The sequence below is a fragment of the Streptomyces tardus genome (assembly GCF_018101125.2).
Lineage (GTDB): Bacteria > Actinomycetota > Actinomycetes > Streptomycetales > Streptomycetaceae > Streptomyces > Streptomyces tardus.
The window spans coordinates 1,578,564-1,636,234 of the sequence record NZ_JAELVF020000001.1 but is presented as its reverse complement, the minus strand read 5'-3'; the positions used below and the strand labels follow the sequence as shown (position 1 = coordinate 1,636,234).

The 57,671-nt window shown below is 66.9% G+C and carries 44 protein-coding genes, 1 tRNA gene, 1 other RNA gene and 2 pseudogenes (1 of these 48 only partly in view); 21 read left to right on the top strand and 27 right to left on the bottom strand.

Annotated features, from left to right (window positions below):
- Window positions 1-970, bottom strand: the 5' portion of a protein-coding gene (locus JGS22_RS07040; protein WP_211041390.1) for a radical SAM protein. Its footprint begins 125 nt before the window's first position; 970 of the gene's 1,095 nt are visible here — the first part of the coding sequence; it begins with the start codon at window positions 968-970; its stop codon lies beyond the left edge, outside the window.
- Window positions 971-1,292: 322 nt separating this feature from the next.
- Complete coding sequence (locus tag JGS22_RS07035) at window positions 1,293-1,781, bottom strand: ATP-binding protein (protein WP_236073060.1); 489 nt, start codon at window positions 1,779-1,781, stop codon at window positions 1,293-1,295.
- 158 nt (window positions 1,782-1,939) lie between these two features.
- On the opposite strand from JGS22_RS07035, the gene JGS22_RS07030 reads away from it, so the two are divergent.
- Window positions 1,940-3,262 carry an NsdA family TPR-like regulatory protein gene (locus JGS22_RS07030; protein WP_211041391.1) on the top strand — a complete coding sequence of 441 codons (1,323 nt, stop codon included), beginning with the start codon at window positions 1,940-1,942 and terminating at the stop codon, window positions 3,260-3,262.
- A 62-nt stretch (window positions 3,263-3,324) separates the two neighbouring features.
- Here the strand turns inward: JGS22_RS07030 and JGS22_RS07025 are convergent, their stop codons facing one another.
- The 5 genes from JGS22_RS07025 to JGS22_RS07005 form a co-directional block, all read right to left on the bottom strand.
- A complete protein-coding gene (locus JGS22_RS07025) occupies window positions 3,325-3,867 on the bottom strand; it encodes an NUDIX hydrolase (RefSeq protein ID WP_211041392.1) in 543 nt (180 codons plus the stop codon).
- Window positions 3,868-3,992: 125 nt separating this feature from the next.
- Window positions 3,993-5,696, bottom strand: coding sequence for a relaxase/mobilization nuclease domain-containing protein (locus JGS22_RS07020; protein WP_216814871.1), 1,704 nt, complete (start codon window positions 5,694-5,696; stop codon window positions 3,993-3,995).
- On the bottom strand, window positions 5,693-6,061 hold the full coding sequence (gene mobC / locus JGS22_RS27040) for a plasmid mobilization relaxosome protein MobC (RefSeq protein WP_308405553.1): 369 nt from the start codon (window positions 6,059-6,061) through the stop codon (window positions 5,693-5,695). Before mobC ends, JGS22_RS07020 begins: the two co-directional genes overlap by 4 nt.
- A 370-nt stretch (window positions 6,062-6,431) precedes the next feature.
- Complete coding sequence (locus JGS22_RS07010; RefSeq protein ID WP_211043801.1) at window positions 6,432-7,409, bottom strand: DUF2637 domain-containing protein; 978 nt, start codon at window positions 7,407-7,409, stop codon at window positions 6,432-6,434.
- Window positions 7,410-7,773: 364 nt separating this feature from the next.
- On the bottom strand, window positions 7,774-9,309 hold the full coding sequence (locus JGS22_RS07005; protein WP_211040256.1) for a DnaB-like helicase N-terminal domain-containing protein: 1,536 nt from the start codon (window positions 9,307-9,309) through the stop codon (window positions 7,774-7,776).
- 286 nt (window positions 9,310-9,595) lie between these two features.
- On the opposite strand from JGS22_RS07005, the gene JGS22_RS07000 reads away from it, so the two are divergent.
- The 3 genes and pseudogenes from JGS22_RS07000 to JGS22_RS06990 form a co-directional block, all read left to right on the top strand.
- Window positions 9,596-10,102 (top strand): helix-turn-helix domain-containing protein, encoded by a 507-nt coding sequence (locus JGS22_RS07000; RefSeq protein ID WP_308405801.1) that lies wholly within the window; start codon window positions 9,596-9,598, stop codon window positions 10,100-10,102.
- 98 nt (window positions 10,103-10,200) lie between these two features.
- Window positions 10,201-10,500, top strand: coding sequence for an excisionase family DNA-binding protein (locus JGS22_RS06995; RefSeq protein WP_211040254.1), 300 nt, complete (start codon window positions 10,201-10,203; stop codon window positions 10,498-10,500).
- An 11-nt stretch (window positions 10,501-10,511) separates the two neighbouring features.
- Window positions 10,512-11,744 (top strand): annotated as a pseudogene (locus JGS22_RS06990) (tyrosine-type recombinase/integrase); the annotation flags it as partial.
- A gap of 642 nt (window positions 11,745-12,386) precedes the next feature.
- Here the strand turns inward: JGS22_RS06990 and JGS22_RS06985 are convergent.
- The 3 genes from JGS22_RS06985 to JGS22_RS06975 are packed head-to-tail and all read right to left on the bottom strand — an operon-like array spanning window position 12,387 to window position 18,239.
- Window positions 12,387-15,464 carry a type I restriction endonuclease subunit R gene (locus JGS22_RS06985; RefSeq protein ID WP_211040252.1) on the bottom strand — a complete coding sequence of 1,026 codons (3,078 nt, stop codon included), beginning with the start codon at window positions 15,462-15,464 and terminating at the stop codon, window positions 12,387-12,389.
- Complete coding sequence (locus tag JGS22_RS06980; protein WP_211040251.1) at window positions 15,464-16,675, bottom strand: restriction endonuclease subunit S; 1,212 nt, start codon at window positions 16,673-16,675, stop codon at window positions 15,464-15,466. The genes JGS22_RS06985 and JGS22_RS06980 overlap by 1 nt, the downstream gene beginning before the upstream one ends.
- The gene (locus JGS22_RS06975; protein WP_211040250.1) at window positions 16,668-18,239 is read right to left on the bottom strand and encodes a class I SAM-dependent DNA methyltransferase; all 1,572 of its coding nucleotides are present in this window, start codon (window positions 18,237-18,239) and stop codon (window positions 16,668-16,670) included. Before JGS22_RS06975 ends, JGS22_RS06980 begins: the two co-directional genes overlap by 8 nt.
- 672 nt (window positions 18,240-18,911) lie before the next feature.
- Between JGS22_RS06975 and JGS22_RS06970 the strand changes: the two genes are divergently transcribed.
- From JGS22_RS06970 to JGS22_RS06955, 4 genes are read left to right on the top strand one after another with little or no spacing between them, the layout of a single operon-like run.
- On the top strand, window positions 18,912-20,174 hold the full coding sequence (locus tag JGS22_RS06970) for a helix-turn-helix domain-containing protein (protein ID WP_216814870.1): 1,263 nt from the start codon (window positions 18,912-18,914) through the stop codon (window positions 20,172-20,174).
- A gap of 60 nt (window positions 20,175-20,234) precedes the next feature.
- The gene (locus tag JGS22_RS06965; RefSeq protein ID WP_211040248.1) at window positions 20,235-21,482 is read left to right on the top strand and encodes a restriction endonuclease-related protein; all 1,248 of its coding nucleotides are present in this window, start codon (window positions 20,235-20,237) and stop codon (window positions 21,480-21,482) included.
- Window positions 21,479-24,790, top strand: a complete 3,312-nt coding sequence (locus tag JGS22_RS06960; RefSeq protein ID WP_308405552.1) for a hypothetical protein — start codon at window positions 21,479-21,481, stop codon at window positions 24,788-24,790. Before JGS22_RS06965 ends, JGS22_RS06960 begins: the two co-directional genes overlap by 4 nt.
- Before the next feature lie 14 nt (window positions 24,791-24,804).
- Window positions 24,805-27,624, top strand: a complete 2,820-nt coding sequence (locus JGS22_RS06955; RefSeq protein ID WP_211040246.1) for an RNaseH domain-containing protein — start codon at window positions 24,805-24,807, stop codon at window positions 27,622-27,624.
- A gap of 354 nt (window positions 27,625-27,978) precedes the next feature.
- Here JGS22_RS06955 and JGS22_RS06950 read toward each other — a convergent pair whose 3' ends face one another.
- Genes JGS22_RS06950 through JGS22_RS06910 form a run of 9 tightly spaced genes read right to left on the bottom strand, consistent with a single transcriptional unit; the run spans window position 27,979 to window position 35,303 of the window.
- Window positions 27,979-28,161 (bottom strand): hypothetical protein, encoded by a 183-nt coding sequence (locus tag JGS22_RS06950; protein ID WP_211040245.1) that lies wholly within the window; start codon window positions 28,159-28,161, stop codon window positions 27,979-27,981.
- The gene (locus tag JGS22_RS06945; RefSeq protein WP_211040244.1) at window positions 28,158-28,739 is read right to left on the bottom strand and encodes a histidine phosphatase family protein; all 582 of its coding nucleotides are present in this window, start codon (window positions 28,737-28,739) and stop codon (window positions 28,158-28,160) included. The genes JGS22_RS06950 and JGS22_RS06945 overlap by 4 nt, the downstream gene beginning before the upstream one ends.
- Window positions 28,732-29,493, bottom strand: coding sequence for an SDR family NAD(P)-dependent oxidoreductase (locus JGS22_RS06940; RefSeq protein WP_211040243.1), 762 nt, complete (start codon window positions 29,491-29,493; stop codon window positions 28,732-28,734). Before JGS22_RS06940 ends, JGS22_RS06945 begins: the two co-directional genes overlap by 8 nt.
- Window positions 29,478-30,614 carry a hypothetical protein gene (locus JGS22_RS06935; RefSeq protein WP_211040242.1) on the bottom strand — a complete coding sequence of 379 codons (1,137 nt, stop codon included), beginning with the start codon at window positions 30,612-30,614 and terminating at the stop codon, window positions 29,478-29,480. The genes JGS22_RS06940 and JGS22_RS06935 overlap by 16 nt, the downstream gene beginning before the upstream one ends.
- Complete coding sequence (locus JGS22_RS06930) at window positions 30,611-31,750, bottom strand: glycosyltransferase family 9 protein (RefSeq protein WP_236073059.1); 1,140 nt, start codon at window positions 31,748-31,750, stop codon at window positions 30,611-30,613. The genes JGS22_RS06935 and JGS22_RS06930 overlap by 4 nt, the downstream gene beginning before the upstream one ends.
- A gap of 14 nt (window positions 31,751-31,764) precedes the next feature.
- Window positions 31,765-32,340: a phosphoribosyltransferase gene (locus JGS22_RS06925; RefSeq protein WP_211040240.1), complete on the bottom strand. Its 576-nt coding sequence runs from the start codon at window positions 32,338-32,340 to the stop codon at window positions 31,765-31,767.
- A 48-nt stretch (window positions 32,341-32,388) separates the two neighbouring features.
- Window positions 32,389-34,188 (bottom strand): DUF4254 domain-containing protein, encoded by a 1,800-nt coding sequence (locus JGS22_RS06920; protein WP_211040239.1) that lies wholly within the window; start codon window positions 34,186-34,188, stop codon window positions 32,389-32,391.
- On the bottom strand, window positions 34,185-34,832 hold the full coding sequence (locus JGS22_RS06915; RefSeq protein WP_211040238.1) for a hypothetical protein: 648 nt from the start codon (window positions 34,830-34,832) through the stop codon (window positions 34,185-34,187). The genes JGS22_RS06920 and JGS22_RS06915 overlap by 4 nt, the downstream gene beginning before the upstream one ends.
- Before the next feature lie 3 nt (window positions 34,833-34,835).
- Window positions 34,836-35,303, bottom strand: a complete 468-nt coding sequence (locus JGS22_RS06910) for an NUDIX hydrolase (RefSeq protein WP_211040237.1) — start codon at window positions 35,301-35,303, stop codon at window positions 34,836-34,838.
- A 265-nt stretch (window positions 35,304-35,568) separates the two neighbouring features.
- Here JGS22_RS06910 and JGS22_RS06905 point away from each other — a divergent pair, with 265 nt between their 5' ends.
- Genes JGS22_RS06905 through JGS22_RS06895 form a run of 3 tightly spaced genes read left to right on the top strand, consistent with a single transcriptional unit; the run spans window position 35,569 to window position 38,179 of the window.
- Complete coding sequence (locus tag JGS22_RS06905; RefSeq protein WP_211040236.1) at window positions 35,569-36,642, top strand: helix-turn-helix domain-containing protein; 1,074 nt, start codon at window positions 35,569-35,571, stop codon at window positions 36,640-36,642.
- A 24-nt stretch (window positions 36,643-36,666) separates the two neighbouring features.
- Window positions 36,667-37,236 carry a cysteine hydrolase family protein gene (locus JGS22_RS06900; RefSeq protein WP_211040235.1) on the top strand — a complete coding sequence of 190 codons (570 nt, stop codon included), beginning with the start codon at window positions 36,667-36,669 and terminating at the stop codon, window positions 37,234-37,236.
- A gap of 4 nt (window positions 37,237-37,240) precedes the next feature.
- Window positions 37,241-38,179, top strand: a complete 939-nt coding sequence (locus tag JGS22_RS06895) for an FAD-dependent oxidoreductase (RefSeq protein WP_211040234.1) — start codon at window positions 37,241-37,243, stop codon at window positions 38,177-38,179.
- Between the two features lie 150 nt (window positions 38,180-38,329).
- Here JGS22_RS06895 and JGS22_RS06890 read toward each other — a convergent pair whose 3' ends face one another.
- The 5 genes from JGS22_RS06890 to JGS22_RS06870 all read right to left on the bottom strand — a co-directional run bounded on the left by JGS22_RS06890 (window position 38,330) and on the right by JGS22_RS06870 (window position 44,970).
- Entirely contained in the window at window positions 38,330-39,631 is a 1,302-nt protein-coding gene (locus JGS22_RS06890) for a GNAT family N-acetyltransferase (RefSeq protein WP_211040233.1), read from the bottom strand.
- Window positions 39,632-39,867: 236 nt separating this feature from the next.
- Window positions 39,868-41,571, bottom strand: a complete 1,704-nt coding sequence (locus JGS22_RS06885; protein WP_211040232.1) for a mobilization protein — start codon at window positions 41,569-41,571, stop codon at window positions 39,868-39,870.
- Between the two features lie 4 nt (window positions 41,572-41,575).
- A complete protein-coding gene (locus tag JGS22_RS06880; protein ID WP_308405551.1) occupies window positions 41,576-41,977 on the bottom strand; it encodes a plasmid mobilization protein in 402 nt (133 codons plus the stop codon).
- Between the two features lie 319 nt (window positions 41,978-42,296).
- A complete protein-coding gene (locus JGS22_RS06875) occupies window positions 42,297-43,172 on the bottom strand; it encodes a DUF2637 domain-containing protein (protein ID WP_236073058.1) in 876 nt (291 codons plus the stop codon).
- A 256-nt stretch (window positions 43,173-43,428) separates the two neighbouring features.
- Window positions 43,429-44,970, bottom strand: a complete 1,542-nt coding sequence (locus JGS22_RS06870) for a DnaB-like helicase N-terminal domain-containing protein (RefSeq protein WP_211040231.1) — start codon at window positions 44,968-44,970, stop codon at window positions 43,429-43,431.
- A 281-nt stretch (window positions 44,971-45,251) separates the two neighbouring features.
- Between JGS22_RS06870 and JGS22_RS06865 the strand changes: the two genes are divergently transcribed.
- From JGS22_RS06865 to JGS22_RS06850, 5 genes and pseudogenes are all read left to right on the top strand, one after another.
- The gene (locus JGS22_RS06865) at window positions 45,252-45,785 is read left to right on the top strand and encodes a helix-turn-helix transcriptional regulator (RefSeq protein ID WP_211040230.1); all 534 of its coding nucleotides are present in this window, start codon (window positions 45,252-45,254) and stop codon (window positions 45,783-45,785) included.
- A gap of 149 nt (window positions 45,786-45,934) precedes the next feature.
- Window positions 45,935-46,234, top strand: a complete 300-nt coding sequence (locus tag JGS22_RS06860) for a helix-turn-helix domain-containing protein (protein ID WP_211040229.1) — start codon at window positions 45,935-45,937, stop codon at window positions 46,232-46,234.
- Between the two features lie 10 nt (window positions 46,235-46,244).
- Window positions 46,245-48,014 (top strand): tyrosine-type recombinase/integrase, encoded by a 1,770-nt coding sequence (locus tag JGS22_RS06855; protein ID WP_211040228.1) that lies wholly within the window; start codon window positions 46,245-46,247, stop codon window positions 48,012-48,014.
- A 23-nt stretch (window positions 48,015-48,037) separates the two neighbouring features.
- Window positions 48,038-48,405 (top strand): annotated as a pseudogene (locus JGS22_RS26110) (transposase); the annotation flags it as partial.
- 3 nt (window positions 48,406-48,408) lie between these two features.
- Window positions 48,409-48,966 (top strand): PaeR7I family type II restriction endonuclease, encoded by a 558-nt coding sequence (locus JGS22_RS06850; protein WP_372454300.1) that lies wholly within the window; start codon window positions 48,409-48,411, stop codon window positions 48,964-48,966.
- 79 nt (window positions 48,967-49,045) lie between these two features.
- Here the strand turns inward: JGS22_RS06850 and JGS22_RS06845 are convergent, their stop codons facing one another.
- The 3 genes from JGS22_RS06845 to JGS22_RS06835 form a co-directional block, all read right to left on the bottom strand.
- Window positions 49,046-49,771: a PaeR7I family type II restriction endonuclease gene (locus JGS22_RS06845; protein WP_211040226.1), complete on the bottom strand. Its 726-nt coding sequence runs from the start codon at window positions 49,769-49,771 to the stop codon at window positions 49,046-49,048.
- Window positions 49,772-49,783: 12 nt separating this feature from the next.
- On the bottom strand, window positions 49,784-51,364 hold the full coding sequence (locus JGS22_RS06840) for an Eco57I restriction-modification methylase domain-containing protein (protein ID WP_236073056.1): 1,581 nt from the start codon (window positions 51,362-51,364) through the stop codon (window positions 49,784-49,786).
- Window positions 51,365-52,688: 1,324 nt separating this feature from the next.
- A tRNA-Ser gene (locus JGS22_RS06835) sits at window positions 52,689-52,773 on the bottom strand.
- A 73-nt stretch (window positions 52,774-52,846) separates the two neighbouring features.
- On the opposite strand from JGS22_RS06835, the gene ffs reads away from it, so the two are divergent.
- The 5 genes from ffs (at window position 52,847) to JGS22_RS06810 (ending at window position 57,431) form a co-directional block, all read left to right on the top strand.
- Window positions 52,847-52,945, top strand: an RNA gene (gene ffs, locus JGS22_RS06830) — signal recognition particle sRNA small type.
- 70 nt (window positions 52,946-53,015) lie between these two features.
- The gene (locus JGS22_RS06825) at window positions 53,016-55,316 is read left to right on the top strand and encodes a DNA polymerase III subunit gamma and tau (RefSeq protein WP_211040224.1); all 2,301 of its coding nucleotides are present in this window, start codon (window positions 53,016-53,018) and stop codon (window positions 55,314-55,316) included.
- 196 nt (window positions 55,317-55,512) lie between these two features.
- A complete protein-coding gene (locus JGS22_RS06820; RefSeq protein WP_211040223.1) occupies window positions 55,513-55,851 on the top strand; it encodes a YbaB/EbfC family nucleoid-associated protein in 339 nt (112 codons plus the stop codon).
- A gap of 268 nt (window positions 55,852-56,119) precedes the next feature.
- Complete coding sequence (gene recR, locus JGS22_RS06815; protein ID WP_211040222.1) at window positions 56,120-56,719, top strand: recombination mediator RecR; 600 nt, start codon at window positions 56,120-56,122, stop codon at window positions 56,717-56,719.
- Window positions 56,712-57,431 (top strand): DUF5063 domain-containing protein, encoded by a 720-nt coding sequence (locus JGS22_RS06810; protein WP_211040221.1) that lies wholly within the window; start codon window positions 56,712-56,714, stop codon window positions 57,429-57,431. The genes recR and JGS22_RS06810 overlap by 8 nt, the downstream gene beginning before the upstream one ends.
- The last annotated feature ends 240 nt before the right edge of the window (window positions 57,432-57,671 follow it).

Genomic DNA, 57,671 nt, shown 5'->3' with positions numbered 1-57,671 from the left:
ATCTGCCTGCTGTGTCGCGGTAGAGGCGCACGCCGTAGTAGCCCTCTTCGCAGTCGGTGGGGTTGTTGAAGCGGCAGCTGGTGCAGGTTTCCGGCAACCGTAGTGGACGGATGTGCTTGACGATCAGCTCTCGGCCACTCGGTAGCTGGTAGGCCATGCGGAAGCCGGAGGTGCCGGCGATCAGCCGTACTTCTGTTAGCTCCGCCTTGAGCTCGCTCAGCAGGAGGTCGATCGCCTGGAGCGAGTCGTCTCCGTCTGCCAGAGAAGAGAGCACGCGTACGGAGAGCCTGTCGGAGTACTTGTGGAGCAGCCGGTGAATGCGTGGAACGTGTCCGCGGTTCGGTAGCACCACGTTGGCACGAGTCCCGATGCCGACGTCCATGGCGAGTTGGATCGACGCGTCGAGGGCGGCGATCTTGCGTTGCGCGAGGGCGGGTCTGCGGTAACGGGTGTTCTGGACCTGAGCGAGCTCTTCGGGTGTGGTGCCGAAGATGGAGAAGTTGACGTGGTCCAAGCCCGCGTCTGCGCAGGAGGCCAGGGTGCGTCCGCCGTTTTCCCCGTTGGAGGTGACGCTGACCTCGTAGCCGGCTTCCTTCGCCAAGGCGACGATCTGCGGCAGGCGTGGATGGAGGGTTGGTTCGCCCCCTGTCAGGTGCACTTCGTCGAAGTCGAGTGCTTGGCGTAACTGTGTCAGCGCCTGCCGAAAGGCTTCGTCGGGGAAGACCGGCGCGCTCAGGAAGCTGGAGCCGTTGGTTGCCGCGTAGATGGAGACGCGCCCTGACGGGCCTGTCGGTGCGAACGCTCCGATCTGGTGAGTGCGGTTGTCCGCGCTCACGGGGGTGCCCTCGTTGTGGCAGAAGGTGCAGGTCATGCCGCACGCGTCGATGACCTTGACGCGGAGTGTGCGGTCGGTGCTGATTGTGACGGGCACTGAGCTGTCTATCTCGGCCAGGGCAGGGTGCTGGATCATGAAATAGCCTCTCTTTCGTCGAGCGGCCCGGGCGTGGGGCACTTGGGTGCGCCCGCGCAGTCCGCAAGGAGTTGTGGCTGGTTGATGGCGAGTACTGCTGTGGGACCCGCCCGGCCGTCGAGCTCGGCTCGTAGACGGCCGGGCGGGTGAGGCCCGTCCCGGGTGGGCACGGGGGAGCCGACCCGCCGTACGCGGGTACACACTCGGGGCAGGCCGGTTCAGGGAGCGGACGTTGAGGCGAAAACCAGGCCGACGGCAAGGCCGCAGGAGGCGCTGATGCCGATGATGAAGAGAAGGCCGGCGTAGCGGCCGATAGCGCGCATCACCGCACGCGCCCGTCGGCAGTTGCGGTGCACGTGGCGGTGAACGGCCAATGCGGCGATTTGGTGGGCTCGCGTCCGTGAGTCATGCGCATCGTGGCCCACACTGTCTTGCCGACCGGTTTGCGAAGGCGTTGTCCGACGTGCAGAGCGAGTGTGCTCACGAGTTCGAGGCCACGGCCGCTTTCGTCGTCACTGCCGGCCGTGAGGACTCTGGGCGGTCGGGGGCTGCTGTCGGAGACCTCGACGAGGCAGGTGCCGTCGGATGGGACCAGTCCGACCTCGAAGAGGTGTCCGGGGAGGTGGCCGTGCATTACGGCGTTCGTCGCGAGTTCGCTCGCCACCAGGACGGCGTCGTCGATGTCGTTGCGGGCGTACCCCCGCTCGTGGAGGGCCTTGTTCACCTGGGTGCGGACAAGTGGGACGCAGCGGGCAGTCGAGGCGAACTGCATGCGCCATTGCTGGGTGGTTGCTGGGTTGTGCTTAGCCATCGCGTGCATCGCGTCCCCTCGTAGCGGGTAGTCGGGGGACTACTGCACCGCGTGAGGCCATCACGGGATCAGGTCACGGTGATTACCCAACGTGGGTAAGATCTGCTGCGGCTGACCACCCGCCCAGTACGCGCCGTCGAGACGGCCGAGGAGCGCACGTGCCCGGACCGCAGTCCTACACGGGACTCCCACCCGAGTTAGTCGCGAGCTCTGAGTTTCAACGCGTCTGCCGCGAACGCGACTTCGGGCAGGTTTTTCAGCTTGCGAAGAAGTGGGCGGGCGTTTATCCCTCGCGTATCGCGGCGTTATGCGGGATGACGCCCAGCAGGGTCGGGGAGATCATGTCCGGGCGCAGAAGCCTCGCCCATATCGACGTGATCGAACGCGTCGCGGATGGGCTGCGCATCCCAGGAGCCATGCTTGGGCTGGCACACCGACCGTGGGAGATCCCCGCCATCCCGAGGGAGTTCAAGCGCACACCCGGCCAGCCTTCAGCGTCCATAGACGAGGTGGCAGCGGTGGCAGAGGATGGCGGGGAGGCAAGCGGCATAGATGACCTGCTCACGCTTGCCGACGGGAAGGTGACTCGGTCCACGCTCGTGGCGTTGCGGTCCTCGGTGGAGGACTACTGGCGCAGAGACGACGAACACGGCGGCGCCTCACTGCGACCGGCAGTCGTCGGGCACCTGCGCTACGTATCGCAGCTAATGAACGGCGCCGACGAAGCGCTGCGTCGTGACCTGCAATCCTTGGCGGCCGAGCTCGCCCGGCTAGCTGGCTGGGCCTACTTCGACGCCCGCCAGTACAGCACCGCACGTACCCACTTCACACAGGCCCTGCGGCTCTCCCGCCTCCAGGACGACTACCTCTTCATGGCCAATGTGCTCTCCTGCATGAGCCTTCAGGCGACCTACGACGGCAACTCCACCGACGCCGTGGCGCTGGCCTGCAGGGCCCAGGACTCCGCCCGCGCAGTGGGTGATCAGCCTTTGGTCATGTCGATGCTCCACATGCGAGAGGCGTTCGCGCAGGCCACGCTTAGCGACTCGATGGCCTGCCACCAAGCCCTCGACCGCTCCCGCGACGCTTACGAACAGGCCAGAGGTCGGGAAGATGTAGCGCCCCCCTGGGTGCGCTACTTCGATGAGAGCAAGCTGATCGTGGACACCGGTATCGCCCTCGCCCGCCTCGGGGAGTCTGCACGAGCAGAGCCCCTCATCGCGGAGGGCCTGCGTCGGGAGTCGGCCGCTCAGCAGCGGGGCCGAGCCTTCCACGCCTTCTGGCTGGCTACTGCCCAGCTCCAGCAAGGCAGCCTGGATGCCGCCTGTCAGAGTGCCAGTCTGGCCCTCGACTTCACCGCATCCCTCGACTCACCACGGGTGGCAGGACATGTGCGGGAGTTTCACGGGCGTCTCGCTCCTTACGCCCGGGAAGCACCGGTGATCTCGTTCGAGCAGAAGATGCGCGAGGTTCTTGGCTAGGAACCGCCGTGCCTCTCACCTGGGCGTAAGGACGAGGCACGACAGCGACCCAGACTGCCAGTTCAGCCGATGACGCCGGTCGCCTCGTCCAGCAGTAGATAGAGCAGCCCGACCAGGCTGCCGCTGCTAACGATCTCGCGGCGGTCGATCATGCCGCGGATCTCCGAGATCGGCACCCACTCGATGCGGTCGGTCTCGTTCAGCTCGGTGGGCGGGCCGGCGTAGGCGGCCCCCTCTGCGCGGAAGACGTAGTGCTCGGAGTCCGTAATGCCGTTCGCGGGCTGCGCGTAGACCAACGGCTTCATGCCGTCCACCCGCCAGCCGGTCTCTTCCTCGACCTCGCGAGCCGCGGCCTGCTCCGGGGTTTCGTCCGCCTCGATCAGGCCCATGGGCAGTTCCCAGCCCCAGGTATCGGTGATGAAGCGGTGACGCCAGAGCATCAGCACGCGCTTCTGCTCGTCTACCACCGCCGCCACCGCCAGGTGGCGCATCTTGACGACATGGTGTTCCCAGCGTCGTCCGTCGGGCTGCTGGACGTCCGCGAGCCACAGGTTGACCCAGGGGTTGCTATAAATCTGACGCTCGCCATGAACTGTCCACCGCATGAGCCGACTTCCTTTCTCGCCCTGTGTCATCCCAGCATGTCACTCAGACGAGAACCCGTCTGCTCAGCTAGCGACTTCCCGGCAACGACCACAGATCTGGCCGGAACACAGCGCTCGCCAGCCTCCTACCGACGCCGCCGGCCGAGAGGCCGTTCCGCGGGGAGGGAGATAGGAGCGGCTGCCTGTGGGTGTGGGGCGAAGTGCGTGGCCGTCGAGCTGCGGGCCTGGGCAGCTCGCGTCCGTGCGCTGGATGCAGGGTGCTGGCGCAGGCGCTCGATGCGCCAGACCAGAACCCTTGCGGGCGAGCGTGTGTCGTCCAGCGCCCGCTGGTCGGCGGCGTGCTTCAGCAGCCGGGCGGGGTCGTGCCCTGCCACCTTGGCGTCACTCAGGACAGTTGCCAGGGCGCCCCAGTCGGAGCTTGTGAGGATGTCGTCGGCGTGTTCAGGCAGGGTCTCGCGAATGACCTCTGAGTGTCGCTCGGCCGCGCGTGGGGGCTTGCGGTTGGCGAGCGAGGTCAAGGGGGCCTTTGCGGCTTCGTTGTAGGCGGTCTGGAGAGGTGTCAGGGCCTGTTGTGCGGCGAGGGCCTGCTGCCGGTTGTGGTGCTTATCATGCCAGCGGACGGCGGCGATCACTGCGAGAACTATCGCGTCAAGGAACATCGCGAGCGCGGTCCCGTCCCTGGGCGTGGGCTCTCGCAATATGGCCCGGACGGCCGCGCGCAGTGCGCGGCTGCTCTGGTGGTCGGGGCGGATGTGGGAACGCGTAGCACGCTCGAACGTGGTCGCGGCCTGGTGGAGGTTCAAGCGAAGGCTGCTCGGTGCAATGAGTGGGAGGGCGTCGAGTGCTTCGCCGAGTGTGGCGAGATGGGCCTGAGAGGCGTTGTCATCGTTCTGTTCTAGGCTGCGGGGGATGCTCTCGGCGGCGGCCGTGGCTAGGTGCCAGGGGTGGGGCTTGCCGTTCAGCTCGGGAACTTCGGTGACGTTCAGGCGTTCGCGGATCTTGGGGAACGATAGGTCGGGGGCGAGTTTGCAACCGGAGAACCACACCGGTTCACCCGCCGCGTTGACGTCACCGGGGAGGGCGACCTTGTAGCCGCGGATATCGCCGGAGGGGAAATGCTGCACCTCCACGAGGACGCCGTCCGTGTCGTGGAGAAGCCGGACGAACTCTTCGGTGGTGGTGGCAGCGGCGACGGCGGTGCGGACGGTGGTGCGGAGGCGTTCGCGGGCGGTTCGGTCGCGGCCGGTGCGATGGGCTTTCTCGTGTTCGGCGCGGGTGGGGCGTTTGGCTGCGGTGCGGTCGCTGCGTGCGACCTGGTGGAGGCCGTACTCCTTCTCGATGGTGGCGAGTTCGCGGTCGGCGGTGAGGTAGTCGTTCCAGTGGCGTGCGGTGCGCAGGTCGGGGCGGACGGTGGTGGCGGCGATGTGGATGTGGTCGGGGGCGTGGCGTACGGCGATCCAGCGGCAGCCGTCGGGGTCGCCTTCGGGTGCGATGCCGGTGGCCGCGACGATGCGGTGGGCGATGTGGGACCACTCGTCGTCGGTGAGGGTGCGGTCGCCGGGGGCGGTGCGGAGGGAGCAGTGCCATACGTGTTGGGTGGGGGTGCGGTGGTGGCGCTTGGCTTGGTTGACGTGGAGGTCGAGGTCGGCGACGAGGAGTTTCCTGGTGGCGGCGGCTTCGGCTGGGGTCACGCTGTGGGCGGGGTCGGGGGCGTAGCCGTCCCAGGAGGCGACGAGGTGGGGGTTGGTGTGTTCGTTGGCGCGGCCGGGTCCGTAGAGGTAGCGGATGAGGCCGGCGGTGTTCTTGCCGCTGCTGATCTTGGCGATCATGAGGCGGACTCGTGGCGGACGGCCTGGTTCGCGGTGTGCGCGAGGTGGCGGATGGAGGCGGCGACGCTCTGCTGAATGCGCTCGGCGTGGGCGAGGGCCGCGAGGTCTCCTGCGTGCAGAGCGGCTCCGGCGTTGAGTTTCCGGGCGATCTGGTTGGCGTTGTTGCCGATGCCGGCGAGCTCGCGGCGCAGGGCGGCGAGTTCGTCGATCAGGTCGTCGATCGAGGTGCGTTGGCCAGGGAGGGCGACGTTGAGCTTGCCGTCGAGGTGCGTCATGACGACAGCGCCGACGTAGTGCGCTGCGGCGATGTTCAGGGAGCGGGCCTTGGCGAGGATCGCGGCCTTCTCACCGGCGCTGTAGCGCACGTCAACACGGTCTCGGCGCTGCACGGGCATACGCGCGCGACGGCGCGCGACACGGCGCAGTGCGGCTTCGTCGGCTGCGCGGGACAACGGCACGGGTACGGGCGGTGGGTGCTGTTCCTGCTCGGGTGCCCCCTGGCGCCCGAGTGCCTCCGCCACCTCCGGGGCGGAGGCTCCCCCGTTCGGCCGGCCCTTGGACGGTCCAACGGCATACCTTGCTGCGCGGGTGGAGTCGGCGGTCATCTTCCTCTGGCGGGTGGGGAGTTCGGGCTGAGGGTCGTGCATGCGGGTTTTCTCCAGGACGGGGGCGGTACGCGGGCGATCTGTCATCCCCGGGCGACACTTCAGGCAGGTGCTGGGCCAGCGGCCGGGTTCAGACGCCAGCTGCTGCTGAAGGCGCGGGTTGCGAGGCGGCTTCGTCGAAGCTGCCAGGCGACTCGATCTCGACATCGTCGTCGCAGAAGTGCTGGGCCTGGCTGGTGCGTTCGGCTCGTAGGTGGTCACGCAGGGCGCGGGCGCGTTTCTGGCCGATGCGCAGCTCCCTGCGTAGACGCTCGGCAGTGAGCTGGTCGTCGCTCCAGTCGGCTGTCAGGAGCCGGGCCTCGTCGAGGGCTTCGCCGTCGATTCGGGTAGGGGCGGCAGTCGACTTGGTGGGAACCCGACCGGTTGCGCGAGGCGGGCCACCTCCGGCCGACTCGGCTCGGTTCGCCGACTGGGGTGGTCGGGCAGCGGGGGCCGACGTGTCGGCCGCGGTCGGCCTCGTCGTGGGCGGCCCCGCGACCTTCACGGGGGTCGACTCGGTCAGCTGTCCTGGGGCTGGTTTGACCAGTTCAGACGCCGACTGCGTGGGCTCCGGGCCAGCAACTTCGGCCGCAGCCTGCCGAGTCGCCTGTGCCGAGGCCGCTTGGGCGTGGTCGGCCGACTCCGGGTCGTGGTGCAGCACCTTGGCCACGAGTTCCGACCCGAAGTAGATCGACCCGACCGGGAGCGAGGTCGCCAGGAGCACGAGTGCCCAGTTCACCGGGTCCTGGTCGGCCAGTCGGCCCCACTGGGCCGACGCGGTGTGCAGGGTCGGTATGAGGCCGTGCACGTAGTTCAGCAGGAGGCTGGTGATGGTGTAGGCCGCCAGGACTCGCAGCGCGAACTTCCTGTCGGGGCCGGTCAGTACGAGCGTGGCGACCAGCGCGAGGGCCATCAGTCCGTCCACCACGATCGGGTAGAGCAGGGCGGCGGTCGAGTCGGCGCCGATTGCGCGGGCCACGTCGGAGAGCGCGTTCCACGAAACGCGGAAGGCCATGAGGACGACGCCCACCAGGCCGATCACCAGGGTGATGCGACCGTTGCGGTGCATGCGGCGCCCCATCGTGTGTGCGGGCGGCCGGTGGGCATCGCCAGGATCGCCAGGCCGGCGACCGCTGCGTCCGCGAGGGCCAGGGTGAGTGGGAGCAGGGGAGTGCAAGGCGGAGGGCTCCAGGTTCGTGGGTTTTGTGGGGCGGGCGTGCGGGGCGTTCACGGTGGGGGCGTACACGCGAGCCCCCTTCTAGAGGGGGGCTCGCGCGTGATCGCTCTGCGTGTGTACGCCGTGAACGGTCGCGTGATCGTTTGACCTGCGGGTTTGGTGCGCGGCGTGAGCGATGTGAGCGGTTCTCGGGCGGCTGCCTCGTCGGGGGCGCGTGTACGGTCCCGTGATCGCTCGGCTGCTGTGGTCGAACCGCTCAGGAGACGGCGACGATGTGGCGAGCGGAGGCGTGATAGCGGGCTTGCTGGCCGCCTCCGTTGCCGCCTGCGATGCCGTCGGCCTTGTTGGCCAGTCCGGCTTTGACGAGGGCGTCCAGGGCTCGTCGTGCCTTCTCGATGGCGGCCCGGCCTGGTGTCCTCTCGCCGGTCTGGGCGATGGCGAGGTCGCGGACGCTCAAGCCCCCTGGGTGGGCGCGAAGGATGGTGATCGGGTCGAGAGTTGGATCGAGCGTTGTGGTGCCCCGCGCGTGGTCGTGGATGAGTTGCAGCGGGCCGACTTCCCCCGTGGGCGACTTGAGGTGGTGCAGGGTGACAGCGGGGTCTCCTGCCTCTCCGGTGATGAACAGGACGCTGCCTGCGCCGGAGGTGAGCCAGGTGGAGCCGTAGACGCGGTCGAGCGAGGGGCGCGTGTCTCGTGGTGTGCCGTCTTGGGACTTTCGCTGGTGGTGCAGTTCCATCACCTCCACACCGCTGCGGATCGCACGTTGGCGGGCGTTGTTGAAGGCGACGGCGAGGGCGTCGTCGACGAGGGTGCTGGCAGCGTCCTTCAGGCTGTCGATCACGATGGTGTCGGCCCGATGGGCGGCGGCGAGGTCGGCGAGGAGGTCGGGTTCCTTGTCGAGGGGTGCGGGCAGGGGACCTTGCCAGACCGCGAGCCGCTCGCGCAGGACAGCTTCGTTGGTGAGGTTGACGCGTCGGGCCATGGCCTTGGCGATCTGCTTCGGGCGGTCCATAGCGAGATAGAGCACTCGCCGACTGGGCCTGACCGGCATGTCCAGGACACTCTCCTGCAGCCCGAGGCGGGCGAGAACGACCTGGTGGGCCAGAGTCGTCTTGCCGACGCCTGGGGCCCCGACGATCATCAGGCTCTCCCCGGACGCCCAGACGGTCTTCTCCCGCGTGCCCCACAGCGGATCGGTGTCCGCGCCGGTCTCGCTGACGAACTGCCAGCCGTCCACGAGGTAGCGGGACAGGCGACTGGTACCTGATGCCAGCGCCCGCTCGCGGCCTTCGCGCACCTCGGCTTCCATGTCGGTGCGTATCAGGTCGGGGTCGGCTCCCGGCTCCAGCGCGCGCTGAGCGGTGCGGATGCCGGCGGCTTGCAGGGTGCGCAGCTCGGCCTTGTGACGCACGATGCCGGCGTAGTAGACGGCGCTCTGCACGGCGAACGGAGCACCGGAGAGAGTGTGGAGGTAAGCCTGGCCGCCGACACGGTTGAGTTCGTCCCGCTGTCGCAGGTGGTGGGCCAGCGCGATGGGGTCGGTGGGGGCGTCCGCCGATCGCAGCTCCAGCAGTGCAAGCCAGATCGTTTCGTGTGCGGGCCGGTAGAAGTCGCGTCCTTCCAGCACGCTGCGGACCTCGTCGACGGCTTCATGGCCGTGCATGCAGGCGCCCAGAACCCCCTGCTCGGCCAGAAGGTCGTGCGGTGGTGTCACCTGGTCAGCGTGGATGGCGAACTCGTCGAAGGGCTGCGCGGGTGGCGCCTGAGCAGAAGGGGTCGTACCCTCGGGCATTGAGCTCCTCACCCTGCGGGCCATATGGGGCGGCAACCCCGGCCAGCAGGTGATCGTTCAGGGATGGGCGGTTGTGAGGTCTGAGCTTGTGCCCCTGGCGTATCGCGCCAGGGGCTTTTTCATGTGGCGGTGGTGGGCTGGCGGCCTCCTGCGGTCGGCAGCGGACGGTAGGCCGCTACTCTGCCACATCTCTGCCTGGAGCAGAAGTGCTCTGCTTCAGGCAGAGTGCATGCTACAGTTTTTCTGTCCTTGCAACCGGCAGGGACTTGCTGCCTGCGGAAGGGGCATCGTGGACGACGAGGCCGAGCACGAGGGCGTTCTGCTCAGCGGCGAAGGCAACGTGGCAGTGCGGATCAAGGTGGAGCGGGAAGCCCGGGGGTGGAGTACGACCACGCTCTCCGAGCGTCTCAACGAGGCCGGCTACGAGATGAACCCGTCCGCGGTGTGGCGCATCGAGAACGGCAAGCGTCGCATCAACCTCGACGAGGCCATCGGGTTCGCCGAGGTCTTCGGACTCTCCCTGCGCAACCTGGTCGGACCTCCGCGCCTCGCGGCCAAGGCACGTGCCATGGAACTCATCGACGCCGCCGTCGATGCCTACCGCGCGACACAGCGCGCCAACGTCGACTTCACCCGGGCCCGCGACGCCCTCGACACCTACCTCGCCGACCACCCCGAAATCCGCGAGGAGGCTGAGGTCATGGTCTCCAACGCCATCGCCAGAGAAGCCACGAACCACCTCGTGGATACCCACGGATCCCCTCCCGGCGGCGAACCCGACGCCCGAACCTGACGGGTCGACCGCTACGCCTGCAGCCATCACCGCCCATCCCGAACGATCCACCGGCCGCACGGAGTTGCCGCTCCGGCGCTGCCAGACGAGGACTTCCCTTGCCACGCTCTGCTCTGCCCGTGACTCAGATCGCCGACCTCCTCGGTGTCTCCGAAGCGGCCCTGCGTGCCCTGATCGCTGAGCGCCGTGACAGCCACGGCGATCCCACCCTCGCCGCACTCACCGTTGTCGAAGCCGCCCGCCGCCTCGGCATCGGCCGGACGAAGATGTACGAGTACGTCTCGTCCGGAGCCATCCGCTCCGTCAAGATCGGCAGCCTGCGGCGCATACCCGAGGAGGCGGTCGGCGAGTTCCTGGCCTGGCGCGACCAGGTCACGGACTTCGACACTGCTGCCTGAGCGGGGCCACCATGGCAGACGCCCCGAAGCCGAAGCCCCGTAACTCCCGCCAGCCCAACGGTGCCTCATCCATCTACCTCGGCAAGGACGGACGCTGGCACGGCCGCGTCACCGTCGGCGTCAAGGACGACGGCACTCCCGACCGTCGCCATGTCGGGCGCAAAACGCGCGCCGAAGTCACCAAGGCCGTCCGTGACTTGGAGAAGCAGCGCGACTCCACCGGCGTCCGCAAGGCCGGCCAGACCTGGACCGTCGAGACCTGGCTGACCCACTGGGTGGAGAACGTCGCCGCGCCCAACGTCAGCGAGAACACCATCGACGGCTACCGCGTGGCCGTCTACCACCACCTCATACCCGGCCTGGGCGCGCACCGCCTGGAGAAGCTGGAGCCCGAGCACCTAGAGCGCTTCTACCGGAAGATGCAGGCGAACGGCAGGGCTTCCGGCACCGCCCACCAGGCCCACCGCACGGTCAACACAGCGCTGAACGAGGCCGTCCGCCGCCGCCACCTCACCCTCAACCCTGCCTCGATCGCCAAGGCGCCCAAGGTCGAAGAGGAAGAGGTCGAGCCGTACTCGCTAGAGGAGATCCAGCATCTCCTTCTCGAAGCGGCCAAGCACCGCGACCACGCCCGCTGGGTCATCGCGCTCGCCCTCGGCCTGCGCCAGGGCGAGGTCCTCGGCCTGAAGTGGGAGGACGTGGACTTCGAGGAAGGCGTGCTCTTCGTCCGCCGAAACCGCCTGCGGCCCCGCTACAAGCACGGCTGCGGCGACAAGTGCGGCCGAAAGCCCGGCTACTGCCCCCAGAAGATCAACACCCGGCGCGAGACGAAGGACACCAAAACCCGCGCCGGCAAGCGCACGATCGGCATCCCTGAGCAGCTGCTGAAGCTGCTGCGACGGCACAAGGAGGAGCAGGCGCGCGAGCGGGCACCCGCCCGTGACCTGTGGGTGGAGAAGGACTACGTGTTCACCTCGCCGACCGGCGAACCGCTCAACCCCAACACCGACCACCACAGGTGGAAGGACCTGCTCAAGGCGGCCGGTGTCCGCGAGGGCCGACTCCACGACGCCCGCCACACCGCCGCCACCGTGCTGCTGATCCTCGGCGTCCCCGAAGCCGTCGTCGACCGCATCATGGGCTGGGAGCCCGGCAAGTCCGCCCGCATGCGCCGCCGTTACCAGCACCTCACCGGCCAGGTGCTCCAGCAGACCGCCGCGAAGGTCGGCGCCCTCATCTGGGGCTCAACACCCCAGCAGTCTCCGTCGACACCAGGAGGCCCCGTGCAGTGCTTGAGTCAGCGTCCCGCACCGACAGAGCCGGATGTGTACGTGGCCTGCCTCGGCAAGCGGTACGTTCCGTTCCTGTACAACGACCACGCTCAGGCTGTCGCATCCCAGTGGACCGCCGATCACCCCGGTAATCCAGCGCACGTGGAGAAGTGGGACCAGCCACAGTGGGAACAGCTGGGGCCCGGTGGTATCCGGGCAATCCGCGACCGGGTTCCCGACCGCCGTCTAGTCCATCACGCTTACGCCGTGTTCGAGGCCAGCGGTGAGCGGCTCAACATCGGCCGCGAGGAGCGGTGGTCCGTGGTGGCCTGGGAGTTCGAGACCGATCTCTACACGGACCTCCCGGTGCGCTGGCACACTACGCGTCGTCCCGGCCACGAGGTCGAGGCCCATGTCCGCGGCACGGACCGAGACGCTGTCGTCACTGCCTTCGACGAGGCTTGTGCGCAGGCTGTGGACCGAGCGAGGAATCCGGGGAAGCACGGAGACACCGACAGCTAGCCCGGCATCAGGAGCGGTGTACGGGAAAGTTCAGGGCTTGAGCGGCGCGATGGGCCCGGCAACCGACATAGGTTGCCGGGCCCATCGCATGACTCAGTCAACGAGGTAGTGGGCCTCGATGTAGGCGACGGTTGAGTTGTACGGCTCACCCACTGGCTTCAACGCGTACCGGCGGAAGACCGCAGCGGTGGCGCGCCGTGCACCCCGGTTGCGGGCCTCGGCGTTGTCCCATGATCGGGCGAGAGTACGCTTGACGACCTGGTCGATCTCCTCGGCCAGGTTCCGTTCTGTGACGGTGAGGCCGGACGGTGCGTGGTCGCTGATGATCCGCGACAGGACGCCTACATGGTCGTCATCCAGCACAACGGCTTCGTCGGGGTGCTTCTCGGCGTTCACGATGGCCTGGGCGACACGGAGTGCTTCGGCCAGGAACTCCAGGGCGTCCTGGGCGTTCTGGATGATCCGATCCCGCAGCTGCCTGATCCGCTCCGCCAGGGCGGTGTACTTCGCGGACCCCGGTTCGACGCCCTTCTCAAGGGCCGCCTTGATGTGGTCCAGGATCTCCGCCGCAGACGGCGGCCTCTTGTCCTCGCTGTCGTCCTTGTCGGGCTTGGGACGGACGAGGGCCAGAAGCTCTTTGAGGATTGCGATGCCCTGAGCATCCAGGACGAGCGCTTCTTCCTGGGACGCGGCCACCGAGAAGGAGTGGACGTGGGCGTTGATTATCTCCAGGACCATCGGTCCCAGCTCGCCCAGTCGCTCCTTCCTTTCCTCGTCGGAGGACTTCTTGAACAGGGTCGTGTATACAGACCCGAAGAGCCCGAACCCGTCCTGGTACTTGGTGACGCGCTGGTCCGTGTTGATGAGTGGGTACAGGCGGGCCAGAAGCCGGTAGTTCTTGCTGAAGACCTCGGCGGCGGCCGGGTCGCCGTCCAGGTAGCTGTTGATGACGCGTACGGACTCGTAACCGTTGGCGGTGAGGTCGAGGCCGTCCACGTTTGCGAGGAGGTCCTCGATGCAGGCGAAGGTGGTGCGGAACTCGGCGATCAGATCGGTCACGTCGGTGACGAATCCGCCGCCCTTGCCAGCGGACCCCTCCGAGGTGGGGTCGACGACGGCACGCTGGACCTCTTCGGCCAGGCTGATGTAGTCCACGACCACGCCAGTGGTTTTCACGAATCCGGCCGGGGACACCCAAGTGCGGTTCGGGCGGGTGATCGTCTGGAACAGGTTGTGAGCTTTCATCGGCTTGTCCAGGTAGAGGACGCCCTCGTTGGGGGCGTCGAACCCGGTCATCAGCTTGGCCGTCACGACCAGGAAGCACAGCGGGTCATCGGGAGTGAGGAACCGCCGCTTTTGGTCCTCCTCGTCGACCTCGGAGAGCCGGTAGGGCCGCATGGTCGCTTCCTCGGACTTGGCGTCCGAGACGTGGATATTTACCTCTGCGGTGATCCGATCGTGCTTGCCGACCTCGGCGAGTATCTGCGACGCCTCGAAGCTGGCCAGCAGCTCGTTGATCTTGTCCGTGTACGCCACGGCCAGCTCACGGTTGTAGGCGACGACCTGCGCCTTGAGGCCGTTGCGATAGGTGCCGGCCAGGTAGTGGTCCACGATGTCCTGGCAGACCGTGTGGATGCGTTCAGGATTGGCGAACACCGAGGTCAGGCGCCCGAACTTACGGGACAAGGTTTCACGGTCGGGGTCGTCGAGGTCGAATTCGTCGGCGAACTGGTCGAACTCGGCCTGTAGGGCCCGGTCATTCATCTCGAAGGTGACTGGGTGCGGGTCCAGCACGACTGGGACGGTTGCCTCGTCCTGGAGAGACCGGGACACCGAATACCGGTGCAGCACCCTGTTCGGGTCGGTCTCCTCACCGAAGAGGGCGAAGGTGTTGGTGGCGAGGTTCCTGACGGGTGTGCCGGTCATGCCAAAGAACTTCGCGTGCGGCAATGCTGCGCGCATCTGCCCCGCCAGGGACTCTTCCTCAGATGACTGCGTGCGGTGTGCCTCATCGACCAGCACGATGATGTTGCGGCGGGTCGACAGGTTCTTGCCGGCATCGGCGAACTTGTGCACGGTTGTGGAGATGACGCCGCGCACATCGTCAGCCAGCAAGAAACGCAACTCCTTGCTGGTGGAGGGCTGGTGGAAGTAGGCGTCGCCCATCGCGGAGGTGAATACCCCGGAGGTTTGCCGCACGAGCTGGGTCCGGTCCGAGAGCAATATGATCGTTGGCGATTCGGTGCGAGTGTCAGCCAGCAGCAGCGAAGCGGCGAACACCATGAGCAACGTCTTCCCGCTGCCTTGGTGGTGCCAGACCAGACCCTTCTTGCCGTCGGCCAGGACCCGCCCGTGGATCAGATGGGCGGCCTCCATCTGTGGGTAGCGGGGTAGGTACTTCTTGTCCGCCCCGCCTCCAGATGTGTCGAAGAGGACGAAGTTGGCGAGCATGTCCAGGACGGTGGCCGGGTTGAGCAGCAGCTCGACGGAGCGCTGCACGTCGGCCTGCCCGGACAGGTTCTCGTCGTCGTCGGTGGATCGGAACGGCTGCCACAGGTTCAGCGGCGCACCAGCGGCGCCGAACCGCAGTTTCAGCCCGTCTGAGGCGACAGCGAACACGTTGGGGGTGAAGAACCACGGGTACTCGGCGGCGTACACGTCGTTGATCTCGCGTGCGGCCTCGGCCCACCCTGACTTAGCGGTCGGTGACTTCACCTCTACGACAACGAGAGGCAGTCCATTGACCCAGTACACGAGGTCGAACCGGCGGGGGGTCTTGCCGGGGATGGTTATGGTCACCTCGTCCGACACGACCAGGGTGTTGGCGGTTGGGTGCTCGAAATCGATGACCTTCAAAGCGTGCCATACGCCGTCGGCGCCCCGGAACTCCTTGTGCCCGCGCAGCAGTTCCAGCACCTGCTCGTTGGCTCGCACCAGTCCGCCGTCGACGGCGTTGACCGCGGCGACGATCTCCTCGACCACGGCGTCCACGCCGAACCCGTCGATCACCTCAGGGTTGAGCCGGACGATGGCGTCCCGCAGATGGCCGGCGAGAACCGTTTGTGTCGTCTCACGCGGCAGTGACCTACCCGCTTCGAAGCCCCACCCTATGGGGAGGGACCACTGGATCATCAGGTTCTGGAACTCGCGTTCCGCGATACCCATCGCCATCAGGCGACCTCCAGCTCGGCTGACTCGATGGTGATTGCTCGATCCAACAGCCCTGATAGCAAACCAGCTCGAACCTGACGGAGACTTGTGGCCTCCGCGCGCAGCGTGATGACGAGTGCATCGACCGCCGCAGCACGCTCAACTAGTGCTGCCTGTTCCTCTGGCGAAGGCACGGGCACTTCGCGAGCGATATATTCCTTTACTGACAGATTAGTGATGCCAGTCGTGCGGCGTGAGTAGTTGCGGGTCAGCCCAGATACCCAGTCGTGTCGGAGTCGCCAGAACACCCACTTTGGGAGCGCCCTCTCAGGCTCTACCCGCATCAAGCGCTGGAAGTCGGTAGGAACGCACGGCGCTAGGCCGGGGCCCGCAATTGCGACTCTGCCGACGGGCTGCTCGGGTGAACCGCCAGATCGCTCCAGGATGATGTCCTGCTCCCGCACCGTTCGGGTGTCAGCCTGCTTGGTCGTAAACGACCGTACCGGTGAGCCGCCGGTTACGAAGTCGGTGGTGCCAGGCGCGTAGATGCGAGGCCCAAGCGCAAGGCGGTCAACTTCCCCTTCACCCTCAGGCTTGCCCCAGACGCCCCCGACCACATGGGAGCACAGATCAACAATCCGCTGCGGTTTGCCCATGACGGTCGCGAAGTGCTCTGCGAGCACCGAGTTGAGAAGCCTCCGTGCGGTGCTGACCTCGGATTCAAGTGCAGCAATCTGATCATCTACCGCGCCGATAATCTTGACGATCCGCTCCTGCGTCGGCCGCGGCGGAATGAAGATCGGAGCCTCTTTAAACACCGGAATAGTTGTGCGGCGACGCCGAGCGATAGAGCCGATTGCGCGACTGTCAAAGTACGGGGTGAGTACACCGCCTTCGAGGACCATTCCCCAGAACCTGGCGTCCTGTCCTTCGCGAACACGGAACACCGGGTAGACCGGAGAGGTAACGCCGGCGCTGTCGCGAAGCCATTGCCCAATGGCTCCGGTCCAGAGGAGGTATGGGTTCCAAGCGATGTCAAAGGGTTGGAGTACTTTGTATTTGCTCGTGTCCTCAGTAGCGACCCTCTTGTTGAACACCTCGCTCTGGGGAACGATGCCGCGCCCCTCGGTAACACTGAGGACCATCTCGACGGCCTTGTCCTTGTTTCGGACATCGACGTGCTCAAGGACGTCATCCAGAGTGCCTGGTTTCCACCCGGCGGGCTCAGTCATCGAAGCCCTCGATCCCTGTGGCGGTGAGGACCTGCAGCATGTGAGCTTCGGCCTGCTGCCGATCGGCCCGGGCGAGGTTGTAGGCGTCGATCAGAACGTCCAACTCCTCCTGCTCAGCTGTAGCCTGCTTGATGTACCGGCCGATATGGAGGTCGTACCCGTTCTCCGCGATCTCTGGCAAGGGAACGAAGCGGGCGGCGAGCCCTTTACCATCATCGAGTTCGGTGGGGGAGGCGTCAGCGTTGAAGGTGGAATGGTAGGCAGCCACTGTATCGGTGATGTCGGTGTCGGTGATCGTATTGCGGTTCTTTCCAGGCGTGAACCGTTCTGATGCGTCAATGAACAGCACACCTGCCCGGCGTTCCGGGGCCTTGGTGCTGGGGGCGCGGAAGACGAGGATGCAGGTCGGGATCGGCGTACTGTAGAAAAGGTTCTTTGGTAGGCCGATGACGGCTTCAAGTAGGTCGTCATCCAGGACACGCCGACGGATGACTGCTTCCTGGCCACCTCGGAAGAGGACGCCGTGGGGTAGGACGACACCAGCGCGGCCCTTCTTTGGGGCCATGCTAGCGATCATGTGCTGTACGAATGCCCAGTCCGCCGATGACTGTGGAGCGACCCCGCCTACGGCGCGCGGGTCATTAGTCCAGGGCTTCCACTTGAGGCTGTAGGGCGGATTGGCGACGATCACGTCGAATTGCTTGACGGATCCGTTCGGCCTCTTGAAGCGAGGATCCCTCAAGGTGTCGCCGATCTCGACCTTGAACTCGGTCAGATTGTGCATGAAGAGGTTCATGCGGGCCACACCCGCAGTGTCCGTCACAGCCTCCTGCCCGTTCAGGCTGAGTGTGTATCCACGCCCGCCTCGGGCTTTGAGGAAGTTAGCGGCGGCAATGAGCATGCCGCCTGAACCGCAGGTCGGGTCGTACACCGACTCGTGGTTCTTGGGATCCAGCAGTTCAATGATTAGCTCGACGACCTCGCGAGGGGTAAAGAACTGGCCGGCACGAGTACCGGACCCGTCTGAGAACCGCTTCAGGAGGTACTCGTACGCCCCGCCGAGCACATCGTGGGACATATTGCCCTCGTGCATCTTGGGGACACGGTTCATCGTCCGCATGACCGACGCCAGCACCTCCCCCGGCAGCACGGCTTCGGAGGTCCACGTCATGGACCCGAACAGACGGGAGAACTTGTCAGGGTTGGCCGACTCGATGGCCTGAAGGGAAGCGCGAACCCGCTGGCCGAGGCCGTGCTGGGCGACTGTGGCGAGGATGGATGACCAAGAGGCACGGCTCTCGGCAACGGTGCCAGGGAAGATGAGGGGGATCTTGAACGTCTGGTAGTTGCTGTACTCGACCTCGTCGGCTTCCTCGGCTGAGAGGTCGAGGTCCTCGTTCTCCTTGAGGAAGGTCTGGTGAGTGTGCTCCCAGGTATCCGACAGGTACTTCCAGAACATCAGAGGGAAGACGACCGAGGAGTACTGCGCCTCGGGCATCGCCACGCGCAGCTCGTCGGCGGCGTCCCACAATCGGTTCTCGATCTCTTGCTGGGTCACTGCCATCAGTTGGGGTCCTTGCTCGTGTCCGGGTGGCGATCTCAGGGCCGTGGAGCTGCTGCGGGGCATCCTATTTTGTCCCTCTGGCAGTGGGGGTGCGATCGACCGCTTCTGTGGCTGGTTCAGGGAACTGACTGGGCTGGGGGCCATGCACGTTGCCTCGGATCTCTATGCGGGCCTTCCAGGACCAGACGTGGCAGAGCGCCGACGAAGCCCGTCCGTGGTTGTTCACGACTGTCCGCCCGGCCAACTGAGACCTGAACTGAGACCACGCACGTCGAAGGGCCCCACCGCAAGCGGTGGGGCCCTTCGACGTATTGCCCGGTGAGAGCAATGGCGGAGGATACGAGATTCGAACTCGTGAGGGTGTGAACCCAACACGCTTTCCAAGTCTCCGTCCGGGGGTTCCAGTGAATGCGGGAACGTTCTGATCTGCGGTGCAGTCGGGGCGGGGGAAGTATCTGTACTGCGCTGTATGCCCCTGACTGCAACCAGAAGTGCAACCAGGGAGCATCGCGTCGTTCTGCTCGGCAGCACGGTGTCGCTGCCTTCTGCGACCGGTACGGACAGACTCGCAGCGCCCCGAGCATGAGGCTCGAAGCCCGTCGATCTGTTCCATAGGAGACGCCTGGCGCTGAAGACATTGCCATGAAGTCTTCCTTCAAGTTCCATGGGGCTATGCCGCTTCCCGTACGCGCGATAGCTTCCGGCCGCCTCACGGCGCTGCGGGATCGGGCCGGGCTGTCGAAGGCTGAGCTGGCACGGCGAATTGGGGTGTCGACGCGCATGGTCTTCTTCTATGAAGGGGGCAAGCACACGCCAACTCCGCAGCGGCTGCAGAAGATGGCTCAAGCGCTGCGCTGTGAAGTGGAGGACCTCACCGGAGTCCGCCGTGGGCAAGAGTGCCTGGTCGATCTACGGTTCGCTGCTGGCCTGACACTCGATCAGGCGACTGAATTGCTGCGCCGGACGACGGTGGGCCGCGACCTTCACCTTTCGGCGCCGAGGCTGTCTGCGGTAGAGCAGGGTCGCTCCGTACATGGCCGAAACTGGCGCGACCCTGAGACCGTGGGGCGGCTACCTGCTGAATTGGCCAAGGTGTACGACGTCCCCATACGTATGGTCGTGGACGCCTGGATGCGTACTCGACCCCACGACCCGGTACCAGTGCGCCCAGGACGCCGGACCAGCAAGGAGGCGAGCAGCCCGGCCGAGGCTACCTGGCGGTCTCTGAACGAGCGGCAGCGGATCTATCTTGGTGAAGCCCTGCGCGACGAGCGCATGACGGAGACGGAGATGTGGATGCGCCGGGTCCACCATCTACCTGTGCCACGCCCCGCAGAGTGGCGCAAACTTCCTCTCGCTCTCCGAGCTCCAGCGCAAGTCGTGGGCTACACACGGCTGCAGGAAAGGTTGCGGCGTAACGGTGTTCACGATCCCGGAGTCGGCGCCACGTTGCACGCCTTGAAACGCCGAGGCCTGTTGATGACCAGTGTCGACGTCTTCCATCACCCGGCAGCAGGCGAGGTGACCCGGATCCGTGTGGAGATGACGAGGCGGGGAAGGGCAGTCGCCCGTGCAGGGTTGGGCGAGTCTGCGGAGCAAAAGCCTGCGGCCCCACTGCTGTCCGAATGGCTTTGGGGAGTCTTGGCCCGCGTGGCTGGAGCGGGCCCGGACGGACTGGATCGGGATGCCCTCTCCGGACGCGCTCCGTTTCACCTGGGCGTTGGTTACAAGAACGGATCTGGAGGAAGGCCGAGCCGAGGGTTCATCGACGACGTGTCGATACTCGCTTCCGACGGAAGCTATGTCATCGGCTACCGGTGGAAGCTGACTCCGCTTGGCCTGCGGCATGTAATCGAATACGCGAGCGAATACCGTCGTCGATATCCGAAAATCGATACCACAGTTCTCTCTGTCGTCGCTGAAGAATCCTCGTAGTTCTTCCCTACGGGTGCGAAGCCAGGCGATTGTCAGTGGCGGCTATTACTCTCTGGCGTCATGAAGAATGCGACGAACGATGACGTTCGGACGGTTGACGAGCTGTGGGTGAAATCCTTGGTAGCGCGCTCTGTGCTGCGTGCCGCACATGCGATGACGACTCCCGGGGTGGATCCTTCCGTCCGTCTCGCGACCCTGATGGAATGTCACGGGTCGCTGCTGGCTGCGTGCGGTCCAGGCAGTGAGCTGTCCTTCGCTGATTTCCGGCGCCAGGTGCGTGGTGATCCCTCTCAGCTTCTGCCCGATGGTGTCCCTGGGTGGGATGTCGACGAACTACGCGCAGTCGATCCTGACGGGCACGTCACGGAAGACGCGTTCGACATCGACGCCGAGCAGGCTCTGGTACTTCGCGTTCTACAGAAAAGCAGCCGCGTTACCGGTTTGATCAGTGCGCGTGACCTGGACGATGAGGTTGCGCAGGAGACAGCCTTCGCGCAGCTGTGCAAGGCGGGGAACCAAGGGATCTATGAAAATGGGCGTACCGACCTGATCCGCTACCCGGCGGGTCCGGTGAGTGAACTAAATGAGCTGCGCCTGCCCCCGCTTATCGCGGATCTGTACGAGGACATTCCCTATGCTTCGACGTATCGCGGCTGGTGGTTCGCCTGCCCTGTGTGCAGGTGGCCGATGCGCATCGCACTGCGCCGCGAGGCCGGCCGGCAGATCGGTGTGGCTACCTGTTGGCACCGACCACACCAGGAGATGGGTGCCGCCTACCGTTTCCGGCCGGTGCAGGGGATCGTTCCGCCTGAGTTGCTACCAGAACCGCCTCCACCGCGCCCGAGTGACCGGGAGTCCGTCCTCTGGCCCGACCTGGAGCTCATCCCAGAGGCAAAACCAATCGAGGGGTACAAGGCACTGGCAAGGGGGGTGTGGCGGTACACCTGCGTCCCCGGGCTGGCGGAGTTGGCACTGCGGGACCGGCTGGTCGAGCGCGGTCTCAAGGTGGAGCTCTGGCCCGCCCTGGACGCCTACGACCTTCGCGTGCACGTCGGGCGCAAGAGGTCGCGGAAGAAGGAGCAACTACGCGTCGACGTAAAGGACTACACGTCTGGCACCGCGCTCGCGCAGCTGATCAACGCGCAGGAAGGCGATAGCGGGGGAGCAGAGTGGCTGGTAGTTCCTGACCACCGGGCCACCCAGGTCCCCCTGCTGTCGGGAGTAGGGGAGAAGTACGGGTTGAAAGTGGCGGCTGCGTCCGAGTTCGGCGAGATGGTCTGCAAACATTCGGGGGTGGCTTGGTCGTGAGCGAGCCCTCCGTGGAGACCACAGCCCTGTGCGCCGCGCTTGCGTTGGCCGCGCACTACTTCCCCGACGCCTCCGTCGATGGCGATGCTCCCGCCGCGCCCTTCCGTAAGGCGGCCTTTCTGCTGTCCGGGCAGTTCCGCGCGTGGGACCGCTGGCCGACGCTGACGAGCGAGGAGCGCCGACGTATTGCCGACGTGTTCCACAACGCCCCAGCCAGGCTCGGCGATGTACGGAACTTCACCCCGCCTGCGCGAGCAATGCTCGCGGCTTTCAGCGACGAGAACCCTAATGAGCCTAAGAAACTGCTCGCCTTCGAACCCGCGGGCGGCGACGCCCTCACTGCCGAGGCTGCGGTACCCCGGGTCGGCGGAGACTTACTGGCATATGTCGACCGCCAGATCGCCAGATTTCGGCGGCCCAGTGCGCGGCCGAAACCTCTCGAATTCGCCGGTCCCGGACGCTGGAAGACGGGAGAGATCAACGTGCAGGGAGTGGGGCAGGTACACGGTCAGCTGACCATCCCGACCTACCCCGGCTTCACAGAAGCATTTGGCCACGACCGCCTGCCGCACGTGGACACTGCACCCCCTCTGGACGACCTCCAGATCCCCACGGAGGACCTTCTCAGGCTGGCCACACAGATCGAGAGCCAGGAGCCAGAAGACAAGCGCTACCTGCGCGCCACGCTGGAAGGATTGTTCTCGGTTCTCCAGACGTCAGACAGCATCAGCCCGCAGGAGGCACTGCGGATGACCGCAGGCGGTCTGGAGATCTTTCACGCGCCGACTGGGACGGGCAAGAGCGTGATGGCGCGCGTCCTGGCTGCGTGGTTCGCTCAGCAGGAGCTTCGAGTCGCCATTGTGCTCCCCGACATCAAGGCTTGCCTGTCCATCACCCACAAGATCCGGGCTGACCTGCGAGTGCTGCAGGGTCTTGACGCTATCAAGAATGAGACCGGCTGCGCGCACCTGATGTCGTCCTCAGGCATGCACGAGCGTGCGCATAAGCTAGCCCGTCTCGTCGATGAAGATCCGCAGTCGCCGGGAGAGTGGGGCGAGTTCGGAGAGCGAGACGTGGACCCCCTCTCCTACGGATGCGCTCAGCGACCACTGCTGGAATCCAGCGCCGACTATCCACCAGGCCGCGAGCCCTGTCTGTCCTTATACAGGCAGGGTGTGGGGGCGTCCGCCTGCCCCTGGATTCCCACCTGTGGAAAGTTCGCGCCTGTCTACGAAGCCTGCTCGGCGCACGTAGTCGTGACGAACCATTTCGCCTTCCTACAGGGAAATCTGCGCATTGGCGTGAACCTAGACGGGAGACCCGTCAATGGGGTCAGCGTCGCCGAGTTGGCGTTGCGCACCTGCCACGCCGTCCTCGTCGATGAGGTGGACCAGTTCCAGTCGAGGGCGGTGGACCGCTGCGCCGGCGAGGTCATTCTGCACTCGCGGAGGCACTGGACGGCGGCCACGCAGGAGATGGACATGGACGCGAAGCGACTGCCGATCACGGATGAGGCCGGCCTGTTGCCATCGGTAGGCCAGGCTCGGCTGATGGCAGAGTTCCTACTGCTCGCAGTGTGCAGTAATGCCTTGCGCTTGGATGTGGTGGACGACGAGCGCGCAGTGGACCGTGTTCCGGATCGGACCGGGCTCCGCTGGCACATGGCCCGTGGCCGGGACCGGCAGCTCATCCGCTTGCTCTGGCCGGATCTGGACACTGCTGCAGAGACGGACCTACCAGCCGATCTCGCCGAGCGCCTCCAAGCGCTCATGCCTGCCCGCTACTTGCAGCCGCACATCGCGCAGGCCGATCCGACGGAGGTCGGCTGGGATGAGGTGCGCCGGGCGTTGGCGGCATTGGTGGCACCGCGTGGCCAACAGTTGCTGGACGCGGTAAAGCTCGATCTGCACCAGTTGCTGGAGTCACGGGTGAAGGACCCCCATCGGCGTGCTCAGGCAGTGAACCTGCTTGTCACCCGCACGGTTCTGACCGAGCTGGACGAAGCCCTGTCTGAACTGCGCGCCTCCGCACAGCACTACCGTTCCTCCGGGTTGCGATCCGCGCAGCGGATCGCAGAGACACTCAGCCGGAGTGCTGTCTCGGCCGTCTTTCCGCTCGGTCTGTTGGGACGCGCCCTCACGGGATACCGAGTGACGGGCCTTGATGACCGTGAGCGCAGTGCCGAGCTCGTCGCGCAGAGCATCGCTGGTGACCCGCACACCTTCACCTCGGAGTTGGGCGGACTCGTCTCGCTCTGCCTGGCCGGGGTCGAGCGCCCCGTCATGGGGTTGTCCGCAACGGCGTACTTTCCCCAAGCGGTGCGCGAGCACGTCCACGCACCCGTGCGCTGGTGGATGACTGACGCTCAGGCCCGCTCGATCCGTGCGCGGCGCCATCGCATCGAGTACGGCGAGGGCCACCCCCTGTACGGCGAGCCGATCAAGATCTCAGGCCAGCACTCCAGCCGTAAAAAAGGCGCCCTGATCGAGCTCGGCACGCAGTTGTACGACCAGTACATCCACCAGGAGTTGGAACGTCAGCGGTCCAAGGATAAGGACCGTGCGCACGTGCTGGTTGTGGCCAACTCCTACCAGCAGTGCGCATGGCTCGCCCGAGGCATCGCGCAGGCCGGCACCTACCGCGAAGGGCTTTGCGTCGCCGTACGGGATGGAGATCGGCACAACCCCGACCCAGACCTCCCCCGGGAGAACATCGCTACCCGACTCACGGCCGAACAGTTCGAGGACTTCCCTCAGCACGGCAACGTCTTGGTCGTCCCGCTATCCGTGATCGCCCGTGGCCTGAACATCGTCGTCGGTATTCGCTCCGCTGTGCGTTCGGTCTATCTCTGCGTCCGACCCCTGTCGCTGTTCGCCGAACCCGCGGAGATGTACGGCAGCGTCAATGCCGCCGGGCTGCACGCACTACCAGAGTGCGGTGCGGCCGACCCCGACGATGCGCTAGCGAAGGCACGTTCCGCCGCGTGGCAACGCCTCGAACTCATCCTGCGCGCCGCCCCGCAGTTCACCTCCATGCCCAAGTCGCTGCAGGAAGAAGTGGTCGCAGGCGTTGTCGTCGACCTGATCCAACTGGCCGGACGAGCCCGCCGAGGCGGCACCGAAGCAGTCCTGCACCTAGTCGACTACGCCTTCCACGAGGACACCTGGAGCTCCGATCTAGAGACCGTACTGCGCCGCATCCATGAGCAGTGGCCGCCGGCAGTGAAGCGGCAAATGAACGACCTGTATGGGGAGGCCCTGAACGCCTTTCTCTCCTACGCGGGCATCGACCCAACCGTCACCCACTAAAGAGACGAGGAAGAGTGGACGACCAGCATCTTGAGCCAGGCAAGTACCTGCATACTTTGGCCTACCGTTGCACTCCCGCACTGGTGGGTGACGCGACGGTTTTCGTGCGCCGACTGGACGTAGAGTCGGCCAAGCTCTGGAGTAACTTCACAGCCCAGTGCCGGAAGCGCTTTGGCAAGGTGGAGGCCCAGGCGCCGTACACGATCGCCACGACCGTGCTCCAAGTAATCACCGGTGGCTATGTGTATTTCGAGCCCAACGGTGCGGCCCCCTTCCTGGTCTCCCGGCAGTCGATCGACAGCAACCTGCTCTGCAAAGCCTTCGCCCTGACCCACGGCCTTGTCCTCGGGGAGCAGGTCGAGATGATCGATCTGCGGCAGCCGCCTGAGCTTGCCCAGCGAATCGCGCGCACACCTGAACGAGAACTCGTCCTGAGTGAACAGCTGAGAGCAGTGAAGGGAGCGCAGCCGGATGCCCCGAACTGGCTCTACAGAAGTGTGGGTTGGGGGCTGGCTGAGCGCCTCGCGGCCCTCCCCTTCCGACTTTCCAATGGCCGAGAGATCCAATTCCGCCCCGACACCACAGGCGGGCTGGTCGCATTGGAAGACCCCTGGGAGAACGAAAGCGGCGGGCGCTACGCCGTCTGCCGCACGGCGGTGAACCTGAAAACACTGCCTAATGTGCACCACCCCGTGCTGCTCCTAGACGCCCGAGTTTCTCGCATCTCCTCCTCACTGATCTTCAGCTCCACTGCTCTGGCGATCCAGCCTGGTAACGGCCGCCCGGTTCTGGAGGTCAAGCTCAACGGCCGTGGCGGAGCGAAGGCTATTCCGCGGCAGGCACTGCAAGCCCTCGGACGGCTGGAGATGGACTACTCAATCCTGCAATCCATCGCAGAGCGTTCTCAGCGAGAGCAACAACTCCGTGAACGAGCCAGGGCCCTCAAAGAGAAGCTGCAGTTCCCGCGCGAACACCCCGGTCAGATCTGGCCAATCCCCGCGAAGAGCTACCAGCACCCCATCGGAACCGGCGTCGGCATGCACCACTTGAGGATCCTGCATTCTCACGTTGACGCTGTTTTCGGCGATGACACCCAAGCCCTGATTTTTCGGCAATCAACAGCGATGAGTCTGCCCCGGCGACCAACTGACCCTGAGAACATCTCGTCCCAGGAGCTGAAGCGTCGTAAGGAGGAGCGGGAACGAACGGGCAGCGGAGGACCGCTGCGTCGGCGCGGGACACTCTTCCCCTCCGCGGAGTCGCTCTGCGCCTCGGTGGACCAGGCGGGCTTCAAGAAGCTCCGCATCGCTTGTCTGTGGTACCGGGACGAGACGAGGCAGCGGATGCTGCAGACATTTTGCCGCGCGTTCGGGCTCGATCCCGCCGGTCTCGACACCGAGGAAGCCGTGGAACTCGACCTCTACCAAGGTCGGATCACTGTGGTCTTCCACTACCTGCCCGACTTTTTGCGGCCAAGCCGCAGGCGGGACCGAGCCGAGGCCCTGGGGGCAGCCGGAGCCTCGCTCCGGTCTCGGGACGGCGCTCTGGTCAGTGCCTGGTGTGAGACCGAAGTCCCCGACAGCGATGATTTCCCGGACCTCGACACCCGAGACCTCGCCGAACTGGACGCCAAACCGCAGACGAAGGCAGTACTGGCACGCCTCGACATTCCGTCGCAATACCTGAAGGGCCGCGGGAAGGAAGGGGTCATCCAGCCGCGAGACGAGGACCACCCAGCCGAAATGGCGTTGCTTGACCTGTATCGCTCGCTGGGCGTCGCCGACGAGCGGATCTCCAACGCTCTACGTGCCAAAGGTGACTTTCCGGTCGACCAGATCGCCCATGTCGGTGTGCACGTGCGGCAGCAGAACCGCCGCTTCGGTGAGAAGGGTGAACCTAAGGTCGTCATTACGGCTACCGCGCTGGTACCGCCGCAAGCCTCGCAGGGGCCGTGGTCCCTGCTGGGCTGGAGCTCCACGAACCCGGTGTGGCGGCCGTACCGTTCGGCTCAGAATGCCTTCCATACCCATCCGTACCCAGAGCCCTCAGCGGAGAAGACCAGCTACCGGCAGAAGTGGGATGGCGCCGCTGACATGGTGGAACGCGCACTCGGTGATCTCGCCGACGAACTGGACGGGGTGCAGTACACGGTCACCGTGGACGCACAGTCCGCGCGGCGAATGTGGGATGGCCTGCAGAACATGCGCCTTGGGGAGCCGTCCACACGGGCGGGGGCGGCTGGAAACCGAAGCCGATACCAGCTCCCTGGGGCGCGACTCGGTGCTGACGCTCCGATCGCCGTCGTCCGCCTCAACACGGAAGACGAAGAGGTTCCACAACCCGTCAGCGTCACCCAGGTGGTCAAAAAGGACGGCGTCGACCCGAAGGAGAAGGACACTTCCACGCTGCTTTTCGAAGTCGAGACGGACTTCGGTACACCGGCATGGCTGTTGTGCAACGTTCCGCGTGCCTACGACGGCAGTGGTGCTGGTCGTCTGGGTGGCAAACGCACCAGGTGGGAGGCAGAGAAATCGGTGCAGTCAGAGGTCCGGTCAGAGCGACGCAGAGGCGAGATGCCGCACAACTTCTACGCCATGACTGCGACAGAGATCCTGCCTATCGGAGGCCCGTCTGACGAGGTGCGTGAGGCGCTGGCAGCCATGACCGCTCGCCTATGCCATCAGACCCTTTTCTGGTCCGACCGCGCTCGTTATCCGGTGCCACTGCATGCGGCACGTCAAATGGACCTCGACCACCCCCAATACCGGCGCGATGTAGCCGACACGGAGCCAGGGAGCGGAGACGGAGACGAAGGGGGAGAAACCCTGGAGTAGGAGGCTAGAGCATCGTGGGGTGCGCGGGCGGTGGCTCGTCGCCCGTCGCGCCACGCCGAAATGGAGCTGCATGGGCACGATCAGTGTCCGAAAGATCTGGCCGTTGCTCCTATGGATCCCCCGCCGAAGCTAACGTCGCGCACATCCCTGTATCCGACCTTGATGTCGATGATCATCAGCTGTAGCTCCGTCTGCGCATACCGCGGCTCCTGGCCGATGGCTGAGGACAGAGGTTGCAGCCTCGTCAGCCGCACGGTTGTGCTCACTGGGGATGGCTGCGGCATGACGGTTCGAGATGGACTTGACTGCGGTTCGGATCTCTTCCTGCGTGGACGAAGTCATGGTGGTCAGCACTCAGCTGCATATGCATAGCGGGGGGCCGGGGTTCGACGTGAGGAAGATGTGGGCGGTGGGGATGGCGATGAGGCAGATGAAGAGTGCGATGAGGGCTGAGGTGATGATGAAGGCGGCGAGGTGGCGGCGGACTTCACCGAGGCGGGTGGAGAGAAACCGGTGGATGGAGCGGGCTGAGGTCATGGGGTGTGGGGTGGGGCGGAGGGATGCGGTAGCGGGCGCAGCGTGGCGAACGGCCAGGGCGCTCGCGTGGCGGTGGTAAAGGCCGCGACAGCGCTGGAGGGGAGGTGGAGGAGGGTGCCGAGGAGGAGGGTGTGGGAGACGGCCAGGATCGGGCCGTGGCGCTGGGCAGTGTGGTGGAGGAAGGCGGCGCAGTGGGTGGCGCGGGTGTGGAGGTCGGTGAGGGACTCGCCGTCTTCGCAGCGGAGGGTGGGGTTGGTGAGGCGGCGGGTGCGCCAGGCGCGGTAGGCCGGTGGGTAGTTTTCGGCGGTGCGGCCGAGGACGATGCTCGGCGCGCGCCATTCGGCGAGGAGCCCTGACATGGCGACGATGGGCAGGCCCGTGAGCTGCGCTATGAGGGTGGCTGTCTGGCGGGCGCGGGGGAGCGGGCTGGTGACGATGGCGGTGATGTCGTTGGGGAGTGGCAGGGAGCGGCGTGTCTGGTCGCGGCCTTCCTCAGTGAGGGCGGCCTCGTGCGGGGCGTGGTGGCCGGGGCGGTGGCCTTCGTAGGCGCCGTGGCGCATGAGCCAGATGTCAGCCAAGGATCCAGCCTCCGTCGACTCGCAGGGTCTGGCCGGTGATGAAGCCGGCGTCCTCGGTGGCGAGGAAGGCGACGGCCGCGGCGACGTCGTCTGGGCGGCCACGCCGCTGGACGCATTGGCGGGCGAGTTGGCGGGCTGTCATGGGCTCCGGGTCGTCGACGACCGTGTTCTCGGCCGGGACGCGGATGGAGCCGGGGGCGACGCAGTTGGCGGTGATGCCGGCGGGGCCGAGTTCGCGGGCGAGGGCGCGGGTGAGTCCTTCGAGGCCGGCTTTCGCGCTGATGTAGCCAGCGAGGTTGTGACGGCCAGCAGCGGCGAGGACGGATCCGATGGTGATGATCCGGCCCCAGCCGACGGAGGCCATGGTGCCGGTCAGCTCATGGGCAAGGAGGTAGTGGGTGGTCAGGTTGGTGGTCAGCGCTTCATCCCAGCGGTCGGGCGTTGTCTCCGTCCACGGTCGGCGGGGGTAGGCGCCGGCGTTGCTGGCGAGGACGGCCACCGGTCCGAGTTGTGCGTGGGCCTGGTGGCAGAGAGTTCGTACGGCCTGGTGGTCGCGGAGGTCGGCTTCCAGAGGGACGGCGGTGCCGCCTCGTCGCGCGATGAGGTCGGCGAGTTCGGCTGCGGCGTGGGCGTCGTCGAGATGCGCGAGGGCGACGAGGGCGCCGTCGTCGGCCAGACGGTGGGCGATAGCCGAGCCGATCCCGCCGGTGGCTCCGGTGACCAGGGCGGTACAGCCACTCAACGGGCCGGGCATGGAGACTCCAGGAAGAGGAAGTAGGTGGTGGGGTCGAAGGCGGGGCTCATCGCCTCGGTCAGCCGGGCGAGGAGGACGAGACGGTCCTCAGGCACCAGGTCGGCGAGGTTGTAGACGCCGATGATGCGCATGGCCAGGTAGGGGCGGAGTAGGTTCGCCAGGTCCGCGCCGGGCCAGAGGCGGCCTGCGACCGGCCGTGCGAGCTGGTTCCAGTACGCGCTCACGGCGGCTTGCCGGGGGGCCGACAGGTGAGGCACGTAGTCGATATGGATGGTGCTCGTGGTGTGGTCGACGTCTGCTCGCCGGATCTCGGGGGTGTTTGCTGGGACGTGGGCGAAGGTGGCGGGGTGGTCGGCAAAGGCGCCCGGGTTGTACCTGGGAACGAGCCAGCCGCCCAGGGCGGAGGCGTACCAGAGGAAGTTGGCGAACTCGCCGAGGATGCTGTTCATCCCCGCGGTGTCGTGGTCGAACCAGGCGAGCGGGTGGGCGAGGTTGACGTCGGTGGGGTCGCCCTGGGTCAGGGCTGCCCAGACCGGCTCCGGCGCGCTGAAGTGGGAGCGCAGCCAGCGGATGGTGGCGGTCCAGTTCAGGTGGTGTCGACGGCCGTTGATTTTCAGGGTGTACGTGTCGAGGCGGGCGATCGGGACGTCGATGAGCCCGTCGGCGACCGCGAAATCTGCTCCGGCGTAGTACGCGTCGAGCCGACCGCCGGGCGCCGCCCTGTCCCAGTACAGCTTCCGGACGACGTGCGCCGGGTTGGTCGACCAGGCCGTAGCGAGGATGATCTCGCGGTATGTGGTGGTGAGTTGGTCCATGTAGGCGTGGAGGGTATGGGTCGGCTCGTCCGTGTTGAGAAGGTCGAGCAGTAGACCGCTGTCGGTGTCTCCAGGTAGACGTTCGTACGCGAGGAGGTACCCGCCGGGTACGCGCACGCGAGCGTGGAGGGTGGGGACGCGGTAGTGCGAGGCCAGCTGGGAGTGGCCACGGATCTCCGCTCGGGCCTCGGACGGCTCGCGGGTGTATTTCAGGAGCAGTGGGCGGCCGAGGAGATCGACGGGGCAGACCAGGTTGCGGGTGAAACGCCGTACCGGGCCGATCCGCAGACGGGATGGTGCGGTCATCGACCCACTCCGTTCAGCAGGCCGAGGCACGTCTGCGCCAGTGCGGAGGGTGGGAAGGCGTCCATGTGGATGTCGGTGTCCGGGACGATGGCGTCGCGGACGGGACAGAGGTCCCCTTGGTGCATGCGGTCGGAGTGGTCGGTGGCGACGGCGTGGTGATGGGGTAGGCCGGTGCGCCACTTGCTGTGGCTGTGGCGCGCGTACAGGCCGACGACCGGCGCGCGGCTGCCATCCCGGCTGCGGCTCATCGCGGCGAGGTGGGTGAGGCCGGTGTCGTTACCGAGGACGAGGTGGCAGTGCGGGAAAAGATCGACGAGGTGGCCGGCCGGAACCCCGTCGAGGCGGAGGACCTGCACGTGGCGCCGACTGCTATTCGCGGTGATGCGGAGGCCGTCCGCCGGACTGCCTCCGATGAGCAGCAGCCGGGCCTGGGTCTGCTGGGCTTCGGAGATGTGCTCGGCGAGCTCGACGTAGCGCTCGACGGTGTAGTCCTTGCGTTCTGGCCAGCTGGTGGCGGTGATGGCGGCGATGGTCGTACCGTTCAGCCAGCCCAGCGAACGGAGTTCTTCGACAAGCTTGTTCGGCCTGGCCACGAGCGCAGGTGCGAAGGGGGCCGCATCAGGCAGGCGGATGCCGAGGCGGCGCTCCAGAGCCAGGTAGTGACGGGCGGGCAGGTCCGAGTAGGCGCGATCGTCGCTCGACCAGCAGGGCGGGGCGGTCGGGTCAAGGACCAACCTCACCTCAGCTTCCGAGCCGTGTGTCTCCGCACCGGCGCGATCGCCGATCAGGGCACGTCCGGAACCAGGCACGGTGACCGGGGCCTGTGTCGTCAGCCCGGCGCGAGCGATCAACTCCGCGTAGGGGCCCGTCGCCCGGGTGATTACGCGAACTGAGCTCAACCGCAGCCAGTCGAGAACCGCCTGGACCCCGGACAGTGCGAGCAGGGTGTCCCCGAGCTTTCCTTCGAAGGCCACCTCGATTTCGCCACAACCGTTCAGTCGACGGGCGAGTTCACCGGAAGTGGGCAGGGGGAGCGGCGCGCTGACGGGAACGCTGTCACGGTCGTATCCGAGCGGAGTGGTGTGGACAGCCCCGGCGGGGGTGACCAGCGAACCGTGGTGAAACCGGATCCCCATCGGGGCCACCTCGGTCATGCCGTGCCCTTGATCGTGGTGAGGGAGACCAGAGGCACGCCGAGCTCGGTGAGCAACTCGCGGGCCCCGCGCGTCGTGTCCTCCACCAGGCAGGCCGCGGCCAGCGGGATGGCACCGGCCTCGCGGAGGCTGCGGGTGAGGTCGGCCAGGGTACGACCGGTGGTGATCTCGTCGTCCACGAGGATGATGCGTTGCCCCGGGGCGATTCCGTACGCGAAGACGTCGGTGCGCATCGCGTGCGGCTCACTGAAACGGACCGCGCCGTCGAGGGGGAGGTGCAGCTTCCAGGCGATCTTGTACGGCAGTTGGGCCGCACCAGCGAGTGAGACGGTCGGCAGGATGCCACCGGCGTCCAGCCCGAGGAGGAAGTCCACCGACCCGAGCTCGCTCGCCGTCTGTTCGTGGAGTAGGCGCCACAGGCGGGTTCCGGTGGTGGCCAGGGTGTCCGGGTGGACCGGGTCTTCCAGGCCGTCCAGGGAGTGGATGACTCGTTCGCGACGGCTGGTCGCACCGACGCTCAGGCGCTCGACGATCCGGGCGTTGAAGGACGGCATGGCAACGGTTTCGGGCATGGCGAAGCTCCTGTCGGGTGGAGTAGGGAGGAAGGGGGAGACGACCGTTCAAGCGGCGAGCTGGGTGGCGTACCAGGCGAGGACCTGGTCGACGGCCGTGCTGACAGCCTTGAGGACGCGCTCGGTGTCGCCGTCGCGCCAGCTGCTGGCAACCTCGGCCAGGGAGGGCGCGGAAAGGGCTGTCAGACCCGGCATGTGGGAGGCCGCGGTGAGGATCCGGTCGGGTCCGGACTCCCACTGATCGTGTTCGCGGAGGAGGAGTCGGCAGGCCAGTACGAGGTGCTTGTAGAGCTGCCGCAGGGTAGCCGGCGCCGCGTCAGCGCGCAGGCGGCGCATGGTCAGGACGACCTGGGGAAGTTCACGGACGGCGGCGAGTGCGAGCTCGTCACGGGTGATCATCGGGAGCTCGACGCCACGGCCGGCGTGCAGGACGGGACGCCCCTCCTGGAGCCGGTGCAGGGCGAAGGCCAGGCGTGGGGTGAGACGTCGAGCGGTCAGCTCGCCGGGGGTGACGAGCGTGGGGCCGAGGGAGGCCACACAGTCCAGGGCAGTCCGGTACTGCGCCAGGGCTTCGTGGACCCGGCCGATGGCCTCATGCTCGGCGATCACGAGCAGGTCCAGGTCGGACCAGCCGGGGATCCATGGGCCCTCGCCGGGGCTTCCGGTCAGGGCCACGAGCCGTACGCCGGGACCGTGTGCTCGTACAGCGTCGGTGAAGTCGGCCGTTGCCGAGGCGATGGCAGCCGGCAGGCCCAGACCGTACGGGGTGGCCACGCGATACGCCGTGAGAGTCGGCGGGGCGGCGATGCGCCGGAGCCGGGCGCGTAGGGCGGCGATGCTACCGGCGTTGTCGATGACGTGATCGGCGACTGCGGCGACCTGGTGGGCACCTCGACTTCTCTTGATCTCGTCCTTGGCGGAGACGGTCTGGGCCGGTGCCCCGGACCGTTCGACGCGTACGGCGAAGGAGGCGTCCAGGAAGACGATTTGGAGTGTGTCGCCCATGAGCTGCTTGAGCTCACCGATCGAGGCGTCGTCGTGGACCGACTCAATCGTGAAAAGCCGCGTGTCGACGTGGGCTTCCGCGAACCTGTTCAGCTCGCCGAGCAGCAACTCGGCCTGGCGTCGGGCAGAGAGGATGTACGGGTCCGCGAGCCCTTCGCGGTGGGCTGCCTGTCGCAGCAGGAAGCCGATCTTGAGGCGCTGGGCGCCGCAGGTACGTCGTACGAATTCCGCGCTGGTGCTCTTGCCGCACTCGCTCAGTCCGCCGAACGCGATGACCCGACGCAGACGGCGGCTCGGCCTGATCTCCGTCGGGATGGCGTCGTCCCGGCCATACAGCTTGAAGCGGGCCGGTTGGGGAAGTCGCCGGTGCCCGGCGACGACATCGGAGACCAGAGAGTCGAGGGCGGCGCACAGTTGCTCTCGCTGCCCGTGAAGCGCGGGAACGCGGCGCCGGGTCAGCTCGTCGCTCGCCCCGGCTCGCTCGCTGTGCCAGATGCGGAGTGTCAGCACCGATAGGCGGTCGACTACAGAGGCGAGTGTCTCGGTGTGTGTCGGAGCGTCGGTGCGGCTTGCGTCCGCTAAGGAACCGAGGGCCTCGTCGGCCCGCTCGGCGAGCGCGTTGCGTTCGGCGTTGAGCTGGTCGATCTCGCGCTTGCAGTCGGCGACTTGGGCGGCGGAGAGTAACGCGCCGCGCACCCTGTCCTCGGTGTCCCACAGGCGTCCGTTGATGCTGTGGAGGCAGCTGAGGGTGTCGTTCAGACGGCGCCGGTCCTTCTCCTGGAGCGTGGCCACGGCGCGAGCCAGGCTCGGAGGAAGGGCCAGGGGCGGGGAGTTCTGAGTCATCGAGGGCTCCCGTCGGTGAGTCGGGTGAGGCCGAGGTGGCCGAGCACGGTGGCATGAATGTCGTCCAGCGAGCGGTGCTCGCAGTCCAGGACCGCTGCGTAGGCATCGTGGTCGGCCTGGTGGAGCAGGACCGTGTACAGGGTCTTCTGGTAGGCCGGGTAGACCCCAGTCCAGGCGCGGTCCTCACGGGCGCTGGTGAGGGCATAGCTGCGCTCGGGGTCCAGGGACGGCAGGAGAAGGATCGAGGTCTCCGGTGTTTCGGCCCGCGAACCGGCGATGCCTGTCACCGTCGTGAACGCCTCGCCCACCGTCAGCCCGTCCTTGATCGCGCAGGTCGCGGCAGCAACGGCGAGAAGCATGGGCAGGCCCCGATCGAGTAGACCCGTACGGCCCGCCTCGCGGTTGGCTGCGCGCTTGGCGTGGCCGACGAGGAGCATCTCGGTCAGCTCGACGGTCGTGGATGTCTCGAACCACCACCGGGCGTAGTCGTCGGCCGCCGCCCGCGCCCATGGCTCGGGGTCGTGCTCATGGACAGCGCCCAGCGGCTGGAAGTCCTCCCAACGCTCGGCCAGCCGTGAGAGCTGGGTCGTCTTGCCCACGTTGTCGGGGCCGTTGAGGCTGACGAAGTCCGTCATGTGCACCATCGCTCACGCCTCGCGGACCGGGGTGTGGAGGACGGAGCGGATTGCGTGCGTGTTCGCGGCGATGAACTCTGCCAGCTCCGGCGGCATCAAGTTCAGCTCACGCACGGTTTCGGCGGTGAACGGCACCCGAATCACCTCGTACCCGCCGCGTTCCGGATCGGCGAACTCCGCACCCGTGCGCGCACTCAGGTCCATTGACTCCAGGCGGGCGGCGAAGAGGTGCTGGACGCCGAGGCCCCCCTTCAGCTCGTCGGTGATCAGATGGACGAGCTCGGCACGCTCCAGCTTTCCGCCGAGCTCTTCGAACACCTCGCGGCGCAGGGCCGCTTCGATGGTCGCGTCGTCCTCCTCGACCCCGCCGCCGACGGTGACCCAGTACGGTTCCCTGCCCGGCTTGGTGCGCTTGATGAGGACGAGCTCATCCCCGTCGAGGAGGATGGCGCGGGCGTTGCGCTTGACGATGTCGGGCACGCTTTTTGCTCCTTCTGCTAGCGATACAAAAACGAACCAGCGGAGGGGCGTGAGGAGCCCTTCCGACTCGGTGGCCCCAGCATGGTGCAGGTTGGTGGCGGAGCGTGACGTACTGGTGCTGCAGCAATGCCGCACCGTTGCCGAACACGGTTGACTACGCTGTGCGTTCGGGCGTTCCATCGGACAACGGGCAGGGGGTACGGCTGTGGTCACGGTGCAGAGATGGTCCGGCCGGGAAGCCCGGCTGCTTCGCGACGCCCTGCGCATGAGCCTCCGCGACTTCGCCGCGTACCTCGGCGTCAGCGACCGGACTGTCTCGAACTGGGAAGGTGGGGGTGCGGGTTACCAACCCCGTGCCGAATCGCAGGCCGTCCTCGACACCGCACTGGGCCGGGCCTCCGAGGACGCGCGGGCCCGGTTCGCCGCAGCGTTCGGAGTGAACGCCGCCGCCCCGCCAGTCGCGGGCCACATCGGAGTGGACTCCCACAAGTTCCTGCCAGTGTTCATCGGCGTCGAGCGCGCCCGTCGGCTCCGCACGCACATGACTCCGGGAGCGGAAGGTCAGTGGCTGGAGTCCTCCTCGGCCCGGATAGCACACCCCGAAGCGCGGAGTTGCTTACTGCACGTCTTCGCTTGTGGGGTCGCTGTCCTCCACCTCGTTCAACCCCACGAACCCACCTCGCTCACTGAACTCGCCGTATGGCGCTACCGTTCGTACGCCGCCGACTTGCCTTGGGCTCGGGACAGGCTGCGTGACCTCTTGGAGGAGGACCACTCCGGCGTCCCCCACCCCGAGTACGTTCTCTCCCTTTACTGGCTCACGTCCGGCCCCTGGGCCGGGGGCACCTACGACACCGCACTGCGCCTGCTGTCCACGCCCTCGGTCCTGGTCGACCGCGGTGCCCTGGGTGGGCCGGCTCCCCTGGACGGCTCCGTCGAGGAGTCACTCCTCGCCACCGGGTTCGACCACCCGGACATCGTGCCCTTCGGCGTACGGGGAGTGTCCACCGGCTATGCCGGCTGGTCCGGCGTCGCCTACGCGTCCCACTCCCACGAACGCAGCCTCTCTGTCGATCAGCTCATCGCGTGCGAAATGAGCGTCCAGGCCCTCTGGTGCTTCACCCGCCAAATCCAGCAGATGATCGAGGACGGACAGGACCCTTCCGTGCCCGATCAGTACGGCTGGCGCTTCCTGCGCGCCGCCTACTCCCGGCTCACCACCGCCCGCGCCCAGGAGACCGCGCAGCACGTGCTGATGCGGGAGGCCATCATGAAGACCAGTGGGCTAGCGGACCGGCTGCGCGCCGCCCAAGACGCCCTCCGTGAGAGCGTCGGCTGAGAACAAGGGGCAGGAGGACAGCGGATGGACATCGGCAGCGCCGCGCTGATCGTGATTGACATGCAGAACGGCTTCGTGAACCACCGAAGTCGCCACGCCGTGTCTGCGGTCTCCGACCTGGTCGTCCACTGGTCCACCACGGGCCGCCCCGTGGTCTTCACCCGCTACTTCAACTACCCCGACAGCCCCTACGAGCGCTTCTTCCAGTGGAACCGGCTCCAGAAACCGCCGGAAACCGACATCGTCACCGACCTCGAACACGCAGCCGCCCACGCCCACACGATTGTCGACAAGACCGGCTACACGCTTTTCACCCCCCAAACCACCGACCTGATCCGCCAAGCAGGCTGGACCGACCTCGTCTTCTGCGGGATCGCTACCGAGAGTTGCGTCCTGAAGTCCGCCGCTGACGCCTTCGAGCACGGCCACGCGCCCTGGATCGTCACCGACGCCTGTGCCAGCGACGCCGGCCCCGATGTCCACGACGCCGGACTCGTAGTCGCCCGACGCCTGATCGGAACCGGCCAACTTGTCACCGCCGAGCACGTGGTCGAACAACTCGCTGCGTACGCCGGGACGCCGGTGCTGGAATAGCCGCATGGCTGACACACCGCCCCGCACCGGGGCACCCGCCACCCACGACACCAACCTGGTCATCATTGGTGGCGGCCCGGCCGGCTGCGCCGCCGCCCGCATGGCTGCCAGCGTAGGCATGCGCTCTGTCCTGATCGAGCCGGACACCCTCTGCCGCAACCTCTACCGCATCCCGGCTGTGAACAACGTCCTCGGCGGCTACACCAGCGGGTCCGAACTCGCCGACTCCATTGCCACGGAGCTCAAGGGCACAGAGCTTTGCCGCCTCGAACTAGGCCGCCACGTCACCGCACTTCACGCAGACGGCGACCGAGTCACGGTCACCCTCGACACCGGCACCCGCCTTACCGCTCCGTACGCGGTCGTTGCCACCGGTGTCGGCCCTCTCCAGCCCTGCGACGCTGGCTGGATCACCGCTCCCGGCGACTTGACCATGCCTCAGCTGTGGCAGGCCGAGGCGGACGATGTCCAGGGCCGCTCCGTCCTCGTCCTCGGCGGCGACCGTCCCATCGGCACCTTCCTACGCGGCCACCCGGCGACCGCCACCCGCCTGCATGTGGCGTACCCGGAAGCCGATGCGTACAAGATCGAGGAGACCAGGGACGATCCTCGCGTCACACTGCTACCCGTCGAGCACCTGACGCTGACTCACGGAGAAGGGACCGCAGTGTTGGCGGAGGCGGTGGGCCGGGACGGGAAACGGCACACGGTGGCCGCAGACATCGCCTACCTCAGCCTCGGGAACGTGCCGACCGCCCCGCCCGGCGATCTGGTGCGCGGCCCGGACGGATACTGCCCGCCCACCGGCCAGCACCGCCGCGTCATCGTGGCCGGAGACCTCCGTTCGGCACGATTCCAACGGATCATGCCCGCCCTCGGCTCCGGCAGCGAGGCCGCGCTGCACGCCTACTACGCGGCCAAGGACTTGCTTGCCAGGGGCTGACACGCGTCAGCCCCTGGCATGGGACGGAGATCCGGTAGCACCGGGCAACTGGCCCTAAGCTCATCTCGGCCAACCCGTCGGGGGAAACGGAGAGCACTGTCCGTCAGAACGTGCCGCCTTGCTGCCGGGGCTTATTTGTCGAGTTCGGCGTCAACTGAGCCAAACCCCCTGGGGTGAGACCCGGCAGGCGAGTCGCTGGCCCGCTTCACTGACCGGGGTCGACCAGGACACGTCAGCAACTTGACATCCGAAGTCGTCGGCGAGCGCTTGAACGAGCCTGGCACCGACGCCCTGGTGACGGTAGATGTCCGCGACCCAGATCAGGATGATGCGTGGGCGCAGGGTGTCGTCGGGGTCGCCGCCCAGCGGACCGTCGCTGAAGTCCCAACTGTGGTGCTCACTGGTGTCGTGGGCCATCAGGTATCCGATGACGTGCCCGTTCGCCTTCAGCAGGTAGGCTCGCACGTTGTCCGAGGTTACTTTTGGCTCCCCCAGGTGGGTCCACGAGCTGAAGTCGTAGTGCTCCTCCTTCTGCGGCATCCGCGCCACCCGATTGGTCAGCCTTCGCCACGCGATGGCTGACTGGGTCGTCACGACGGCTAAGGCGCTATGCCAGTCAAGGTTCTTGGGCGCACGGACGCCGAACGTCCACGCCGTGTGGTGAGTGGTGTGCTCGCTATCGCCGTCCGAGAGGTCGTGAAGGCTCATGCCGCAGGGGCATTTATGGCGGTCCGGTGTCGTCACTTCACGGAACTCGACGTGGGCCGCCCTGTAGCTGAGGCCCTGGTCTTGGCCGCCCACCCAGGGCCGAAACGGCATACCGTCCGGCTCGACATAGCCGGACCAGCGGTCCACCCAGCCGGGATACTGCTCGGGGAGTTGTTCCCGTATCTGCTTCTCGAATGCTGACAGCGTCGGGCGGATCCAGACGCTGCCGGCGGTGGCCCGGCCGTTGAGGCGCACTCCGTGCTGCTTGGCTTTGCGTCGCAGGAACCTCAGGAACACGCTGGGCGGTGGGTCGAAGTCGACACCACGGATGAGCTCCCGTTCGCCGGGGGCCAACCAGTCATCGACGGGCAGGGCCAGCTGGTCAGCGAGCGCCCGGAACATGCCGTAGTCGTGGTCTAGCTCGGCGACACGCAGCGCCTCGACCGTAGTCTCGACATGCCGGAAGGGAACAAACAACGTTACCCCGCCCGGACCGTTGCCCCATGTGAAGGAGTCCGTGGAGCCGTCGTACCAGATACGGTCTATGGCCACGCTGCGCGCCTCATCGACGGCTTCTGTGTAGGCGGAGGGCAGTTCGGGGTCGAGTCCCTGCCGCCGCGCAGCGTCGGCATACCCGTCACGGTCAAGGTGGACCGCGGCATACCAACGGTTGGGTCGGACACCAATCTTCCGGGAGCGCCAGTCGTATGGATCAGGGTCGAGGTGGACAGTTCGCTCGGTCATGCGCTCTGCTCCTGAGGCTGTAGACATCGGCCAGGGGACGTCTACAGGATGCCGGGTGGATCATGTGAGCCGTGCGGTATTGCGGATCTTCCGCCCCTTCCTGCTGACGCGCTTCGGAACAGGCCGGACTTCGAAAGGCTTGGGTGAGTGCGGGCTGGCCGCACTGCTGTAGAAGCCGGCCAGCTTGTGGTTCTCATCGATGAGGAGGAGCGCGAGCTGTGGGGCCGGTGTCCTGATCAGCGCCGCCGCGCTGGAGACCGCTGCTGGAGCGGAACCGTGGCCGAGGGACGGACTGGAGCACTGGAGCGTTGCGCAGTACTGCTGCGGACATTTGCTGCTTGGGCTCGGGGGCTGGGGACGTGGCGTTCGCCGAGGCGGCGGATGCGCCAGGTCAGGGCGCGGGCGGGGCTGCGGGCGTCGTCCAGGGTGCGCTGGCTGATCGCTCGGCCGAGGATGGTGGCTGTGTTGTGTCCGGTGGCTTCTGCCTGGGCGAGCACGGTGGCCAGGGCGTCCCAGGCGGGGTCGTTGAGGATGCGTTCAGCGTGTTCCGGCACGGTCGCCTGGATGTGGCGGGTGTAGCGTCGCTTGGCCTGGACGTTGGGGGTGCGTCGCGCGAGCTGTGTCAGGACGGGCTCGACGACCTGGGCGCACGCGGCATGCAGATGGACGAGGGCCTGTTGGGCTGCAGCTTCCTGTTGCGCGTGCTGGTGGGTGCGGTGCCAGTGCATCGCGAACGCGACCGCAGTGAGGGTCACGTCCAGGAGCATCGCGAGTCCGGTGCCGTCACGATCCTGAGGACGCTCGCGCCAGATGCCTTGAAGGCCGCGACGTAGTGCGCGGGTGCTGTCGAGGTCGGCGGTGATGCGGGAGCGGGTGGCGCGCTCGAAGGCGGTAGCGGCTTGTGAGAGTTCGGCCCTGACCGCACGAGGTGCGGTCTCTGGTAGCAGATCCAAAGTCATACCGAGGGCGACGAGTTGGCCCTGCGCGGACTGGTCGTCGCCATAGGCGAGGTGGTGGGGGATGCGTTCGCCGGCGGCAGTGGCCTGGTGCCAGGGGTTGCCCGGCGGGACGGTGGTCGGGGCGGGGCTGGTGGTGACGAGGCGTTCGCGGATCATGGGCAGGGACAGGTCGGGGGCGAGGGTGGAGCCCGCGTAGTAGACGGGCTCGCCTTGGTCGTTGGTGTCGCCGGGCAGGGCGAAGTTGCAACCGAGGGCGTAGCCGGAGGGGCCGCGCTTGAGGCGTACGTTCACGCCGGTCGCTTCCAGCAGAAAAAGGAACCCGGCTTCGCTGTCCGCGGCGGCAACCGCGCGGCGCACTCGCAGGCGTAGCACGTCGCGGGGGGTGGCGTCTTGGCCCAGACGCTTGGCCTTGAAGTGCTCCTTGCTGGTGGCGCGCCTGGCGGCAGTGCCGTCGCCGGCCTTCAACCTCCTGAGCCCGTAGTCGACTTCGATATTGCGGGCTGTCTTCTGAACGGCGCGCTGGTCATAGTCGCGCTTGGGACGGCGGCCGTCCTGGCGGACCAGGGTGGCGGCGATGTGGATGTGGTCGTCGGCGTGGCGGACGGCCACCCAGCGGCAGGCATCCTCGTCGCCGTCGGGTGCGATGCCGGCGGCGGCCACGATCCGGCGGGCGACCTCGGCCCACTGGTCGTCGGTGAGGATCGGGTCTTCGGGGGCGGCGCGCACGGGGCAGTGCCACACCGTGAACTTCGGGGCCTTGTCGCCCAGTATCTTTACGGGCTGGTCGAGTTGGGCGGCGAGCTGCTTCTCCACCTCTTTCGGATCGCGGTGAGGGCTGCGGCCGGGGTCGGGGGCGAAGCCGTTCCAGGAGGCCACCAGGTGCGGGTCGGTGTGTTCGTTGGCGCGGCCGGGGCCGAAGAGGTAGCCGATGGTGCGGCGTGTGGCGTCCGGCCCCTTACCGAGGATGATCTTGGGGATCACGGGCTCACCGTCCCTCTGTGACCTGGGCGATGGAGGCGTCGAGGTCTGCGATGGACGACTCGACACGGTCCAGGAGACGGCGGACGGTGGAGTGGTGGGGCCACGCTCCGTCCTGGTTGAGGTGACGGGTGAGCTGGTTGAGGTTGCTGCCGATCTTGCCGAGCTGCCCGTTGGCGGCCATCAGGGTCTTGACCATGGCGCGGTAGTCGGCGACGGCCGCGGTGGGGTCCTCGGAGCGGGCTGCGGCTAGCGAGCACTCGGCGACGTAACCGCCGGGCTGCATGTTGCTCAGGGCAGCGGCTTGGCGGACGAGGGCGAATTCGTCGTCGTTGTAGCGGGGATGGACGCGGTGCTCGCGCAGCTGCTTGTCACGCAGTCGGCGACGCGGCGCAGGCTGCTGCGGCACGTTCGATGACGGCTCGTTGCCCGCTCCCTCGGTCGGCGCCCCCGGGGCGACCGACTCCGGTGCCGCCCCGGCACCGGATGCCTCCGCCCCCTGCGGGGCGGGGGTCGGGTAAGGACTCCTTACCCGACAACTTGCTGCGCTGGTGGGCTTGGTGCTTGTCATCTCGCGTTGTTCGGTGGGCAGTTCGTGGTGCGGTTCGTGCATGCGGTACTTCTTCTCCGGAGGCGACGGGCGTGGGGCGCGACGTGCCGTGAGGGTCCTGTCGGCGGTGCGTGCAGGGGCACGCCGTTGATTCGCAGCAGCTGAGGGAGCGTGGATCTCAGACGGCGTTGTCCCTGGTGGTAGCGGTTTTTGCCTGCGCCGGGGAAGGGGCTTCGTCGAGTTCGGCTTGGACGAGTTGTTTGAGCTTGTCCGCTTCCGCTCGGCCGATGCTGAGTCTCTTGTTTCGGAAGGTGGTCTCGATGTGGCGTCGTGAGGCGCGGTCGCCGCGCCCCAGTGGCGCGGTCAGGGCGAGGGCCAACCTGTCTGGCCGAGAGGTCTCGCCAGGCCCGCCGTTGGCCTGTGTGGCTGGAGGTGTGGAGGTGGCGGCCACTTCGGAGGTGTTCGAGGCGCGGGCGGTGGCGTCGTGCGCCACGTCGGCGGTAGTGGCAGCCACCTTGGCGTCGCCGCGAGGACGAGGGAAGGGCCGCCGTGGCATATCACGCTGGCCGTTGTCGGCGGCGTGGTCTGGCGGGGTGGCTATTTGGCGTGTGGTCGGGGTGGGGTGGCGTTGGATGACGAGGTAGAGGTGGACGGCTCCCGCTAGGGCGAGTGGGGCGATGGCGGAGAGGATGCCGACGGTGAGGTCGTCTAGACGCAGGTTGTCGGCGGGAGCGGTTTGTTGGTTGAGGCGTACGGCGTGGAGGGCGTTGGCCCAGATGCTGGTGAGTGTGGCGAGTCCGACGAGTGCCCAGACGTAGAGGCGTGAGTGCGTGGGGGCGGTTCGGAGCATGAGGAGTGCGCCGATGCCGATGGTGATGAAGCCGTCGATGACGAGTGGGAAGGCGTACGTGAGGGGCCCACGTATGTGGATGGCGACGGCCATCTGCCGTAGAGCGTCGTAGGACAGGGCGAAGGCGAACGCGGCGAGCAGGGCGACCCCGGCGCGGATCGCGGATGCGCCCGAGGCCGTGGCAGGGGTGGCGCGGGAGGGCAAGGAGGGGCTCCAGGAAGATATCTCGCGGGTGGCGGCGCAGAGCGTTCACGGAGGGGCGTTCACGCGAGCCCCCTTCTAGAGGGGGCCTCGCGCGTGAGCGCCTGGGTGTGTGAAGGGCGTGGACGCTTACGTGATCGCTTGACCTGCGGCTTTGATATGGGCGTGTGCGCTGCGCGCGTCCCGTGGCGCCGTATGAGCGCAAGCGGCGCGTGTACGGTCGCGTGAATGCTTCGATCGAGTGGGGGCGGCTGGGGGTTCAGCCGACTGCGGTGAGGTAGCGGGCGGAGGCGTAGTAGCGGGTCTGCTGTCCGCCTCCGGCTCCTCCCGCGGCGCCGTCGGCCCTGGTGGCCAGCCCGGTGTCGACGAGGCGGGTCAGGTGGCGCCTGGCCTTTTCCACGTCCGCACGTTCGGGGTCACTGCCGCCGACGAGGACCGTGGCCAACTCGCGTGCGCTCAGCCCGTTGGGGGCGTTGCGCAACAGAATGGCGGGGTCCTTGGTGGGGTCGACGGTGGTGGTGCCGCGCGCGTGGTCGTGCGTGACGTCGAGCGGGCCGACCTCGCCCGTGGGGGTCTTGAGGTGGTGCAGAGTGACAGCGGGGTCACCTGCCCGGCCGGTGACGAAGAGGACGCTGCCTGCGCCTGCGGTAAGCCAGGTGGATCCGTAGACCTGGTCCAGGCTGGGCCGTTGGCCGCGTGGTGCGTCGGCGGTGGCCTTGCGCTGGTGGTGCAGTTCCAGGATCTCCACGCCGTCTCGCAGGGCGCGCATACGGGCGTTGTGGAAGGAGACGGCGAGGCTGTCGTCGACCATCGTGCTGACCGCGTCCTTGAGGCTGTCGATCACGATCGTGTCGGCTTGGTGGGCGGCTGCGAGGTCGGCGAGGAGGTCGGGCTCCTTGTCCAGGGTGGCGGGCAACGGCCCCTGCCAGACGACGAGCTGGTCGCGCAGGACCTTCTCGTCGGTAGCGAAGACACGGCGGTTCATGGCCTTGGCGATCTGCTTGGGACGGTCCATGGCCAGGTACAGCACTCGTCGGCTTGGTGCGACGGGCAGCTCCAGGACGGTCTCCTGAAAGCCGAGGCGGGCGAATATCACTTGATGGGCCAGGGTGGTCTTGCCGACGCCTGGTGCGCCGACGACCATCAGGCTCTCGCCGGGCGCCCAGAGCGTTTTCGCCCTCGTTCCCCATAGGGGCTCGGCGTCCGCGCCGGTCTCCTTGACGAAGGACCACCCGTCGGTGGCGAAGCGGGACAGGCGTCCGTGGCCGGATGCCAGCGCCCGCTCGCGTTCTGTGCGTAGCTCGGCTTCGGCCTCGCTCCGTATCGCCTCTGGATCCGCTCCCGGCTCGTCGGCGCGCTGGAGCGCCCGTACGGCGGAAGCGCGCAGGCGGCGGAGCTCGGCCTTCTTGCGGATGATCTCCGCGTGGTACTGGGCGTTGCCCACGCTGTAGTGCAGGTCGGCGAGTCCGTGCACGTAGGCGCGACCGCCGACACGGTTGAGATCGCCCTGCTCCTGGAGCACCTCACTGAGGACGATCGGGTCCGTGGGCCTGTCCTCTCGGTACTGGGTGAGGAGGACGCGCCAGATGGTCTCGTGCGCCGGCCGGTAGAAGGAATCCTCTGCGAGGACGGGGCGGACGACATCGACGGTGTCACCTCGGTGCATACATGCACCGAGCACAGCGCGCTCTGCTTCGACGGCCTGTTGAGCTTCGCCGAAGGTGTCCACCGGCGAAGGGAAGGCGCCGTCAAGGGTGTGACTGGATGGATTGTCGTCACGTGGGGCCCTAGTCTGGGCCATAGAGCTCCTCACCCGGTCCGGCCATACGGGGCGGCAACCCCGGCCGGTGCCGGTTTGGATCGTTCAGGGATGGGCGGTCATACGCGGGGCTTTGGCTTGGGCCCTCGGTGTTCGTAGCACCGGGGGCCTTTCGCGTGCATGCCTGCGTGCACCTCCGTTCGAAGGCGGACGACGACCGTACCAGGGTTTTTCGGCAGCGCAATGACTTGCATTCGTAAGCGCAATGCTGTTCACTCGTGAATCTGCCTGCACTGAACCCTGAGCTGGGAGGAAACGCGCTCATGAGCGATGAGGAAGGTGCGGCCCGTGTGGGGCCGAACCGTCCAGCCATGGAAGACAACGTCGCCGAGCGCATCAAGATGGAGCGCGAGGTGCGGGGCTGGAGCACCGTCATCCTGGCCGAGAAGATGGCTGCTGCCGGTCACTCGGTGAACCAGGCGGCGATCTGGCGCATCGAAAGTGGCAAGCCGCGCAGACGCGTCAACCTGGACGAGGCCCTCGGCTTCTGCAAGGTCTTCCGGATCACGATGGAGGACCTCACCTCAGCGCCATCCCAGATTGCCAACAGCCACGTCCGCAGGCTCGTTGGAGAGTATGTCGAGAAGTGGGTCGAGTGGCGTGAGCTGGACACGTCGATGACTCGCATCAGAAAGGAACTCGACACCTACGGCGAGCAGAACCCCGACCAAGCAGAAATGATCAAGAGCTTGTTGACGCACGAGCTCGAAGTGGCCTCAGGCGGCGAGTTCAACCGTCACTACATCGGCAACCCGCAGAAGCAGCGGAGCTGGATGGGCGACATCAGCCCCAAGTAGCCCGCTGCGACACCGTCGACGATGCGAATGCCGAGTCTTCCCACGCCCTCGCGAGGGCGACCGACCGCCCATCCTTGAACGACACCGCCGGCCCGGCCGCGGGAGTTGCCGCTTCCGCCTCGCCACCCAAGCCGGGGGAGGAGTACCCCTTGCCGCAGTACACCCTGCCCATTTCCCAGATCGCCGAGCTCCTCGCCGTACCTGAGGAAGACCTGCGCGCCCTCATGGCCAAGCGCAGCCCAAGCCAGGGCGACACGACCCTTGTCGGCCTGACCGTCGCCGAGGCCGCCCGCCGCATGGGCATCGGTCGGACCACGCTCTACAAGTACGTCGCTTCTGGCGAGATCCCCTCCGCGAAGGTCGGACGACTCCGCCGCGTCCCGGTCGAGGCGGTGAACGCCTTCCTCCAACGCCGCCTCAGTTCCGACGGCTTCGGCACTGCGGCCTGAGGGGGCGTAAATGAACACCGCCAAGTCCCGTCAGCCCAACGGCGCTTCGTCAATTTTCCAAAGCAAGGACGGTCGTTGGCACGGATACGTCAGTGTCGGCGTCAAAGACGACGGCACACCGGACCGTCGCCACGTCAGCCGGAAGACCCGACCCGAGGTCACCAAGGCCGTGCGCGAGCTGGAGAAGCAGCGCGACTCCACAGGTGTTCGGAAGGCCGGTCAGACCTGGACGGTCGAAACCTGGCTGACTCACTGGGTGGAGAACATCGCGGCGCCCCATGTCGGTGAGAACACCATCGACGGCTACCGCGTGGCCGTCTACCACCACCTCATCCCCGGCCTGGGCGCTCACCGCATGGAGAAGCTGGAGCCCGAGCACCTGGAGCGCCTGTACCGCAAGATGCAGGCGAACGGCAGCGCCTCCGGTACAGCGCACCAGGCCCACCGCACAGTCAACACGGCACTCAACGAGGCCGTACGCCGTCGCCACCTCACCACCAACCCAGCCTCCATAGCCAAGGCCCCAAAGGTCGAAGAGGAGGAGGTCGAGCCGTACACGTTGGAGGAGATCCAGTGTCTCCTCCTTGAAGCGGCCAAGCACCGCCACCACTCCCGCTGGGTCATCGCACTCGCACTCGGCCTGCGCCAAGGCGAGGCGCTCGGTCTGAAATGGGACGACGTCGACTTCGAGCAGGGCGTGCTCTTCGTACGCCGAGGCCGTCTACGGCCCCGTTACAAGCACGGCTGTGGCAACAAGTGCCGCCGCAAGCCCGGCTACTGCCCCCAAAAAATCAGCACCCGGCGCGAGACGAAGGACACCAAGACCCACGCCGGCAAGCGCACGATCGGCGTCCCCGAGCAGCTCCTGACGCTGTTGCGACGGCACAAGGAGGAGCAGCAGCGTGAGCGGATCCTCGCCCGTGACCTGTGGGCGGAAAAGGGTTACGTATTCACCTCGCCGACAGGCGAGCCGCTCAACCCCAACACCGACTACCACAAGTGGAAGGACCTGCTGAAGGCCGCCGGCGTCCGCGAGGGCCGACTCCACGACGCCCGCCACACCGCCGCCACTGTGCTCCTGATCCTCGGCGTCCCCGAAGCGATCGTCGACCGCATTATGGGCTGGGAGCCCGGCAAGTCCGCCCGTATGCGCCGTCGCTACCAGCACCTCACCGGCCAGGTGCTCCAGCAGACGGCCGCGAAGGTCGGCGAATTGCTGTGGGGGCCAGCATCGGGGCCACGAGGGATGCGGCCTGCAGCTCGGGGCTTCGCACCTCCTCACCACGGAGATGGCTGCCTACAAGGGACGGTGTACGTTGCTCGCCTTGGCGAGCGCCTCGTCCCGTTCCTGCACCGGGAGCTTGCGGATTTCCTCGTGTCGCAGTGGGGCGACGACCACGGTGAAAGCCTTGCGGAACTTGAGGAATGGGGCCGGGAGAAGTGGGAGGACATGGGCCCCGGCGGCACGCAGGCCATCCGCGATAAGATCCCCGACCGCCGGATTGTTCACCACGCTCACGCCGTGTTCCTCCCTGGTGGCGAGCGGCTCAATATCGGCTGCGATGACCAACAGTCAGTAGCCGCATGGGAGTTCGAGACCGACCTTTATACCGATCTCCCAGTCCGCTGGCACACCACCCGTCGACCTGGCCAGGAGGTCGAGGCTCAAGTCCGCGGCACGGACAAGGCGGCAGTGTTCGCTGCTTTTCCCGAGGCATGTGCACAGGCGACGGACAGGGCAAGGCATCCGGGCAATTACGGGGACCTCAACGCTTGTTAGGAGGGCAGGGCGAGTGCCGGGGAAGACGCACGCCCCGGCAGCACCGCCCCGACGAGGGACTCGGACGCTTTCGGGGTGGCCTGACCTGCAAGATCCATCTCGCCAGTGAGGGCGGGCGCCGCCCGCTGGCCCTGTTGGTCACCCCGGGCCAGTGGCACGATGCCCCGCAACTCATTCCGGTCATGGATCGCATCCGCGTCGGCCGGCCGGGCGGCGGACACCCGCGCACCAGATCGCCGGGCGGGGCGGCGATAAGGCGTACTCGTCCCGCCGTAACCGTCGCTACGTGCGGCGACGCCAGATCAAGCACACCATCCCCGAGCCGAAGAATCAGCGGGCTAACCGGCAAGCCCGCGGCAGCAAGGGCGGTCGACCCGCCGGCTACGACAAGGCGATCTTCCTCGATTGCGGTATCCCTGCGGGAGACATCCGAACAGGGAAGCCGTACTTGCCGGGGTACTACCGCGTCCGCAAGCAATGGGATCTGGTCGTCCTATATAAGGAAGTCCTTGTCGCTGCCCTTGAGTTCAGATCGCAGGTCGGTAGCGTGGGGAAGAACTTCAAAAATCGCTTCGAGGAGGCGTTGGGTAGCGCCACTGACCTGGCGGCTGCCCATAAGAAGAACAGCCCCTTCGGAGCCGTACCGCCGTGGCTTGGTTACGTCTTCGTCCTGGAAGAGGCGGAAGAAACTGAGAAGCTGAACAGGCAGTCTCACGCGCTGTTTGAGACGGATCCTGTCTTTAAGGGGATGTCGTACACCCAGCGCTATCAGGAGATGATCAGCCGCTTCGTGGGCGAGAACGTCTATGACATAGGATGGTTCATCACCACCCAGAGGGCTGAGGACGGCAGCATCACCTACAAGGAGCCTCTGCCGACGGCGACCGCGCGAACCTTGCAGGTGGCCATCGAAGGCCGAATCAAGCTGGTCAAGGCCATGCTTGCCGAGTGAGCCGTAGGCCCCTTTCGCCCAGAGTACATCTGGGCGAAAGGGCCACGTGTTTCGGCATACTCCGGCGAGCTGTGGAGCTTCAGCCGGGTATCCCGAGGTCCTTCAGGTACGTGAGGCGTGCGTTGATTGCCGCCGAGAAATGCCTCCAGTCCAGACTCTCCACCAGCTCGATGGGCTTGGGGGTCTCAGCCGAAGACGTGACGTAGCACGCGGCGTCGTAGAGCTGTTCGGCCATCAGGCGCTCGCAGAAGATTCCGAACCGGTCCTGGTACGAAGTGCCGTGCCAGATCTTTTCGGTGGGAAGGGCGCCCTTCGCGGTCTTGACCGGCCTTCTGGACCCTTCCCCGTCCTGCATGATGAAGAAGTAGCCGAGCCAGGGCTTCTCCTTCGGGTACAGCTCGGCGAGGGCTGCACGGCGAAGATCCACCGCGCTGCCGAGTGCTTCCTCGACCCGGTTGTTGTAGTTGTTGCCGAATGACGGCCCGCCGAGTGCCTTCATCTCGAAGGCTGCGACGAGTACGCCCTCGTGCACAACTACGAGGTCCCACTGCTTCTGAGGCCGGTAGTAGCCAGGCAGCTCCAGCCCTTGGGACTTGCTGACGCGGATACTCTCAGCCGGGTAGCCGGCTTCCAGGAAGAATTTCGCCAAGAGAGCAGCGATCACGTCGAAGTGCTTGCCGCCACGGACTGACCCAGCAGTTCCAGCCCCAACCGTGGCCTTGATCGCAAACTGCTCGCTCTGCAGCTGCTTGGCGCCCCAGTACGCTGCTATGGCGTCCTCGAAGTCTTGGCGGGTGACCGTCAAGATCCGTTCCTCCTAGTCAGGCAGCTCGGCCAGTCCGTATACGCGCAGGGCGGCCTCCGTGGCGGCGTTCACGTCGCGCTTGTCGAAGGCATCCCCGAGTGCGGCTCGGTCACCCTCGCTGATCGATGACGGGTCGGGCACACGGATCTTGCGGAGGTATTGAGCCTGGAACCGGAGGGTCCCCCCTCGCATCTTGACCGCGTATGCCTCCACGAACGCTTCCGCGACCTTGGACAGCAGCAGACCACCGAGCACACGCATGTCCCAGACGTCCGAGACGATGAAGTACAGGTTGTGGTGAGGATACAGCCCGCCTCGATCGAGGACCGGATGGATCGTCAGCTTCATGTCCGGAAACAGCAGCTTGGGACGTCGCGTCAGAGAGTGGTCGACCTTGTCGATCGTCTTGTACCAGCGCTGGGGTTGCTTGACCGCGACGTACCGTTTGCGGAGAGCGGCTCCGTGCTCCTCGAAGTACGCCGCGAGCTTCGGGTAGGCAGTGAGGTCGGCCAGATCACCTTTGGCTGTCCACGGATTGACCAGGAAGGTGCCGCTCCAGTTCAGGGTGCCGCTGGTGGTGTCACGGACCATGGCCATAGGCAGTAGCCGGTCGGTCTCAACCAGGGCGTCGTCGTTAGTGAGGAAGACCTTGTCGGCGCCGGTGGCGATACCGATGCCGACGCGAGTCCCGGTCTCCTTGTCCTCCAGGAGACGGAAGCGCTCGGTGAGGTCTTCGAGGACAGCCAGTCTGGCGGGAGAGGCAGCTGGCCACGAGTCCTCGTCGGGAAACCAGTGCGGCATGCGGGCGGCTTGGAAAGAGGGGGTGGTGATCGACGCCCCCTCGTTGCCTGCGCACCAGGCGGCGAAGTCGTCAGCTTGGGCACTGCCGAAGGCCCGAGTGGTGTCCGCTGCTACTGCTTCGCCCTGAGGCTTGTTCGAGATAATCGTGATCGCCGGATAGGCGGAAACTTGATCCTCGAAGGCGTCCACGTCGTGCATGACCAGGGCCAAGTCCATGCTGAAGCGGCTGGTCACCAGCTGGCGGAGGCGACGGCCGTACTGGTTTCGCATCCAACGGTCGGCACAGATGAAGCCGAGCCGCCCCCGAGGGGTGAGGCTTCGCAGCGCGACTTCGTAGAAGCCGATGTAGATGTCTGCCCTGCCCCCCATCGTGGAGCAGGCACTGCGGTAGGCCGCCATCCGGTCGTCGGGGACGTCTTCCAGGCGGATGTACGGAGGGTTGCCGACCACGTAGTCGGCTCGGTGGTCTGCATCGGGCTGGAGTAGGTAGTCACCCTGGTCGACCCAGGCGGCTGCCACCTGCCGGGTTTCTTCCGCCGGCCACCCTTCATCTACCAGCTGCTTCTCGACGATCGTGCGACTGTTTTGCACGTTGCGGTCCAGCAGATCCAGAGCGCGTACGGCCGCAGCTGCGTCCCCGAGCGGTCGATTGTGCGCACGGCAGGAGGTGCTGATCCGTGATGCGACAGCGACCAGGAAGGCGCCTGAGCCGCAGGCGGGCTCGACGAGTTTCACGTCACAGAGATCCTTGTCGGCCGTGTACCCGAGGAGGTCGAGGATCAGGTCGACCATCCAGCGTCGTGTAAAGACTTCACCGTGTTCAACAGCCTCCGTGGGAAGTGTGGGGAGGTTGTGTCGATCGATGTCTGGGATCAGGGGAGTGGCCACAGCACGGACCCTACTAGGGACGAATCCGGCCAGGTGCTGTTCATGCATGGGTGGCGCCCAGCCTGGCTGACTAGGCTCGCGAGGCTCGGTCAGTTGCGATCAAGCGCGTGTGAGAAGCACGTTTCACAGACCAGCAAACCTCCGTCATTCGGCACAATCGGGTTACTGCATGAGCTGCAGTAGTCGAGTGCCTCGAACATCTCACCGCACGTGAAGCAGAAGTGGACTGGCTGCTCACGGTGGGCTGCGGTGTACACGTCACGGACGAGGGTGTCCAACTCGCAGTTGGGGCAGCACTCGGTGGGTCGCCACTGAAGCCGGTTACAGCCTCGTAACGGGTGAGACCAAGGAAGTCGGCTGCGTACACTTCCGCTGCCCGCTCGGAGTCCCAGGAAGCCCCGCAGAAGCGGCACGCTGGCCTGCGACCATCCGCGACTACGGCCCATCGGCCGCAGGTCACACATCGTAAGGTCCACTGCGCAACGCCGTCGAGTGCCGGCTGGATGCGGTCCATGCGCGCCTTGACGAGTGCCTGTATCTGGCTGAGCCCTCGGCGCGCGATCTCCATTTGCTCGTCCAGATGTGCGAGGTCGGTGCCGGACAGTTTTGGACGCAGCTGGTCATGGACGAAATCGAGAAGGAAGTCCAGCACCAGCGCCGTACGGGATTCGATGGTGGAGGCTGGCTCGGTGAGCGCGAACTGCTGTAGGCGGTTGCGTTGCTTAGCGAGGTGGGTGATGTTGCCCTTCGCTTCAGAAGGCACCGGCACTGCTGCGCGCTTACGTAGCCGCTTGATCGTGTCGTCCAGGGTGCAGCTCAGGAAGTCCCCGCGGTTGAAGGCGTCTTGGTCTGCCTCCGTGGGCGTTCTGAAGAGCAGCTTCCAGTCGTGAGTGATGAGCCTGGCCTTGAGCAGGACCTCGGTGGCCGCCTGGAGGTGTAGGACGCGTACTTGAGGCCGCGGGGCTTTGATGAGCCGTCAAGGTGCTCTACGACACTGATCAAGTAGTCCATCCCGTTCTCTACGGGAGGGAAGCACACGTTCTGGTCGGTAGACACCCTGTACCCCTCGTATTGGTCTCCGTGGGGTGATGCTCTCTGGTTCGCCGGGCTCTGCCCAGCCTCCGTCGCCCTGGCTGGCGCCAACTGCAACCAAAACTGCAACCACCAACGACGAAGCCCCCGGCCGGCGAACCGGTCGGGGGCTTCGTGACAGCCCGGTGAGGCTGGGCGGAGGATACGAGATTCGAACTCGTGAGGGGGTGAACCCAACACGCTTTCCAAGCGTGCGCCCTAGGCCACTAGGCGAATCCTCCGCTGCAAACAGTACAGGACCCGAAGGAGTGGTCGCGAACTCGATACCGCCTCCCACCATCAGGTACTGTTGGCGCCAGCCCCTCACGTGGCGCTATCTGACTGAACTCCCCCAGGGCCGGAAGGCAGCAAGGGTAGGTCGGCTCTGGCGGGTGCGTGGGGGGCGTTGTCGTTGCCGGGGAGTTGACCTGCGGAGAGAGCCGGCGGGTCCGGGTTGTCGGTGGGCTCCGCTACGGTCGTACCCGTGTCGTCCCTCGCTCTGTACCGTCGCTACCGGCCCGAGACCTACGCCGAGGTCATCGGGCAGGAGCATGTGACCGATCCCCTCCAGCAGGCCCTGCGGAACAACAGGGTCAACCACGCGTATCTGTTCAGCGGGCCGCGCGGCTGCGGCAAGACGACCAGTGCGCGGATCCTGGCGCGCTGTCTGAACTGCGTGCAGGGGCCCACTCCTTCGCCGTGCGGGGAGTGCCAGTCCTGCATGGACCTGGCGCGCGGCGGCGGCGGTTCGATCGACGTGATCGAGATCGACGCCGCGTCGCACGGCGGTGTGGACGACGCGCGCGATCTGCGCGAGAAGGCGTTCTTCGGGCCCGCCTCCAGCCGGTACAAGATCTACATCATCGACGAGGCGCACATGGTCACCCCGGCGGGCTTCAACGCCCTGCTGAAGGTGGTCGAAGAGCCCCCGGAGCACCTGAAGTTCATCTTCGCGACGACCGAGCCCGAGAAGGTTATCGGGACGATCCGTTCGCGTACGCACCACTACCCGTTCCGGCTGGTGCCGCCCGGCACGCTGCGCGACTACCTCACCCAGGTGTGCGGGCAGGAGCAGATTCCGGTCGAGGAGACCGTGCTGCCACTGGTCGTTCGGGCCGGCGCGGGCTCCGTGCGCGACTCGATGTCGGTGATGGACCAGCTCCTCGCGGGGGCGGGCGAGCAGGGTGTGACGTACGACATGGCGACCGCGCTGCTCGGTTACACGGACTCGGCGCTGCTCGACTCGGTGGTGGAGGCGTTCGCCACGGCGGACGGCGCGGCTGCCTTCGAGGTGGTGGACCGGGTGATCGAGGGCGGCCACGATCCGCGCCGTTTCGTGACCGATCTGCTGGAGCGGCTGCGGGATCTGGTGATCCTCTCCGCGGTGCCCGACGCCGCGGAGAAGGGACTGCTCGACGTACCGGCCGATGTGCGGGAGCGGATGGAGGCGCAGGCGTCGGCGTTCGGGCCCGCGGAGCTGAGCCGGGCCGCCGATCTGGTCAACACCGGGCTGACGGAGATGCGTGGGGCGACCTCGCCCCGGCTCCAGTTGGAGTTGATCTGCGCTCGGGTGCTGCTTCCGGCCGCGTACGGCGACGAGCGGGCGATGCAGGCGCGGCTCGACCGGCTGGAGCGCGGTGTCGCGCACGGCGGTGGGGCGGTGCAGGGCGGTTCCGTTCCGGGCGGGCCGGTGCAGGGTGGATCGGTGCAGGGCGGGCAGGTTCCCGGCGGGGCAGCCGTCGCGGGGCCGCCGGCCGGCGGCCCCGGTGCCGGAGCTCCGGTGCAGGGCGGTCCCGGCGGGCCGGAGGCGGCCTCGCCTCCGCAGTCGTCGCCTCCGCAGGCCCCTGGACCCGTCAGCGGGGGCGGGGAGCCCCGCAGGCCGGGCGCGTGGCCGTCGGGTTCGGGCGCCGCGCAGCCGGACGCCCCGTCGTCCCCCGAGGCGGATTCCGCCGGTGTGCCGGCGGGTGCCGGCGCGGGTGCGGGCCCCTCCGGCGGCGGTGCGACGGCGGATCTGGCGCAGGTGCAGCAGCTGTGGCCGCAGCTGCTGGACGAGGTGAAGAGCAGACGCCGGTTCACCTGGATTCTGCTGAGCCAGAACGCCCGCGTCAGCGCTTTCGACGGCAAGACGGTTCAGCTCAGCTTCACCAACCCCGGTGCGCGCGACAGCTTCGGCAGCGGTGGCAGCGAGGAGGTCCTGGTCGCCGCCCTGCGTGAGCGCTTCCAGGTGGAGTGGAAGATCGAGACGGTGGTGGACGCGGACGGCTCGTCGGGCGGCCCCGGCGGTTCGGGTGGGTTCGGCGGTGGCCCGGGTGGCCCCGCCGGGCCTGGTGGCGGCTTCGGCGGTGTCGGAGCTCCCGGTGCCGGCTTCGGCGGCGGCCCGGCGTTCGGCTCCGGAGGGCCGCAGGGCGCTCCCGGCGGCTACCCGGAGCCTCCCGACCCCGGGCCCGCGGGCCCGCACGGCTCCACCGCGTCGGCGCCGGCACCGTCCGGCCGGTCCGGCGCCGAGGCGTACGGAGCTTCCGGGCCGCGGGCGGGCGCAGCCGAGTCGTCCGGCGGGCAGGGCGGCGGGCAGGGGGGTGGTGCGCGGGAGTCGCGTCCGGCCGCGCCCGAGCAGCCGCCCGCGTCCGGTGGCTACGGCGGCGGCGCCTCCGTCCCGCACGTCAGCGCCGAGGACGACATCCCGCAGGAGGACGACGCGGATCTCGACGAGACGGCGCTCTCCGGCCACGAGTTGATCGTCAGGGAGCTGGGCGCGACCGTGATCGAGGAGATCAGTCACCAGTGACCTCCCGGCCGTCGCGCGGAGCACGTAGGCTCGTCGTGACGGCAGCGCTGTCGTATCGGTCCTGTGATCGGGGCAGTGGCGGGGCGCGGCTGTGCGGATCCGCCCCGGCGGCGTCCGAGAGCTGTAGCTGTGCGGCGGACGCCGTGCAGCGAGCAGGTCCAGTCAAGAGCAGTCGACTTCTACAAGGAGCGAAGCCGTGTTTCCCGGTGGTGGGCAGCCCGATATGCAGCAGTTGCTGCAGCAGGCGCAGAAGATGCAGCAGGATCTCGCCGAGGCGCAGCAGGTGCTGGCCGAGACCCCGGTCGAGGGTTCGGCGGGCGGTGGCCTGGTGAAGGCCACGGTCACGGGCTCGGGTGAGCTCAAGGCTCTGGTGATCGACCCCAAGGCCGTCGACCCGGAGGACACCGAGACGCTCGCCGATCTCGTGCTGGCCGCCGTGCGCGACGCCAACAGCGCGGCCACGCAGCTCCAGCAGGAGAAGCTGGGCCCGCTGGCGCAGGGTCTCAGCGGCGGTATGCCGAACCTGCCGATGTGAGTCGCGGGGCGGCAACGCCCCGCGGTGACAGGGCGGTCGGCCTCCCCGGAGGCCGCACCGCCCGCGGCGGTGCCGTCAACGGGCGGTGCGGGAGAGGGAGTTTCCCGTGCGGCGCGGCGGCGCAGCGCTGTGCCGGCGGTGCGGGGGTGCGGAGGTGCGGTGCGGCCGTACGGCACCGGCGGAGCCCCCGTGGCGGTGCAGATGTGTGGCGCCGCAGACGTGGCGCCGCAGACAGGTGCGGGGCAGGCAGGAAAGGAAGACAGCGACCGTGTACGAAGGCGTGGTTCAGGACCTCATCGACGAGTTGGGCAGGCTGCCCGGCGTCGGTCCCAAGAGCGCGCAGCGGATCGCCTTCCATGTGCTCCAGGCCGACCCCGCGGACGTGCGCAGGCTGGCGCAGGCGCTCAACGAGGTGAAGGCGAAGGTCCGTTTCTGCGCGGTCTGCGGCAATGTGGCGCAGGAGGAGCAGTGCAGGGTCTGTCTCGATCCGCGTCGTGACGCTACCGTGATCTGTGTCGTGGAAGAGCCCAAGGACGTGGTGGCGATCGAGCGGACCCGGGAGTTCCGGGGCCGTTACCACGTGCTCGGCGGCGCCATCAGCCCGATCGAGGGCGTCGGCCCTGACGATCTGCGGATCAGGGAGCTGCTGGCGAGGCTTGCCGACGGCGCGGTCACGGAGCTGATCCTGGCCACCGACCCCAACCTGGAAGGGGAGGCAACCGCCACGTATCTGGCCCGCATGGTCTCTTCCATGGGCCTGAGAGTCACACGGCTGGCGAGTGGTCTGCCTGTCGGGGGAGACTTGGAGTACGCCGATGAAGTCACGCTTGGCCGTGCCTTCGAGGGGAGAAGGTTGCTTGATGTCTGACGCCGATACCGCCACCGCCACTGTCGAGGGGCAGGTGCGCAGCGCCGAGCGCGCCGCGTACACCGACAGCCCGGACGACTTCGCCGTGCAGATCTGCGACCAGGTGGAGAGCTTCATACTCGCTGTCACCGAGGTCGCCAAGGGCGACGATCCCGACAGCGCAGTGCCGTATCTGTTGCTCGAGGTCTCCCAACTGATGCTGGCCGGCGGCCGGTTGGGCGCGCACGAGGACATCCTTCCGGAGGAGCGGTACGAACCGGACATCGGCCCCGAGGCCGATGTGGACGAGTTGCGGGAGCGGTTGGCCAAGCTGCTCGAGCCGGTCGATGTCTACTCCGAGGTCTTCGACCCCTACGTTCCCCGCAGTACGCCGGTGGCGTGCCGGATCTCCGACGATCTGGCCGATGTGCTGACCGACCTCAGGCACGGCATGGCGCACTACCGAGCCGGCCGCGTCTCCGAGGCGCTGTGGTGGTGGCAGTTCTCCTACCTCTCCAACTGGGGCCCGACCGCCTCCGCGGCGCTCAGGGCACTCCAGTCGCTGGTCGCGCACGTACGGCTGAACACCCCGCTCGCGGATCTGGACGGTCTCGACACCGACGACGATGCCGATGGCGACGACGTCGAGCTGGAGAGGGCCGCGGGAGCGGTGATGGCCGCCGAGATCGGCGCTCCGCTCGGTATCAAGCCGCGCCGCCGCCAGGGCAGTTAGAGGCACAGCCGCCGCGCGCCGATGTGCGCCGGCCGGTCTCCGCCGCTGTACGACAGCCGCTCCTCGGGTACGAGGAGCGGCTGTCGCCGTCCGGGCCACGAGGGCCGGTACGAGCCGTGCGAGCCCGGTGGGTCTGCGCGGGCGGGTCGGGCACGGGCAATCCCGAGGAACGGCGCGGGTACGGCCGGCACGCACACGGCGCGACCGAGTGCGAGGCGGGTGCGGTGCGGCGGTACGCAC

Excerpts from the sequence above, each read along its gene's own strand:
- JGS22_RS07035 (WP_236073060.1), bottom strand. The coding sequence starts at position 1,781 with ATGGCTAAGCACAACCCAGCAACCACCCAGCAATGGCGCATGCAGTTC.
- JGS22_RS07025 (WP_211041392.1), bottom strand. The coding sequence starts at position 3,867 with ATGCGGTGGACAGTTCATGGCGAGCGTCAGATTTATAGCAACCCCTGG.
- JGS22_RS07020 (WP_216814871.1), bottom strand. The coding sequence starts at position 5,696 with ATGATCGCCAAGATCAGCAGCGGCAAGAACACCGCCGGCCTCATCCGC.
- JGS22_RS07010 (WP_211043801.1), bottom strand. The coding sequence starts at position 7,409 with ATGCACCGCAACGGTCGCATCACCCTGGTGATCGGCCTGGTGGGCGTC.
- JGS22_RS07005 (WP_211040256.1), bottom strand. The coding sequence starts at position 9,309 with ATGCCCGAGGGTACGACCCCTTCTGCTCAGGCGCCACCCGCGCAGCCC.
- JGS22_RS06985 (WP_211040252.1), bottom strand. The coding sequence starts at position 15,464 with ATGGCGATGGGTATCGCGGAACGCGAGTTCCAGAACCTGATGATCCAG.
- JGS22_RS06980 (WP_211040251.1), bottom strand. The coding sequence starts at position 16,675 with ATGACTGAGCCCGCCGGGTGGAAACCAGGCACTCTGGATGACGTCCTT.
- JGS22_RS06975 (WP_211040250.1), bottom strand. The coding sequence starts at position 18,239 with ATGGCAGTGACCCAGCAAGAGATCGAGAACCGATTGTGGGACGCCGCC.
- JGS22_RS06970 (WP_216814870.1), top strand. The coding sequence starts at position 18,912 with ATGCCGCTTCCCGTACGCGCGATAGCTTCCGGCCGCCTCACGGCGCTG.
- JGS22_RS06965 (WP_211040248.1), top strand. The coding sequence starts at position 20,235 with ATGAAGAATGCGACGAACGATGACGTTCGGACGGTTGACGAGCTGTGG.
- JGS22_RS06950 (WP_211040245.1), bottom strand. The coding sequence starts at position 28,161 with ATGACCTCAGCCCGCTCCATCCACCGGTTTCTCTCCACCCGCCTCGGT.
- JGS22_RS06940 (WP_211040243.1), bottom strand. The coding sequence starts at position 29,493 with ATGCCCGGCCCGTTGAGTGGCTGTACCGCCCTGGTCACCGGAGCCACC.
- JGS22_RS06935 (WP_211040242.1), bottom strand. The coding sequence starts at position 30,614 with ATGACCGCACCATCCCGTCTGCGGATCGGCCCGGTACGGCGTTTCACC.
- JGS22_RS06930 (WP_236073059.1), bottom strand. The coding sequence starts at position 31,750 with ATGGGGATCCGGTTTCACCACGGTTCGCTGGTCACCCCCGCCGGGGCT.
- JGS22_RS06925 (WP_211040240.1), bottom strand. The coding sequence starts at position 32,340 with ATGCCCGAAACCGTTGCCATGCCGTCCTTCAACGCCCGGATCGTCGAG.
- JGS22_RS06920 (WP_211040239.1), bottom strand. The coding sequence starts at position 34,188 with ATGACTCAGAACTCCCCGCCCCTGGCCCTTCCTCCGAGCCTGGCTCGC.
- JGS22_RS06915 (WP_211040238.1), bottom strand. The coding sequence starts at position 34,832 with ATGGTGCACATGACGGACTTCGTCAGCCTCAACGGCCCCGACAACGTG.
- JGS22_RS06905 (WP_211040236.1), top strand. The coding sequence starts at position 35,569 with ATGAGCCTCCGCGACTTCGCCGCGTACCTCGGCGTCAGCGACCGGACT.
- JGS22_RS06900 (WP_211040235.1), top strand. The coding sequence starts at position 36,667 with ATGGACATCGGCAGCGCCGCGCTGATCGTGATTGACATGCAGAACGGC.
- JGS22_RS06895 (WP_211040234.1), top strand. The coding sequence starts at position 37,241 with ATGGCTGACACACCGCCCCGCACCGGGGCACCCGCCACCCACGACACC.
- JGS22_RS06890 (WP_211040233.1), bottom strand. The coding sequence starts at position 39,631 with ATGACCGAGCGAACTGTCCACCTCGACCCTGATCCATACGACTGGCGC.
- JGS22_RS06870 (WP_211040231.1), bottom strand. The coding sequence starts at position 44,970 with ATGGCCCAGACTAGGGCCCCACGTGACGACAATCCATCCAGTCACACC.
- JGS22_RS06865 (WP_211040230.1), top strand. The coding sequence starts at position 45,252 with ATGAGCGATGAGGAAGGTGCGGCCCGTGTGGGGCCGAACCGTCCAGCC.
- JGS22_RS06855 (WP_211040228.1), top strand. The coding sequence starts at position 46,245 with ATGAACACCGCCAAGTCCCGTCAGCCCAACGGCGCTTCGTCAATTTTC.
- JGS22_RS06840 (WP_236073056.1), bottom strand. The coding sequence starts at position 51,364 with ATGGTCGACCTGATCCTCGACCTCCTCGGGTACACGGCCGACAAGGAT.
- JGS22_RS06810 (WP_211040221.1), top strand. The coding sequence starts at position 56,712 with ATGTCTGACGCCGATACCGCCACCGCCACTGTCGAGGGGCAGGTGCGC.